We start from the raw sequence: 55,537 nt of genomic DNA, 5'->3' as shown, positions 1-55,537 counted from the left end.
CATCATTCCGTCGGTGCGCGGCGTTGAGCCTGAAGCGGCGCGACCACGCACGTTCAACTATCGCCCTGGCGCCGTTGCGATTGTGGCAGAGGATTCCAAAGTGGCGCGTCAGCTGCTGGAGCAGGGCCTGAAGAGTATGGGCATCCCGGCGCTGATGTATAACACCGGCCTGGAAGCCTGGGAAAAAATTAAGCAGATGAGCCAGGAAGCGCAGGCAGCAGGCGAGTCGATCCATGACAAAATTGCTCTGGTGCTGACCGATCTGGAGATGCCGGAAATGGATGGCTTTACGCTGACCCGCAACATCAAGCGTGACCCGATTCTGAAGTATCTGCCGGTGGTGATTCACTCCTCCCTCTCCGGCAGCGCCAACGAAGATCACGTGCGGAAAGTCGGTGCCGATGGCTACGTGGCGAAGTTTGAGCTGAACGAACTGTCAGACGTGATTTTCAACGTTCTCGACGCGGCCCGCTAAGCGAACGCGGGCACATTCGCCCGCGTTTACGGCTCACCTGACAAGGAACCGACTATGCACATTGAAACCTTACCCGTTACCCCTGCTCGCCAGAAGCTGCTGCGTGGCCGTTTACGCCAGCTGGCATGGATTACCGCCGTTACCCTGAGCCTCGCATTCTGGGCTGGCCTCTACTTTTTGATTTTCTGACGTTTAAGCCATTGCTTAAACCGGGCTGTCAGCGTTTCTGCTGACAGCCCTTTTTTTTGTCTTAATTTCGCCGCTCAATCATTGTTCATTTTTTCTGATGCTTAGACCCGATTATTTATTCACGCAACGTTATTACTTAAAAAATATTAAAGGTACATCTGCGCACTCCGATAACTGTATGCGCGAGACCCCCTTTTTGTCTGCGGTCCTGGCCTCAGGCATCAGCAAGGCACTGCGCACAACGGCAAGGCACCTGATTGTTGATAACTCATTGATTAATATTAATACGGGAAGAGATTATGTTCATTATCAGTAATATGAAGGTGGGAATACGGCTCGCTGCAGCCTTTGGTATTATTGTCACGCTGCTGATTGTCATCGGCGTAACCTCGATAACGAGGATTAACAGTATTAATACGGCGATCGCCTCGATCGTTGACGATCGTTATGTAAAGGTCCGGCTGGCCTTTGATGTGCGCGACGGCGTTAACGATCAGATTAAATATCTGCGCGGCATGGTGATCGACACGCTGCACCCGGAAAAGAATGCGAAACGCTTTGGTCAGCTGGAAGAGGCGACACAACGCACTAACAACGCCATGAAGAAGATCGAGGCCATTCAGGTCACGCCGGTGGGTAAGAAAAAGATCGCCGGTCTTCTCGCTTCATCGCTGGCCTTCGAAAAGGTGAAAGCCGAGCTGATGGCGCTGGTGCAGGCGGGTAATTTTGATGCTGCCAGCACCTATGTGCTGCAATCCATGACCGCCACACAGAATAAATTCCTGCAGGACGCCATCAATTTTGCCAACTCCCAGGACGCGCAGCTGCGCAGTGAGGGTCAGGGCATTATGGATAATGGCCAGTCGGCTATTACGGTCACGCTGATTTTCTCCGCCCTGGCGATTCTGGCTTCGATTGTGCTGGGCTACTTCCTGACCCGCTCTATCGTGCGTCCGCTGGTGGCGGCGGTTGACGTGGCTGAACGTGTTGCCGCAGGCGATCTGAGTTCGCAGATGCAGGTCACCTCGCGTGATGAGACCGGCATTCTGATGCAGGCGCTGCAGCGAATGAACGACAACCTGCTCTCTATTGTGACCGAAGTGCGCACCGGCTCCGACACGATCGCGGTGGCCTCGAATCAGATCTCCAGCGGCAACCTCGATCTCTCTACCCGTACCGAACAGCAGGCCAGCTCGCTGGAGGAGACCGCGTCGGCCATGGAGCAGATGACCTCGACGGTGAAGCACAACGCCGATAATGCGCGTGAAGCCAATCATCTGGTGTCGGCAACCTCCAGCGTGGCGCGTGAAGGCGGCGTGGTGATGGAGCAGGTGATTGAGAAAATGGAAGCGATCGCCCTCTCCTCACGGAAAATTGTCGATATCATCAGCGTTATCGACTCCATCGCTTTCCAGACGAACATTCTCTCTCTGAACGCGGCGGTTGAAGCGGCACGTGCGGGCGAGCAGGGTCGCGGTTTTGCGGTGGTTGCGACGGAAGTGCGCAATCTGGCGCAGCGTTCAGCGTCAGCGGCAAAAGAGATCAAAGTGCTGATTGAGGATTCTGTCGCGAAAGTCGATGAGGGCAGCAAGCTGGTTACGCATGCGGGTTCTACTATCGGGGAGGTGGTGAACAGCGTGCAGAGCGTGGCGAACATCATGAGCGAAATCACTATCGCCAGCAGCGAACAGAGCAGCGGCATCAGTGAAATCAACCAGGCGATTACCCAGATGGAAGCGGTGACCCAGCAGAACGCCGCGCTGGTACAGGAAGCCTCAGCCGCGTCACAGGCGCTACAGGATCAGGCAGAGCGGATGGCACAGGCCATGAGCGTGTTTAACACCGGTAAACTCTCCCTGCAGCCGGTACTGCGTTAACGTCCGAAGCGGCCTGCTGCGGCGGGCCTGTTTCCGGGTCGGGCAACAGCAGAAACAAAAAAGGCTGCCAGAGGCAGCCTTTTATTACTGTAAATGCAACAACGCTATATGGCTCACTAGCCTGTCAGAGTGCGCGAGGCTGGCTCTGAATCGCAATCCTTGCCGTGTTCACCTGAACAACAACAGATTTGCAGAAAATGCATTTCGCTCCATGCGGGTTGGCTCTTGTGACATCAAAATGTGATGTACGAAACTGTGAGCCATGACAGTGTGGACATTTAAAAGTAATTTTCAGTCCTTAGAGACCAACAACGTTCGCAGCAGCTGGGCCTTTGGCGCCATTTTCTACTGTGAATTCAACTTGCTGACCTTCGTCTAATGAACGGAAATCGGTGCCCTGGATTGCAGAGAAGTGTACGAATACATCTTTGCTGCCGTCCTGAGGAGAGATGAAACCGAAGCCTTTCTCTGCGTTAAACCATTTAACGGTACCGCGAATTTTGTTAGACATGCTTAAATCCTTAATATATCGAGCCTTCCGGCATAATGGCCTGAGAACAGATTTTAATCAGAACGTAAGAGAAGACTCAAAAAGAAGGGATGTCTCGCGACAAACTTAGAGATGAGAACTGCTTTGGTTACTTACTTTGATAGTGTCTGTTAATCAAACCGACGATTCATTAAGCCACACTTAACCAGGTGGCGCAAGCCGCAATTGAAATTAATCTCAAATTGTGCGGCCGCCCGTTTCAGCGGGCCGGCATGCGCGGAAACGTCTCAGCGATGCGTCCCGCATGCCACTATTCTGCTCTGTCTGCCAGTGTGACTCAGGGTGCCAGATCGCCATTCAGCTCGCTCAGCAGGCTATTGCGCATCCCACCCTCATCAATGGGATCGAGGTTCAGCCAGGTCAGCGTCTGACGCCGGCTTTTCTCATCATAATCGGAGTAGACGCCATGAATATCGCCCTTCTCCGGCGAGTAGAGGATGGCAATCGTCTGCGCCGGGCAGTTGTGTGGCTTACATCCCGACAGCGCCTGATACTTCACCCCCTTAATGGTGACCTCCGTGGCCGGGGTACTGGTGCCGCCCTGCTTAACCCATGCCGGAAAAGCGTGTCCCGCGATCAGCTTGTGATACGCCTGGCCGGTCTGTTTGTTCTGGATAAAATCAAACAGATAGGTTGGGGCCGCGGCACTCGCGAACAGCGGAACGGCAGCCAGCACCGCCGCGATAACGCCTCTTTTCATCCTCTTTTTCTCCTCATATCTGGGTTTTATCTGCGCTGACCATGACCTTATCGGTTTTACCGCGCGCTGTCAGTATCGCCGGGGTGCCGTTACGGTTTCTGACGGCCGATCAAAAAAGGGCGAGGCCGGAGCCTCGCCCAAAACATGCCGATCATCAATCGTAGTAAGGGACCTTGCGGTCAACGCCGTTGATATTGATCAGCACAAACCCCGTTGGCGCGGTCTTGTTGGCGGGTGTTCCCGCTGCGGTAGCGAGTGTAACCACGCCTTTTTCGTTGGCCCCGATGCCCGCCAGTCCGTTGTGCATGCCGAAGCGTGCCGCGGGTTTCAGGGAGCCGACTTTGGTGACGTCTGTCACCACGGACATGTCGGACTGGAACAGCGAGCAGGAGCCGGTATCGAAACGGGTCGGCCCGGTGGTCTTCAGGTTGAACATCGTCTCGCCGCTGTTGGCTTTCAGCTTGACCCAGATAACGGCATAGGTAGTCCCTACCCGGCCATAGCGGATGTCCAGCACCGACGGCTGCCCCATGTGGTACGCATCGGCCCAGACCGTCTCCAGACGCTGCAGGTTGATCAGCGTCTTACCCGTACCGACGACGTTAACCGGCGAACCGGCGGTGCCGGAGGGCGTGGTGGCGTCCGCTTTCCCGATTAACTCCATCACCCACTGCTGGTTAGGCGCCGGGAAATAGAGCTGACCCAGCCGGTACCAGTTATCGGTGTCGGTGTTGTTCACCACTTTATAGCCGCTGTAATAGCCAGCACGCAGCGAACCGGTCAGGAAGGAGCCGTAGTTTTCATCCCGACGATAGCCATATTCAAAGGTCGACAGCCACTTATTGCCGGCCACGTCATTGGTGATTTTCGCCCCGGCCTGCAGGTTGATATGACGCATCAGGACGCGGGCATTGTTGAGATTGAGCGGCGTGCCGCAATCTTCAATGTTGAGCGTATCGATGGTCCAGCCGCCGTCCGACAGATCCCCCGGGTTGGTGGTGTGCTCAATCCAGACGTTGCGCATGATCCCCTGGGTCACGCGCGGCATATAGAGCGTGGCGTCGCCATAGCCCGACTGGAAGTTGGCGTTGCACAACTCAATCGCAGTTGAGTGGTCCCAGTTCCCCTTCGGTGTGTTTGACCAGCCAACATCAAACACGCGTGAGAAGGTGCTTGAGCTGTAGACCTGATCAAACTTACTGTCGAGCGTATCCTGCAGCTTAAAGACGGTTCCGCCGGTGCTTTGCGCCTTGAAGCAGAAGATATTAACGATCTGGCCGCCCACAATCGTGTTTTCAAAGAACGGCTGAACGTTGCTGCACTGCTCTGGCGTGACGGTGACTTTGGCAGTGGTGTCGACGGTTCCGGCATTAGCCTGTCCATGCCAGCAGATGCCTTTGATGACGATCCGGCGCGCATTAACCTTAAACACCGTGTTGGCGCTTTTGTCGGAAATGATGGTGGTACGCGGTGACGATCCGAGATCGCTGTCATCACCCTGGATACCAAAAAACGCCGTCTCCGTCGCGCTGAGATCGATGGGTGAAATCAGGAAGCGGCCACCCGGAAAACGCACCGGCAGCGATTTCACGTAGGTGTTATAGCTCTGAGTCCATGCCAGCATCCGCATAAAGGCGTCGGTATCATCGGTGACACCATCCCCTTTCGCGCCGAAGTGCAGGATATTCACTTCAGTGGGATCGTTGATGGTGCGCTTCCAGTAGAAACCGTTCCCCACCGCCACCGTGCCCCCATCATCCTTCAGCGGGGTGGTGCTGAGGAAGCCGACAAAATCAGCGCCGCCACGGAAGCTGGAATCTTTGTCGTAATAGCGTTTCAGGCTCGCCACTTCACCTGATTTTGGTGGGACTGTGGTACGCAGTTCAGCAAAAGAGTTAACTTCGATCATAGAATCCTCCTCAGGATTATTGGGATATCGCGCTGACCATCAGCGCACTACTTCGCCGCAGCCGGATGGCCGCAAAGGGTGTCCCACATGTCGTTGTGGGTGTTGATGGCGCGCACCGTACGAACGTCCATTTTTTGCGCGTCATCGCCGTAGGTATAAAGAGGGGAAAAAAGAACGCAGGCAGAGTCGGTGATCGCCACCGGCTCAGGGTTTGTGGTATTTCGACTGCTGCAGCTTGTCGCGAGCAGCAGCGTCATCAAGGCTGTGGTTATCAGTCGCCACACGGTTAGCCTCCTCGCGGTTATGTTGTTGCTGTTGCGCCACCGCAGTCACGCGGGCCGCCTCCTGTTGCGCGTTATCGACGTCGTTCCGCGCTTTTTGCTGCACTTTGCCCACTTTCCTGCCACCAAAATAAGTGGCTCCCAGGGCCGCAATAACGGCGGCCAGCGCGGCAAGCCAGTGCCAGCCGCCTCCCAGTAATGTCGTAATCAGCGTCATGGCTGCGTTCCTCCGGCCTTCTGCTTCTCAATCAGCAGGTTTTTCTGACGAACAAACTGGGCGATGACGCCCATCGCCACCATGAAGGCGCCGACCAGCCCCAGATAGTTGTGCGGCAGAATCGTTTTGACGTCCTCCGGCAGCACGCTCCAGGCATCAACGGCGGCAGAAGGAAAGGATTGCGCCCAGGCGCTGAGCATCGATCCCAGCGACGCCAGCCAGACTGACCAGGTTCTGAAGAGCAGGCGGGCGTGCGAGACAAACTGGAGAGTGGTGAAACGCTGCAACAGCAGCAGGATGATGATCGCCGTCAGCACGGCGACCAGAAACATGAGCCATCTCATAGTAACCCCCTGTAAACCGCATAGGTTCCGCTGCGCATCATCTCGGCGTGACGTCTGGCCCGGCCCGGTGTCTGACGGGCCCACAGGCTGTTCATCATCGCGTCAGCCGCCTCATCAAACTTCTCAGCCACAATGGCGCTGAGCATGTTTTTAAACTGCATGACCCCGTCGACGCCCAGCTGATACGCCATGCTCAGCAACACATCGGTGCGGGCGTCATTGCACTTTGCCAGCGCGTTACGCAGCAGTTCCCGGCTCTGCATCTCCTGAATTTTGTTTTCGAGAATGCACTGCTTCCAGACATCCCCGACGCGCCGTGGCACCCGGAACGCATAGTTGTTCAGCGAGGCGCCCTTGGGTCCGATGCGGATGCCACCGGCCACCGTGGGGAACCCCAGCGTGTCGAGGTAAGGCGCGTCGACATACCCTTCTTCAAAGTTCAGTACTGCGATTATCTGGCTCATAACGACTCCTCAATGACGGGTTAAACCCATTCAGCCCTGTGAACAGAAATACATAACGCCCACTGATCATTACCCTGTCCGGCGCAGCAGAATGCCCTGCTCACCCTGCAGCAAAACTGAACAGTAATTCAGCAGATTACGCCCAGCGAAAGCTGGAGAACGCAAAGCGTTATCCGGAACGAAAAGGTGTGTTTTTTTGCGCTTCAGCTCACGGCGTAGAGATGGACGTGAGGCAGACAGCAGTTGTCGAAAGCGGGAGTCTCTTTGCTGATGATGCGGGGTGCAGTAATCGCGCGATCCACGCGCGGGATAACCTGACGCTGGCAGATTTGTTCTGCGCGCCGCAGGGCAGGTGTTTCAGCTGGAGAGTTCAGGGCCTGGTCGATACTCTGTTTCAGGCTGCTGAGAGGTTGGCGCCGCCGATGGCGACGAGTACGTGCGTTGCCCACAAAAACGCTTTTGCCATAGTGAATTATCGCCATAACTCCTCCTGTGAATGAGTCTTTGGCGATGGGGTGGCAGGCGCGAGCTTTCGGCGAACCGAACGGGCCCGAATGTCGCGATTCACGATCGCACGCTCGCCCCCCGGCTGCGTGAGCAGCCAGGTGGAAAGTAAGCGAAGGGGAAATAAACGGCATCTGACGACGCTGCATTTTGCGCATCCACCCCATCCCAAAGTTCACTGACTTTTGGGTGGTATGATTCGCGCTTGTGCAGCGCCTCAATTGTTTAAGAGCGGCTCATCCCTGAAAGAACGGCGTTGTTCATCCATATCCAAATTATTAACAGGTTCTTATGCATTATCAAACACTGTTGGTTAATTTTTTATTTACCGCTGGTTAAATTTATGAATTTATGCCGATTATTTTTTTGCGGCCCGCCTGAGAAACGCCATAAAGGCGGGCTCAGCCGAGGATTTGATACTGTCGCGCCTGGCTCATGATCACTTTTGCCAGAACCTTCAGGCTGGTGACGTCATCATGATTGAGATACCAGGTCTCATAACGTTTATTGTCTGATATAACAGCAATTTTCTTGTGCTGAAGTTGCAGACGCTTGAGGTAGAGCTGCTCATCAAGGGTAAAGATGTAGATGCCGTCGCCATCAAACATCCGCACGCTGATATCGACAAACAGCTGATCGCGCGGCGCAAAGGTGTCCGCCATCGAGTCGCTGTTAATCGCGATTAACCGGATGTTTTCCGCCGGGCGACCGTTGAACAGTACCCGCGCCTCATCCGGACCATATTCAATCGCCTGGATGGTTTCGACAAACTCGTCCCGCGCGGGCAGGCCCGCCGCACTGCGCTGACCAATGTCCAGACTGTCCACCCGGAACACATTTTTCCGGGCGGCAAACGTGTTCAGCGTCACCGGCTCTGCGGGTTGATCCATCCCATACTGCAGCCACTCCACCCGGACGCCCAGCAGCTCACTGAGCGCCAGTAAGTTGCCATCATCAGGTACTGACTGCGCGTTAAACCACTTCCACACTCCCGGCGTTGAAATTTTACAGCCCTGCTTCTGCAGGGCGCTGGCAACCTGTTTGTTCCGTCCATGTCCGGCAATGCCGGCACTCTCACAGGCCGCTATCAGCCTGGCGGTGAAAGCTTGTTTTGTACTTTCTTTTTTAACCATTAGTTAATAATCAGCCATAGAAGAGATACTGGATGTTATTTTCGTTATTGCTACCAGTTCATTTTATATTACCGCTCGTTTACTACCTAACCGCTTTATCAAGCGTTCCTGATTATCATTATCCGCTTCAGCCTGCGACGGGACAAAAAATATTGCCTCAGGCCGCATAGCGCCTTGTGTTTCAGGAATGTTCCGTAAGAAATTGCGTGAAATTCAGCCAGCAATCTGGCCTGCGATAAGGTGACCGGAACGGAATTGAAACTGAAGCGCAGAAAATCCTATCTTTCACTGGTCCGAAAAAGAGACGCTAAAAAAAACGGGAGCCTGTGAAAGACTCCCGTTTTGTTAAAAATTATCGCAATTATGAGCGGAGCGTATCGTCGCCCCAGGCTATCCATTTATAGGTGGTCAGCGCCTCTAATCCCATCGGACCGCGCGCATGCAGTTTCTGCGTACTCACCGCCACTTCAGCCCCCAGACCGAACTGCCCGCCATCGGTGAAGCGGGTGCTGGCGTTGACATAGACGGCTGACGAGTCAACCTGGCGTACAAAGCGCATCGCCTTGCGGGTGTCGCGGGTCAGAATAGCATCCGAGTGCTGCGTGCCGTGCGTGCGGATGTGATCAATCGCCTCATCCATATTCGCCACTAACCGGACGTTGAGATCCAGCGACAGCCACTCGTCGTCATATTGCTGCGGATTGACCAGCGAGACCGATGCCGGCCCCTGCTGCAGCTGCGTCAGCACATTGCTGTCAGCATGCAGCGCGATCGCCTCCTGCGCCATACGCGCGCTGAAAGCGGGCAGGAAACGATCGGCCATAGCCTGATCCACCAGCAGGGTCTCCAGCGAGTTACAGGCGCTGGGACGCTGTTTCTTGGCGTTGACGATCAGATCAAGCGCCGGTTCGATCGCCATCGTCTCATCAATGTAGATATGGCAGACGCCGATGCCGCCGGTGATCACCGGAATGGTGGAGTTTTCCCGGCACAGCTTGTGCAGGCCGGCTCCGCCGCGCGGGATCAGCATATCGACGTAGCGATCCAGCTTCAGCAGCTGATTCACCAGTTCACGATCGGGGTTCTCAATGGCCTGGACAATTGCCGCCGGTAGCCCGTGCTGTTGCAGCGCCTTCTGGATCACCCGCACGGTGGCCGCATTGGTGCGCCAGGTCTCTTTTCCGCCGCGCAGAATCGCGGCGTTACCGGTTTTCAGGCAGAGGCTGGCAACATCCACGGTGACGTTTGGCCGCGCCTCATAAATCACGGCCACCACACCCAGCGGTACACGACGACGTTCGATGCGCAACCCGCTGTCGAGCTGCCCGCCATCAATGAGCTGGCCAACCGGATCGGCGAGCTGGCAGACTTTGCGCACATCGCTGGCCATGCTGCTTAGCCGCTCCGGATTGAGCGTCAGCCGATCCATCAGCGCGGCGCTCATGCCATTCTGACGCGCATCGGCTAAGTCCAGCGCGTTAGCCGCCAGAATCTCAGCGCTTTCCGCCTCCAGATAGTCGGCAATGGTCATCAGCACCTGATTCTTCTCTGCCGTCGACAGATCGGCCACGGTATACGCTGCGGCACGCGCCGCTTTTCCCATCTCTTCAAGCATTGTCCGCTCCTTAACTGACGATCATGTCGTCGCGGTGAACCGCCACCGGGCCATATTCATAACCCAGAATGTCGCTGATCTGCTGGCTGTGATGCCCGGCGATCATCCGCATTGCGTCGCTGTTGTAGCGTGAAACCCCATGGGCGATGTCCCTGCCCTGCAGGCTGCGGATGCGGATCACTTCACCGCGCGAGAAATTTCCCTGGATGGCGCGGATCCCTTTCGGCAGCAGCGAGCTGCCGCGTTCGATAATGGCCGCCAGCGCACCATCATCGACGGTCAGCTCACCGGCCGGGGGTGCCCCGAAAATCCAGCGCTTGCGGTTTTCCAGCGGCGATTGCTGCGCATGGAAGCGCGTGCCCACCGGTTTCCCCTCAATCACATCGCTGATCACGCCGGTGCGGCTGCCTGACGCGATGATGACGTCGATGCCGGCGCGGCAGGCCACATCCGCGGCCTGAAGCTTGGTTGACATTCCACCGGTGCCCAGCCCGGAGACGCTGCCGCCCGCTAAGGAACGTAACGCGTCATCAATCACATGGACATCACTGATCAGCTCAGCGTCGGGATTATTGCGCGGATCGGCGGTGAACAGTCCCTGCTGATCGGTCAGCAGCAGCAGCTTGTCGGCTCCGCCAAGCATCGCCGCCAGCGCCGAGAGGTTGTCGTTGTCGCCCACTTTAATTTCCGCGGTGGCGACGGCGTCATTCTCGTTGATGACCGGCACAATGTGGTTGTCCAGCAGCGCACGCAGCGTGTCGCGGGCATTGAGGAAGCGTTCGCGATCTTCCATGTCGGCGCGGGTCAGAAGCATCTGGCCGATATGGATACCGTAGATAGAGAAAAGCTGTTCCCACAGCTGAATCAGACGGCTCTGCCCCACCGCAGCCAGCAGCTGCTTTGAGGCGATGGTCGGCGGCAGTTCGGGGTAGCCCAGATGTTCGCGTCCGGCGGCCATTGCGCCGGAGGTGACGATCACAATGCGGTGGCCTGCGGCGTGCTGCTGCGCACATTGCCGAACCAGTTCCACCATGTGCGCCCGATTTAACCGGCGCGATCCGCCGGTAAGAACGCTGGTACCCAACTTGACCACTAAGGTCTGACTGCCACTCATATTTCCTGCCGTAGTGAAAAATTTTTACGAAAGGACGTTTTAACAGGAGTCGATAAGGAAGCCAACAGCCAGCGGGGGAAAAGCACGAAATTACGTGGACAGGGGCGTAGACCAAAAGTTCACCGTTAACAAGAAATCAGGAAAAGCGTCATAAAAAGTTCATCTCTGACGGGTAAAAAGTCGGTGCTTTACAAAAACTTTCATTTTTTTACGGCGTTCACACGGCGCTCACATTGGGATTGATAGCAAATGAAGAAAAGCACACTGGCCATGCTCCTCTCTACGCTGATGCTGGCTTCTGCCGCGCAGGCTGCCGAAATCTATAACAAAGATGGCAACAAGCTGGACTTATACGGCAAAGTGAAAGCGGAACATTACTTCAGCGATAACGCCAGCGCAGATGGTGACAAGTCCTATACCCGTATCGGCTTTAAAGGTCAGACACAGATTAATGACCTGATGACCGGTTATGGTCAGTGGGAATATCAGTACAACGTCAATAACTCCGAAGGCAGCGACGCCAACAATGGCAACAAAACCCGCCTCGGTTTTGCCGGTCTGAAATTTTCGCAGTACGGTTCGGTGGACTATGGCCGCAACTACGGTGTGCTGTATGACGTTGAGGCCTGGACCGACGTGTTCCCGGAATTTGGCGGTGACGGCACGGCCCGTTCAGATAACTTCATGACTCAGCGCGCCACCGGCGTCGCCACTTACCGTAATAACAACTTCTTTGGTCTGGTGGATGGACTGAAATTTGCGCTGCAGTATCAGGGCAAAAACGACGCCACCAGCGCCAACAGCCGCACCGATATTAACCGTCAGAACGGCGACGGTTACGGCGCCTCACTGGGCTATGCGCTGGGTGATAGCGGCGTGAGCCTGATGAGTGCCATCACCTCCTCCGACCGTACTAACCAGCAGCAGGCGCGCGCCTATGGCGGCGGTGACCGTGCCGACTCCTGGGGCGCAGGCGTGAAGTATGATGCCAACAGCGTCTACCTGGCGGCGATCTACACCGACACCCGTAACATGACGCCCATCAGCGGCACCAACCGCAACACGGGTGCATCCGTTGCGGGCGCAGCCAACAAAGCGCAGAACATCGAACTGGTGGCGCAGTATCAGTTCGATTTCGGCCTGCGTCCGTCTATTGGCTATGTGCAGACCAAAGGCAAAGATATCGAAAACGGTATCGGCGATGCGGATCTGGTGAAATATATCGACGTCGGTGCGACCTATTACTTCAACAAAAATATGTCGGCCTTCGTGGATTACAAAATCAACCAGCTGGATGATGACAACGCGCTGTCGCTCAACAACGATGACATCGTCGCGGTGGGGATGACTTACCAGTTCTGATGTGGCGGTTGTGGCGCCGGGAGGCGGCACGCCGATCACAGCATAAAAAAAGGGCGGGTTTTCACTCGCCCTTCTGTTGTTAATCAATCTGACTCAGGCTGCGGTGAGATCGAGCCCGCTCAGGGAACCGGGTCAGAACGGAAAGTCGCTTAAGCCAATCCCTGGCCGCTCGGCCCGCGCCGTCCCTGGCGCGGGACGCTTTCCTTTTCTGACCCGGTTCCCTGCGCATCAGGTTTCGTTATCGCGGCCAGTTTCACTCTGCTTCAGGCTTCTCAGCACGCTGACGACGAGGTCAGGCCGCCCTTTTCCGCTGACTCAGGCGCTCAGCTTCACCGGTTTCTCATCGAAGTCGCTGGCCGGAATAAGGTCCAGATCTAACTCCTTCAGCATCGCCTTCAGACGGGTATGGAAGTTACGTAAGGTCTCCTCCACGCGCGCCGTGTTCTCTTTCCCCTTAATGGTTGCCACCGACCAGTCACCCTCTTTATCGAACAGGCCGATGTGGTAGACATAGGTAAAGTGGTCAGCCTGTGCTTCCAGTTCCATCCACCAGCCCCAGAACTCACGCAGTTCCGGTGCGGGTTTCACATTAACGCAGGCAGCCAGGCAGTCGAAGAAGAAACGGGTTTCGCCACATTTCCCATCGCGAATATAAGGTCCAAGCTCGGTAAAACGCTTAAGCAGGCGACTGCGGGGATGACCACTTGGTAACGTCATGCTGATTCTCCATTGGTTTTGACCGCTATACAGCCCTGATTTCCGGGCAGCCCGGAAAAATTCCGCTACTAGTTGTAGCAAACAGTGAAAATTTTGCCAGTTACCTTTTTAAACGCTTCTCCAGCCAGTCGCAAATCTCATTCAGCGCTTTGTCGAAACTGGCCATCACCGGCTTCACCGGAATCAGCAGGGCTTTCCCGTCCGATGAGGAGCGGGCGATCAGCCTGCTCTCCTCCTCCGGGCTGAAGAGGTCGTTTTGCCAGTAGCCCGAAAGCATCGGCGTGGGAGTGCGACGTCCCAGCAGTCCCTGAGTTTTCAGCGAATAGCGATTGAGTTCGGTGCGCAGCGCGCTGTCAGAGGCGGTGGCCATGCCGAGACGGCTCGCCAGCATGTCCATGTACATATCCGGGATCTTATCCTGCAGCGCCGTCTGCGTCAGCAGCGCGTGTACAATCGGCCCCAGACAGGCAACACCCCGCAGCCGCTGCGATTCAAGATAGGCCAGCCGCACGGCCACGTTGGCACCAAAGCGGTAACCAAACGCCGCCACACGCGTATTATCGACCCAGGGCACATTGGTCAGGTCACGCAGCACCTGCTGATGCAGGAAGCTGGTGTCCTGATTCAGCGTCCATTTCACCGAGTTACCCACGGACGGCACATCAATGGTCAGCATTGCGATGCCGCGAGGCGCCAGATAATCATGGAAAAGACGGTAGTGATCGCTCTGTAACGAGTCGAGCGCGCCGCAGAACAGCACGGTGGGATAAGGGGCTTCGACGCCGGGCGGCATGTGCAGAAAGCCGGTGACCGGGCTGCCGCCCGCGATGGCGAACGTCAGGGTCTTCAGTTCACCGGGCAGGCGCTGCGTCGCCTCTTCATAGGCGCGATTGGCCAGCGTCTGCGCCTGATCGGCCAGCTCATCCCCTTTTATGTAGGGATAGGCGGCGACGCTGTAAAGGTGCGCCGCATGCAGCCAGAAGTCGCCTGCCTCGCTGTCGTCGCCAGATTCCAGCGCCTTCTGCTGCCAGATCCCCGCCTGTCTGCACCACTCGAAATGCCAGTTGCCGCTGCGAAAACCGATCACCGTATCGAGCAGCGTCTCATCGGTATGCTCAACCTTGCTGATGGCGATACGAGCCAGCACTTCGCTGATCTCCTGCGGCGTCAGGCCGCGCCATGTCCACATCAGCTTATTCAGCATCCGATACCAGCCCCGCTGGCTCTCTCCGTCCAGCGTGGAGTGCACATCCGGGGTGGCATGATGCTGACGACGCACCAGGGAAGAGGTTTCAGGATGTTTGAAGCGGGGTTTGAACAGCTCCTCGCTAAGGTTTTTGCTCGTCATTCTCACTTCTCCTGCAACAGAAACGGCGATGGCTAAGTGTACTGTACGGCAATTCGGGGTGCGAGGCTCAGAAAGCACAACGCCCGGAAAACCGGGCGTTGTGACGTGAGGATATCGCAATCAGCTTTTTACAATCGGCGGGATGTAGACCACGCCCATATCCCACGGCTGCTCGATCCAGGTATCCTGCGGGATATCGACGATGTAATCGTCAACCAGCGAGCGACCGGCCGGTTTCGCGAAAATGGTGCAGAAACGCGCTTTCGGGTACATCTCACGAATCGCCTGCGCCGTTCCGCCGGTGTCCACCAGGTCATCGATCACGATGAAGCCTTCACCGTCGCCTTCTGCGCGCTTCAGCACTTTCATTTCACGCTGATGATCGTGGTCATAGCTGGAGATGCAGACGGTATCGACATAGCGGATACCCAGTTCACGTGCCAGCAGCGAAGCCGGTACCAGACCGCCACGGCTCACCGCGATGATGCCTTTCCACTGTTCAACAGGCAGCAGACGCTGGGCGAGTTTACGGGCATGAATCTGAAGCATGTCCCAGGTGACGACGTATTTTTCGCTCATAGAATAGAAATCCCAGCCAACCGAAGTGGCTTAAAAATGTGCAACGGGGAAAAGGTTGCGCGAGATTATAAGGAGTTGACGCGCTAAAAACCAGCACCCGCGCGCTGGTTGCGGCTTTTTAGCGCGTCCGGGAGCGCACCCGGTGAAAAACAGTGATATTCTCGGGCCTGGCTCGTCAGATTCTCTGACGGCGATTTTTCACTGGAAACTCGCGATGTCCGGCCTCGCCGGTACACTGACACAGGAGACCTGTCGTGTCTGAATTGTCTCAACTCTCTCCACAGCCGCTGTGGGATATTTTCGCTAAGATCTGCTCTATTCCTCACCCCTCTTTTCACGAAGAAGCGCTGGCGAGCTACATCACCGGCTGGGCTAAAGAGCAGGGCTTCTGGTGTGAGCGCGATCAGGTCGGCAACATCCTGATTCGCAAGCCCGCCACCGCTGGCATGGAAAACCGGACCCCGGTCGCGCTGCAGGCGCACCTCGATATGGTGCCGCAGAAGAATAACGACACCGTGCATGACTTTACCAAAGACCCGATTCAGCCGTGGATTGATGGCGAGTGGGTCAAAGCGCGCGGCACGACGCTGGGTGCCGATAACGGCATCGGTATGGCCTCGGCGCTGGCGGTGCTGGCTGACAACAGCCTGACGCACGGCCCGCTGGAAGTGCTGCTGACCATGACCGAAGAGACCGGCATGGATGGCGCATTCGGTCTTCAGCCCAACTGGCTGCAGGCCGAAATCCTGATCAACACCGACTCTGAAGAGGAAGGTGAGATCTACATGGGCTGCGCGGGCGGTATCGACTTCGTCTCCTCCCTGCCGCTGACCCGTGAGGCCGTGCCTGCTGAGTTCCAGACCCTGAAGCTGACGCTGAAAGGGCTGCGTGGCGGTCACTCCGGCGCCGATATTCACATGGGCCTCGGCAACGCCAACAAGCTGCTGGCGCGCTTCCTGGCGGCCCACGCGGCTGAACTGGATCTGCGTCTGCTGACCTTCACCGGCGGCACACTGCGCAACGCCATTCCGCGCGAAGCCTTTGCGACCGTTGCGGTTGAAAGCCACAAAGCGGATGCGCTGAAATCAGCAGCAGCGCAGTTCCTGAGCGCCATCCAGAACGAGCACGGTATCAAAGAGCCGAACATTGCCCTGGTCACCGAGCCACTGGCGCATCAGGGTGCCGCCCTGAGCGCTGACAGCCGCGATCGCTTCCTGAACCTGCTGAACAGCACGCCAAACGGCGTGATCCGCAATTCAGACGTGGCGAAAGGCGTGGTTGAAACGTCACTGAATATCGGTGTGGTGACGATGGAAGAGGATCACGCCGAGATCAACTGCCTGATCCGCTCGCTGATCGACACGGGCCGCGATTATGTGGTGCAGATGCTGACCTCGCTGGGCCAGCTGGCCGGTGCGCAGACCAAAGCGAAAGGCGGCTACCCTGGCTGGCAGCCGGATGCGGACTCCGCCATCATGGCGCTGACCCGTCAGACCTACATCGCCCTGTTCGACAAGACGCCGAACATTCAGGTGATCCACGCCGGTCTGGAGTGTGGTCTGTTCAAAAAGCCTTACCCGAACATGGATATGGTGTCGATTGGGCCGACCATCACCGGGCCGCACTCGCCTGATGAGCAGGTGCATATTGAAAGCGTTGGCCTTTACTGGAAACTGCTGACCACCCTGCTGAATGTGGTGCCAGAAAAGTAATCCGGTCGTCAGAAAAATGAACCAGGCTCCGGCCTGGTTTTTTTATGCCTGCCACTTTCCCCCAGCATAATTCGCTGCCTTCTTTTCGTTTTCCCCCGCTATTCCGCCACGTTCCCGCGCTTCGCTGGTTATAGCCGCCATTATGTCCGGATGTCTGGATGGCTAATAAGATTTCGTGCTAGCTTATGCGCTTTCGGCTGTTGCCGCGCCTGAAGGTTCAGGAAAAAATGCGGCCACTCATTCTTCAGGAGAGTCATCACATGCCAGGGTTAAACTGCCTTGAGATGCGTAACATCTCCATCGCTTTTGGCGGGTTTGCCGCGCTATCGTCGGTGGATTTCCGCAGTGAAGGCCATTCGGTTCATGCGCTCACCGGTGCGAACGGAGCGGGCAAATCCACGCTGATGGCGATCCTGTCCGGCGCGCACAGCCACTACAGCGGCGAGATCCTGCTTGATGGCCAGCCGGTCTCCATTCGCACACCGCGCGAGGCTAAGCAGCTGGGCATTCATCTGGTTCAGCAGGAAGTGGATGTGGCGCTGGTGCCGCAGCTCAGCGTGGCGGAAAACATCCTGCTGGACCGACTGGCCGAGCCGGGTCACCGCTATCGCTGGGGAGAGATCCGCCGTCAGGCGCGGGCGCTGCTGGCTCAGCTCGATGTGGCGCTGGATGTTAACCGGCTGGTGGAGCGCTGCACGCTGGCGGAAAAGCAGCAGATTCTGTTAGCGCGGGCGCTGTCGCACCACTGCCGCTTCCTGATACTGGACGAACCCACCGCCCCGCTGGACCAGCATGAAAGTGAGCGACTGTTTGCCGTGGTGCGTCGCCTGCAGGCCAGCGGCATCGGCGTGGTCTTTATCTCTCACCGCATCCATGAACTGAAAGCCATCTGTGACCGTCTGACGGTGCTGCGCGACGGCCGCCTGATTGAAACCGGCCCGATGGCCGCGCTGAGCGCAGAGCAGATTGTTGAGAAGATGCTGGGTCATCAGCTGACCGACATCTTCCCGCCGCGTCGTCCACAGCAGGCGCAGCCGCTGCTGCTGGCGGTGGAGGGACTTCACGATGCGCAGCGGCTGCAGGCTATCTCGCTGCGCCTGCACAAAGGGGAGATTCTGGGTATTGCCGGCCTGGCCGGCGCGGGGAAAACCGAACTCTGCAAAGCCCTGTTCGGCGCCACACAAAGTCGCGTCAGCCGGGGTGAACTGCACGGTCAGCCGTGGCAACCCCGCTCGCCGCACGATTCGGTCAGCCGTCGCATGGCGCTGGTGCCGGAGGAGCGGCGCAAAGAGGGGATCTTTATTGATGAGTCGGTCGCGATGAACCTCAGCGTCAGCGCGGATGACAGCTTCTCGCGCTGGAGCCTGTTCGGGCATCGTCAGGCGTGGCGCTGGGCCGAGCAGATTATCCGGCAGCTGCAGGTGCGCACCACCGGTCCGGCTCAGACGCTGCGCCGCCTGTCGGGGGGCAATCAGCAGAAAGTGGCGATCGGCAAATGGCTGCGCAATAACGCCGACGTGCTGATTTTCGATGAGCCGACCAAGGGCGTCGATATCAAAGCCAAAACCGAACTGTTTACCCTCATCGACAGCCTGGCGCGGGAAGGGAAAGGGATTATCTACGCGTCGGGTGAATTTTCTGAACTGGTCGGCTTATGCGACCGGATTTGCGTGCTCTGGGATGGACGCATTGTGGCTGAACTGGCTGCAGACGACGTCACCGAAGAGACGCTTTTGCTCTATTCCACCGGAGGAACCCCTGCGTGAGCAGCAAAGAGACCCATCTTAAACTGACCGCCACCCCGTGGCATCACCAGCTATTCGACTTTCTCTATAAATGGGGCATGCTGCTCACGGTGGTGATCCTGATCGCCGCTTTTGGGCTGGCTTCCGACAGCTTCCTTGAACCCAATAACATCATCAACATTCTGCGTTCGATTGCGATTGTGACGGTCATTGCCGTTGGCGTCTCTATTTCCCTGACCGTCGGCGGCTTTGATCTGTCGGTCGGCTCGACCGCCTCGCTGGCTAACGCGCTGGTGATTTCGCTGTTTGTCTGGTACGGCTTTGGCACTACCACCGCGATTCTGATCACCCTGGCGCTCTGCACGCTGGTCGGGCTGTTCAACGCCTTCCTGATTGTGATCCTGCGCATCCCCGACATGCTGGCGACGCTGGCGACCCTGTTCGTGATTCAGGGGGTGGCGATGACCTACAGCTTCGGCGGGTCGATCACCGAGAACATGGTGCTGCCGAGCGGTGATATGGCGGAAGGCACCATTCCGGCGGCGTTTGGCCTGCTCGGTCAGGTGCCGACCATTGTCATCATCATGCTGGTGGTGACCGTCGCGGCACAGCTGGCGCTCTCCCTGACCAAACATGGTCGCCGGATGTATGCGCTGGGCGGCAATCCGGAAGCGGCGCGCCTCTCCGGCATCCGCACCACCCGCTACCGGGTACTGGCTTACGTCATCGCCTCCCTGCTGGCGGGCCTGGGCGGCATTCTGCTCGCCTCGCGCATCGGTTCATCCCAGGTCAACGCCGGCAGCGGCTACCTGATGGACGCGGTCGCGGCGGCGTGGATAGGCTTCTCACTGGCGGGCTCCGGCAAGCCGAATGCGCTCGGCACGCTGGTCGGCGCGGTGATCCTGGGCGTGCTGCAGAACGGTCTGGTCATGCTCTCTGTGCCCTACTACGCCATGGACATCATCAAAGGGCTGGTGCTGGCTTTAGCACTGGCGATCACCTATATCCAGCGCCGCTGAGGCGCGTCTACCGGAGTTGATAACAATGCAAAAAATAACACTCTCGCTGCTGGCCCTGAGCCTGCTGAACGCCAGCGCCGCCTTCGCGGAGACCGTCACCCCGGTGCCTGCGGCCATCGCGGGTCATGACGGCCCCATCCGCATTGCGGTGATCCGCAATCTCGGCTCCGATGACAACACCACCCAGTTTGTTGCCGGTGCTATTCAGCAGGGTCGCCAGCTTGGCTTTAAGGTCAGCACCTTCCTCAGCAACGGCGACGACGCGCGCTTCCAGGATTTCGTTAATCAGGCGATCAGCCAGAAGTATGACGGCATCGTGCTGTCGCACGGTAAGGCACCCTACGCCAGCGGGCTGGTGAAGCGGATTGCCGATGCGGGCATCAAACTGTCGGTGTTTGATACCCCGGTGGAGAGCCCGATTCCCGGCGTCACCGTTACCGCTCAGGATGATGCCTCGCTGGCGCAGCTGTCGCTGGGCCAGCTGATCAACGATTTCCACGGCAAGGCGAATATCGTTAAGCTGTGGGTCGCCGGTTTCCCGCCGATGGAGCGCCGTCAGGTGGTGTATGAAAAACTGCTGAAAGAGAATCCGGGCATTCATCAGCTGGAGTCGATTGGGGCCGTTTCAACTGACGTGCAGGGCGACACCGCCAACAAGATTGGTGCGATTCTGGCGAAATACCCGAAAGGCAAAATCGACGCCATCTGGGGAGCCTGGGATGCGTTCAGCCAGGGGGCTTACAAGGCGCTGCAGGAGAATGGCCGGACCGAGATCAAGCTCTATAGCATCGATGTCTCGAACCAGGATTTGCAGCTGATGCGTGAGAAAAACAGCCCGTGGGTGCAGACGGTGGCGGTCGATCCTAAAACCATTGGCGCGGTCAATATGCGGCTGGTGGCGAAGAAGATTGCCGGTGAAGAGACACCTGCAACGTATCAGTTTAAAGCGGCGTCAATCTCTCAGCAGCAGCTGAACAGCCAGCCTGGCGCGGTGAACGTCGCCTCGCTGAACAAAATCATTCCGGGCTGGGGCAGCAATGAGGATTTTGTCGCGCCGTGGTTCGCCACCCTGGCCGCGAAATATAAGAAGTAATCTGGCGTCAGCCCTGCCAGAGGATGAGGCTGACTTATAAACCCAGCAGGAGCTGACGTTCCAGCTGGGGATCCACCATCGTCACGTGTAGTCCCACCAGCCGCACACCGCGCCCGGCGCGGCGCTCATCCCACGTCTTGCGGGCGATGGCGATCATGTCCTCTTTATTCAGCACCGGCCAGATATGCTCCTGGGTGGTCTGCTGAAAATCACTGAACTTCAGTTTGACACCCTGACGCGCCACCTGTCTGTCGGGTCGGATCTGCGTCAGCCGGCGGTCGAGTTCGGCATAGAGAAAATCGATGATCTCCAGGCAGGCCTCCCAGTCGCTGATATCTTCCGCCAGCGTACGCTCGACCCCCAGCGATTTACGCTCGCGCTCAACGATCACGCCGCGCTCATCAATGCCGTGGCTGCGCTCCCACACCACCCGGCCAAACTTGCCAAAGCGCTTCAGCAGCTGGGCTAAATCGGCCTTCTGCACGTCGCCACAGGTCACCAGCCCCATCTCTTCGAGCTTCTTTGCGGAGACTTTGCCTACGCCGGGGATCTTCGCCAGCGGCAGCGTCAGTAAAAAGTCAGGCATCTCTGCCGGGGTGATAACACACTGCCCGTCCGGCTTATTCAGGTCGGAGGCGATCTTGGCCAGAAACTTGATCGGGGCGATGCCGGCCGAGGCGGTCAGCCCGGTTTCACGGTAAATCGTGGCGCGGATCGCCTGCGCCATCAGCGTGGCCGAGCCGTGGCAGTGCGGGCTGTCGGTCACATCCAGATAGGCTTCATCCAGCGAGAGTGGTTCAATCAGCGGGGTATAGCGGGAAAAGATTTCGCGGATCTGCGCGGAGGCTTCCTTATAGGCGTCGAAACGCCCTGGCAGAAGGCGCAGATGCGGGCATAGCTTCAGGGCCATGCCGGTCGGCATTGCGCTGCGCACGCCAAATTTGCGGGCCGGATAGTTGGCGGTGCTGATGACCCCGCGACGTTCGCGGCTGCCACCGATGGCGATCGGGATGTCGCGCAGCTGGGGATTGTCACGCATCTCCACTGCGGCATAGAAACAGTCCATATCGACATGAATGATTTTACGCATACCCCCTCCGGCACTGGATAAGTATACAGCTGACAGGGGTAACTGCAATATTTGTTGCCCGGGCGAATAAAGTTTACAAATTTCTGGCCGAATAACCTTCAGTAAATCGCGAATTTGGCCGACGCCGTCTTGCTAAAAAAACAGACAATGTTTAATGTTGCGCTGCGGTAGCGGATAGTTCCGATAATGCCAACAAAGACGCAAAATTTGTGTCATGTTCTCTTCACCTCAAGGTATACACAGCATGGGCAAAATCGCACTCCTGTTTGCGATGATTTTACTGCCAGCCCTCAGCATGGCAATGACACCCGAACCCGTTCAGTCAGCGGCACCGGTCAGCAAAGAATTAAAGAAGCAGTTACTCGGCACGCCGGTCTACATCCAGATCTTCAAGGAAGAACGCACGCTCGAACTCTACGGCAAAATCGGTAACGAATATCGCCTGCTGGATACCTACCGCATCTGCAACTTTTCTGGCGGCCTCGGCCCGAAACGCCGTGAAGGCGATTTCAAAAGCCCGGAAGGTTTTTACAACGTGAAGCTGAATCAGCTGAAGCCCGACAGCCGCTTTTATCGCGCCATCAACATCGGCTTCCCGAATCAGTACGATCGCAATCAGGGCTACAGCGGTAACTACCTGATGATCCATGGCGACTGTAAGTCGATTGGCTGCTATGCCATGACCAACGCCTATATGGATGAGATTTTTACCTATGTGAATGCCGCGCTGCGAAACGGCCAGCAGGATGTCAGCATCAGCATCTATCCGTTCCGCATGACCGACAGCAATATGCAGCGTCACCGCTACTCCACCTATGCCAGCTTCTGGCAGCAGCTGCAGCCGGGATACGCTTACTTTGCGAAGTATCACCAGCCGCCGATGGTCAATGTCGCCAGCGGGAAATATGTGATGAACAGCAGCCCGGCACCGGTTTTAGCCAGTCCCGAAGCCGCTTCCCGTTCATTCCTGGCGCTCTCCAAGGCAGAATAACGCCCATTCACCTGGCGCAATCCGCTGCCAGGTTTCATTGGCCGTCAGAGGCTGCGTTGCAATCACCGTCACCACGTCATGCGGCGTGGTGTGCTGCTGAAAATCGACTTCCACATCCTGATCGAGCAGCTGCGCCCGGCCAAACGGGGCGCGACGGGTGATCCAGAAAAGGTTTGTCGAGCAGAAGGCCATCAGATAACGTCCGTCTGACAGCAGCATGTTGAATACCCCCTTCTGCCGCAGCGCGGTGGCCAGCTCGCCAATGAAGCGGAACACCGCCGGCCAGTTGCCCGGCGTGCGCGGATAGCGTGTCGCCAGCTGATGCAGGATCCAGCAGAACGCCTTCTCACTGTCCGTTTCTCCCACCGGCCGGAATGTGCCGGTCTCCAGCTGCTTATAGCCCTTCAGCTGCCCGTTGTGCGCATAGGTCCAGTTGCGGCCCCACAGCTCGCGGGTGAACGGATGGGTATTCTCCAGCGACACCTGCCCGCGATTTGCCTGACGGATGTGCGCCACCACCGAATGCGACTTGATCGGGTACTCCTGCACCAGACGCGCAATCGGAGAGTTAAAGCTCGGCAGCGGATCTTTAAACGTACGGCAGCCTTTATCTTCGTAAAAGGTAATGCCCCAGCCATCTTTGTGAGGCCCGGTTCCCCCGCCCCGCTGAACCAGTCCGGTAAAGCTGAAACAGATATCCGTGGGAACATTGGCGCTCATCCCGAGCAATTCGCACATAGCCACCGCCTCTGATTAAGCGGCCCCCCGTCAGACAGGAGGCCAGCGCAGTTACTTCACCATCTCTTTTTCGACCAGCAGCATCAGGATGTGGATCACCTTGATGTGGATCTCCTGAATGCGATCGGCATAACCAAAGTGTGGCACCCGGATCTCAATATCGGCACTGCCTGCCATCTTACCGCCATCTTTACCGGTCAGGGTGATCACTTTCATCCCCTGCGCACGGGCGGCTTCAACCGCTTTAATGATATTGGCAGAGTTGCCCGACGTTGAGAGGCCCAGCAGCACGTCGCCCGGACGCCCCACCGCTTCCACATAGCGTGAGAAGACGTAGTCGTAGCCAAAGTCATTACTGACGCAGGAGAGATGGCTGACGTCAGAGATGGCAATCGCCGGATAGCCAGGACGATTTTCACGATAGCGGCCGGTCAGCTCTTCGGCGAAATGCATCGCATCACAATGGGAGCCGCCGTTACCGCAGGAAAGCACCTTGCCACCCGCCTTGAAGCTGTCAGCCAGCAGCACCGCAGCACGTTGGATCGCATGAATATTGGCGTCATCGCTGAGGAATTTATTCAGCGTATCAGCAGCTTCATTAAGCTCAGAGCGGATGATGTCCTGGTACATAGGGATGTCCTTTATAAGAAGAGGTTAATCGCAGCAAGTTTAACGGAATGGCCGGTCAGCGCAAAGCTTCATGCCACGCCTGACCCGGCGGTAGCGGTGTGGATTCCGACACCGGTTGTCGAATAAAACGGCAAAAATCCGTTTTTGTGAGGCAGGTTGTAATTGCGATGTAAACAAATTGATAAATCCGCCCGGCTGCTCTAAACCTCTCTACATAACAGGTCAGACCTCTTACTACTTGCGGAGTGGTTCACTATGATGGTTGTTTCGATACTTGCCACGGTGGCGCTGATTGGCGCCCTCTTCTATCACCGCCTGTCGCTGCGGACCGCCAGCGCGATCCTGCTGCTGTGGACCGCCGCGATGGCGGTCGCGCATCTCTGGACGCCGTGGCTCCTGCTGCCGCTGGCGATCCTGCTGCTGCCGTTCAACCTGCCGTCGCTGCGTCGCAGACTCTTTTCACAGCCGATGTTACAGCGCTTCCAGCAGGTGATGCCGCCGATGTCCCGCACCGAGAAAGAAGCGATTGATGCGGGCACCACCTGGTGGGAAGGCGATCTGTTTCAGGGCAAGCCAGACTGGCAGAAGCTGCATAACTACCCGCAGCCACGCCTGACGCCGGAAGAGCAGGCTTTTCTTGACGGCCCGGTTGAAGAGGCGTGCCGTCTGGCGAACGATTTCCGGATTACCCATGAGATGGCCGACCTGCCGCCGGAACTCTGGGCCTACCTGAAAGAGCATCGTTTCTTCGCGATGATCATTAAAAAAGAGTATGGCGGACTGGCCTTCTCCGCCTATGCGCAGGCCTGCGTTCTGCAGAAACTGGCGGGCGTCTCCGGGATTCTGGCGATCACGGTGGGTGTACCCAATTCACTGGGTCCGGGCGAACTGCTGCAGCATTACGGTACCGAAGCGCAGAAAAACCACTATCTGCCGCGACTGGCGCGCGGTGAAGAGATCCCCTGCTTTGCGCTGACCAGTCCGGAAGCGGGGTCAGATGCCGGCGCGATCCCGGATACCGGTGTGGTCTGCATGGGTGAGTGGCAGGGTGAGCAGGTGCTGGGCATGCGGCTGACCTGGAACAAGCGTTACATCACCCTGGCCCCGATCGCGACTGTGCTCGGCCTGGCCTTTAAACTGACCGACCCGGATCATCTGCTGGGCGATGACGCCAGCCCGGGCATCACCTGCGCCCTGATCCCGACCAGCACGCCGGGCGTGGAGATTGGTCATCGCCACTTCCCGCTCAACGTGCCGTTCCAGAACGGGCCGACGCGCGGTAAGGATATCTTTGTGCCGATTGACTTTATCATCGGTGGCCCGGAAATGGCCGGACAGGGCTGGCGGATGCTGGTGGAGTGTCTGTCGGTGGGCCGTGGCATTACGCTGCCTTCCAACTCAACCGGCAGCCTGAAGAGTGTGGCGCTGGCAACCGGCGCTTACGCGCACATCCGTCGTCAGTTCCGGCTCTCTATCGGTAAGATGGAAGGAATTGAAGAGCCGCTGGCGCGCATTGCCGGTAACGCCTATGTAATGGACGCTGCGGCCACGCTGATTACCGCCGGGATTATGCAGGGTGAAAAACCGGCGGTGCTGTCGGCGATTGTGAAATATCACTGCACCCACCGCGGCCAGCGCGCCATTATTGACGCCATGGACATTGCCGGCGGCAAAGGCATTATGCTGGGTAACAGTAACTTCCTGGCTCGCGCCTATCAGGGTGCGCCCATCGCCATCACGGTGGAAGGCGCGAATATCCTGACCCGCAGCATGATTATCTTTGGTCAGGGGGCGATCCGCTGCCATCCGTATGTTCTGCAGGAGATGGCCGCCGCCGCCAGCAACGATGTTAATGCCTTCGATGATGCGCTGTTCAGTCACATCGGCCACGTCGGCAGCAGCACCGTGCGCAGCCTGTGGCTGGGATTCACCGCCGGACGCACCAGCGCCAGCCCGACCCGCGATGCTACCCGTCGCTACTATCAGCATCTGAACCGCATCAGTGCCAACCTGGCGTTGCTCTCAGATGTATCAATGGCGGTACTGGGCGGCAGTCTGAAACGCCGCGAGCGCATCTCGGCGCGCCTGGGCGATGTGCTGAGCCAGCTCTATCTTGCCTCAGCCACCCTGAAACGCTATGACGATGAGGGCCGTAATGAAGCCGATCTGCCGCTGGTTCACTGGGGCGTGCAGGATGCCCTGCATCAGGCGGAGGTCGCGATGGACGATCTGCTGCGCAACTTCCCGAACCGGCTGGTCGCGGGTGCCTTACGCATGGCTATCTTTGCGGGCGGACATCACTGCCCTGCCACGTCTGATCGTCTGGATCACCAGCTGGCAAAACTGCTACAACAGCCGTCAGCAACCCGCAGCCGTCTGGGCCGGGGCATCTATCTGACGCCGGGCGAGAATAACCCCGCCGGTCAGATGGAACAGGCGCTGCAGGAGGTGATGGCAGCCGAAGTGATTTATGACCGCCTGTGCAAACAGACAAAGCAGCATCTCTCCTTCACCCGTCTGGATGCGCTGGCGAAGCGTGCGCTGGAGCAGGGCTGGATCGATGCGAAGGAAGCAGAGGTGTTGCAGCGTGCTGAAGCCAGCCGTCTGCGCTCCATCAACGTGGATGAGTTTGAGGCAGATGCACTGGCGGTGCCGGTGGCGGAGAAAGCGCCTCAGCCTGCGTCGCGCACCAGCGAGGCGGCGTAGCGTTCAGGCCGGTGTGATGGCCGCACCGGTTTGCTGAACTTAAAGCGATGGGAGCATACGCCCGGAGTACGGAGGCGTATACTTCCTGAGCCAGCTCTGTTTCAGAGGCCGACATCATGTCGGCCTTTTTTATCCCGCCTGGCGGATGCGGGCAATCAGCGCATCCACATCTTCCACGTGATCGGCAGCCAGAATCAGCGTACGTCCTAAATTAATCGCGTTACCAATGCAGTCTGTGCGCATCGCCGGATCGGCAATCAGCTTCATATCCGCCACGTGGGACATCCCCACCGTGCGCCGAATCAGTTCGGTGCCGCAGTAACCGATGGTGTCAGCCCAGACCTTGCGCAGAAACGCCGCCGCATAGCCGGGCCAGGACAACGCCTCATCGCGGGTTTTCTCTGCCGCCAGCGCCAGAAAATGCGAAGCAAACGTCGACCAGAGACGATGGACATCACTCAGCCGCTGCTCGCGCGCATCGGCTGCCTCACGCGGAGCCAGCAGCCCCGGCAGCGCGCAGTAGTTAATCAGCAGGTTGCCAATCGCCGTTCCGACATCAAACCCAATCGGGCCAAAGTAACCGAACTCCGCATCAATTGCCTTCAGGCTGCCATCAGCCACGAAAATCGAGCCGCTATGAATATCGCCATGCAGCAGCGCTTCGGCATGCGCAAAAAAGCGATGCTTCAGCCCGCCGACGGCAATGCGCAGCGCATCGTCGTTGCGCAGGCTGGCCACCAGCGGCTCAAGCGCTTCAGGGTAGCTGTTACGCTCATGATCGGTGTAGGGATCGTTAAAGAAGAGATCTTCAGTGATTTCACACATTTCCGGATTAATGAAACGCGCCACTTCCGCCTTTTTGTGATGCGGATGCAGAACGAAATCGGAGGTATGAAACAGGGTCTGTGCCAGATAAACGCCTAACTGCGCTGCGGCTTCCGGGTAGTAAGCGCCCTTCACCAGCTCGCCGCGCCAGATACGGTGGCTGGAGAGATCCTCCATCACCATCACCGCCAGCTCCGCATCATAATGCGTCACCTGCACCGTATGCTGCGGACAATATTTATAGTGCTCGACCAGGGTCTGCGCTTCCAGCCTCGCCCGATCCAGCGTCAGCGGCCAGGACTCCCCGACGCAACGCACATAGGGCAATGCCTGCTTGACCACCACCCGGCTCCGGCCCTGATCGTCATAAACTTTGAACACCAGATTAAGGTTGCCATCACCAATCTCTTCAGCGCTGCAGAGCGCGGCAGGATCGTCCACGCCGCCAAATTGCCGGGCATACTCAACAGCATCAGCAGCAGTAAAGGTACGGTATTGCGACATTGCCTGTTCCTCATCAATCGAAGGCGGATAACCCAGGTGTAATAAGCCGTTCAGACGTCTATACATCCGTTCAGCATGTTGGCACAATACGCATCATTAACGCAACATGGATTTCACCCACAATGCAGACACTCAAAACCACCAGCTTAGAGGTTCGTGACAATCAGCTCTGGATTCTGGATCAGCAGGCGCTGCCGCAGCAAAAGAACTGGCTGCCCGCACACAGCGTCACGCAGCTGATTGACCATATTCATGCGCTGCGGGTGCGCGGTGCGCCGCTGATTGGCCTCTCTGCCTCACTGCTGCTGGCGCTGCTGGCTGAACAGGGGCAGACCCGCGCTGAATTGGCACAGGCGCTGGAACATCTGCGTGCCGCCCGGCCAACCGCCGTTAATCTGATGAACAATCTTGACCGGATGAAAGTGGCGCTGGCCCAGCCGGCGTTTGTCACTGCGCTGACGGACGAAGCGTGGCGGCTGGTGCAGGAGGATAAACAGCTCTGTGATGCGATTGCTGAAGCCGGTTGCACGCGGATCAAACCGGGCAGCCAGCTGCTCACCCACTGCAATACCGGCGGGCTGGCCACCGCGGGCGTGGGCACCGCGCTGGGCGTGATTGCCCGCGCGCATCAGCAGGGGTGGATCAAAAATGTCTGGGTGGATGAAACCCGACCGCTGTTGCAGGGCGGCCGGTTAACCGCGTGGGAGCTGGGCGAACTGGCGATCCCCTGTACCCTGATCACCGATTCCATGGCCGCCAGCCTGATGGCACGCGGCGAGGTGGATGCGGTCTGGGTCGGTGCCGACCGCATTGCCGCCAACGGTGACGTGGCCAATAAAATCGGCACCTACAGTCTGGCGGTGCTGGCCCACTATCACCAGATTCCGTTCTACGTCGCGGCTCCCCATACTACGCTGGATCGTCACTGCCCGGATGGCGCCGCCATCCCGATAGAGCAGCGCGCCGCCAGCGAGGTCACGGGCGTGGCGGGCAGTTTTGGCAGCGTGCAGTGGGCACCGGAAACGGCCAGGGTCTTCAATCCGGCGTTCGATGTGACGCCAGCCGCCCTGATCAGCGGCTGGATACTCGACACGGGGGTGGTCACGCCTGACCAGGTGCAGAGCGGCTTCTTCCAGCCGCAGTAAGCGATATCAGGCGTTTGCGGCAGCGCGGAGGCTCACCGCAGACGTCTCTCCCGCCGTGGGCCAATCAGGCCAGACGCGGATAGGCATCGGCGATCTTATCGCCGGTGAAGTGCGCCACCCAGCCTTCCTGGTTGTCAAAAATCCGGATCGCCGTGAAGTGCGGTGACGATCCCATATCAAACCAGTGGGGCGTGCCCGCAGGCACCGAGATCAGATCGTTCTTTTCGCAGAGGATCTGCAGGATCTCACCGTCAAGATGCAGACAGAACAGCCCGGCCCCCTCGACAAAGAAACGCACCTCATCTTCGCCGTGCGTATGCTCGGAAAGAAACTTCTCACGCAGCACCGTTTTCTGCGGATTGTCGGCGCGCATACTGATCACGTCCCAGCTCTGATAGCCCTTCTCAGCCACCAGCCGATCAATCGCATGCTGATAGGCCTTAATGACCGTTTCCGCATCCGGGTTCTCACCCAGATCGCGATCGGCTTCCCAGCGTTCAAAACGCACCCCTTTCGCGTTCAGGCGTTCCCGAATCGCCTCTGCTTCGGTACTGTGCCAGACCGGCTGGCTCGCTTCGCGGTCAGAAAAAATCGTCAGTGCGCTCATGCTAAATCGACTCCGGGTTAATCTGGGAAAAATCCGTCACCTGACGATGACGGCTCTCGCTGTCCGCCTCGCCACGCAGTAACTGTATCGTCTGCCAGCCCGCCTCCGCGGCGGCATCCAGCTCCTGACGAATATCAGAGAGGAACAGCAGCTGCTCCGCTGGCTGGCCGATCTCAGCGGCGATCGCGCGATAGGCTGTCACCTCGCGTTTGGCGCCGACGTGCGTATCAAAGTAGCCGCTGAAGATGTCAGTAATATCACCTTCGTCGCTGTAGCCAAATAACAATTTCTGCGCCGCAACCGAACCGGAGGAATATACATAGAGTTCAATGCCCTGCGCCTGCCAGCGGCGTAATGCAGGCAGCACATCGGGATAGAGATGGCCGGTAAAACTGCCGTTAAGATAGCCATCACGCCAGATCATGCCCTGCAGCGCTTTCAGCCCGGTGGATTTACGATCCTGATCCATAAAATCGGACAGGATCGCGATGACCGCCGCCAGATCGGCCTGCGGCTGCCCCGCTTCTTCCCGCACCGACTGCAGCGCCGCCGCGACCTCTGGCTGATGCTGATGCTCTCGCAGAAAGTCCGCCAGATGCTGACGGGCATAGGGGAACAGGATGTTGTGCACAAAGCGAATATCGCTGGTGGTGCCTTCAATATCAGTAACAATGGCGCGGATCATGCTTTCTCCAGCAGGCGACGTTGACGTTCACATTCAAATAAAAATTCCAGACCTTCCAGATGGCGGCGCGCTTCGCTGACATCCTCGCCCCAGCAGGTCAGGCCGTGGCCGCGCAGCAGGAAGCCGTAACGCAGCGGAAAGCGGGCGGCGTAATCTTCAATCTCTGACGCCAGCGCCACGATATCCTGACTGTTGTCGAACACGGGGATCGCCACTGTGTCCAGATGGGTATGCTGACCACTTAGCGATTTTTGCATCTCATAGCCGTGCAGCAGCAGCGCCGCACCCTGCTCCACCCGCGACAGCACCGTGGCATTGACCGTATGGGTGTGCAGCACCGCGCCCGCTTCAGGAAAGAGGCGATAGATCAGCGTGTGCAGACCGGTTTCGGCCGAGGGCTTACGGCCCGACAGCGACTGGCTGGTGGCGATGTCGACCTCAATAAAGTCATCACGCGTCAGCGTGCCCTTATCTTTGCCCGATTCGCTCAGCAGGCAGACATGCCCGTCGCGGCGAACCGACATATTCCCGCCGGTGGCCGGAGCCCAGCCTTTCATGCCTATCCAGTGACAGGCGGCAACCAGCTGATCTAACGGATGACTCTGCGACATAAAGGTTCCTTGCGGTGAAAGGTGATACCACGTAAGCAAGCGCTGCCAGCGCCGCTGTTGCGCGAAGCGTAAAGCAGTTAAAGGCGAAATGATCCGTGTGTCAGCAAGGCGGCAAGCGCGCTTATCCCGGGGAGCTTACATGAGTAAGTGACCCGGGTAAGCAAGCGCGGCCAACGCCGGTGACGCGCGGAGCATAAAGCATTTAGACGTCTAAGCGTCTTGATTGCCAAATACTACCATCCTGTTTATAGTGGCACAAACCCCGGGTGACCCCGCTTCTCTCTTCGCGCTTAAGGCCTGACATCATGACGCAGTACAACCTGATCCCCGAGAGCAAACTTCCGGCGCTCGGCACCACGATTTTCAGCCAGATGAGTGCGCTGGCGCAGCAGCATAACGCCATCAACCTCTCTCAGGGCTTCCCCGATTTCAGCGGCCCGGACTATCTGCAGCAGCGGCTGGCCTATCACGTCAGCCAGGGCGCGAACCAATACGCGCCGATGACCGGGGCGCTGCCGCTGCGTCAGGCGATCGCGGAGAAAACCGCGCGGCTTTATGACTATCAGCCTGATGTGGAAACGGAGATTACGGTGACGGCGGGCGCAACCGAAGCGCTCTATGCGGCGATTACCGCGCTGGTGCGTCCGGGCGATGAGGTGATCTGCTTTGATCCCAGCTACGACAGCTATGCCCCGGCGGTCACGCTCTCGGGCGGCGTCATGAAACGTATTGCGCTGCAGCCGCCCGCCTTCCGGCCAGACTGGCAGGCGTTTGCCGGGCTGCTGAGTGATAAAACCCGGCTGGTGATCCTGAACACCCCGCACAACCCGTCAGCCACCGTCTGGCAGCAGCAGGATTTTGCCGCGCTGTGGCAGGCGATTGCTGCGCGACCGGTCTACGTGCTGAGCGATGAAGTTTACGAGCATATCTGTTTTGATGAAGCGGGCCACGCCAGCGTGCTGGCCCATCCTGACCTGCGTCAGCGCGCCATCGCGGTGTCGTCGTTTGGCAAAACCTTTCACATGACCGGCTGGAAGGTGGGCTACTGCATCGCCCCGGCGGCGATCAGCGCTGAACTGCGTAAGGTACATCAGTATCTGACCTTCTCGGTCAATACCCCGGCGCAGCTGGCGATTGCCGATATGCTGCGTGAGCATCCGGAGCACTATCAGGCCCTGCCCGCCTTCTATCGCGACCGCCGCGATCGGCTGGCGAATGCACTGCGTCACAGCCGCTTCAGGGTTTTACCGTGCCAGGGCACCTACTTTTTGCTGGTGGATTACAGCGCGATCTCCGATCTGGATGATGTCAGTTTCTGCCAGTGGCTGACCCGCGAAGTGGGCGTCGCCGCGATTCCTCTGTCGGTGTTCTGCGCCGATCCCTTTCCTCATAAACTGATTCGTCTCTGTTTTGCTAAACAGCCGGCGACGTTAGATGCTGCCGCGGAGCGCTTATGTCAGCTTTAAAAATCACGCTTTTGCAGGAGACGCTGAGCTGGATGGATGGCGAAGCCAACCTGCGCCATTTTGACGAACAGCTGGCCGGAGTCACCGGACGCGATCTGATTATCCTGCCCGAGATGTTTACCACCGGCTTTGCGATGGAGGCTGCGAAAAGCTCCCTGCCGCAGGCGCGGGTGGTGGAGTGGCTGCATCAGCATGCCCGCCGCAGCGATGCGCTGGTGGGCGGCAGCGCGGCGATCCAGACCGAAAACGGCGCGGTGAACCGTTTCCTGCTGGTGGAGCCGGATGGCACGCTGCACCAGTATGACAAGCGACATCTGTTCCGCATGGCGGATGAACATCACCACTATCAGCCCGGCGAAGCGCGTCAGGTGGTGGCGTGGCGCGGCTGGCGCATCCTGCCACAGATCTGTTACGACCTGCGCTTCCCGGTTTTCTCCCGCAACCGCAACGACTACGATCTGGCGCTCTATGTCGCCAACTGGCCAGCGCCTCGCGCCTTACACTGGCAGGCGCTGCTGTTAGCGCGGGCGATTGAGAATCAGGCATATGTCGCAGGCTGCAACCGCGTCGGCAGTGATGGCAATCAGCATCACTACAGCGGCGACAGCCAGATTATTTCGCCGCAGGGCGAGATCCTGAGTGCGGCGGAGCCACATCAGCGCGCCCGGCTGGATGCGACGCTGTCGCTGGAGACGCTGCACGCTTACCGCGAACGCTTCCCCGCCTGGCAGGATGCGGATCGCTTTTCGCTGTAAACGGCCGGCTCAGCTGCCGCGGTAGGTTGACCAGGACCAGGGGGAAATCAGAAACGGCAGATGGAAATGGCTGCCCGCCTCAGCAATCATAAAATCGATCTGCGCGCTGACGTAGAGCGCATCCCGACCGGCGGCAGCAAAATAGTCGCCGATTTCAGCGGTCAGGCGGTAGTGCCCCGGCGTCAGCGGCTCCGGGGTCAGATCTTTCAGTCGTCCGTCGCTGTCCGTTTCACCCTGAGAGACGGGAAACCACCCCTCCGGGCTGTTCTGCTCCAGCGAGATGGCTACCCCACTGGCCGGTTTTCCCAGCGCCGTGTCGAGAATATGCGTGGTAACGGTACTCATTGAATCGTCTCCCTGAGGCGTAACAGTGTGATTTCACGCAGCTGATCCAGCGCCTCCTGCTGTTCAGCCTGATCGTCATTCTGCAGCCGGCGCTGCAACGCCGCCAGCATCTCCTCGCCGCTGCGCCCTTTCGCGCGAATCAGAAAGACCCGGCCAAAGCGCGCCTCATAGGCCTGATTACCCTGCTGCATCGCCTGTTGCAGGGCGTGATCGGCCTGCTGCATGGCGGACTGCTCGCCGCGCGACAGCGTCGCCTCTTTGTCTGCGCCCCGGGCGCGTTCGCCGATGCGCGGATGCGCCGACAGCGCCGCCGCCAGATCGGGCTGCTGCCACTGGCGGGCCAGCGTGTCGGCGCAGGCCAGCAGCGCGTCTGTGGTGTCAAACGGGCGAGCGGCCACCAGCGACTGCTGCCAGTGCGGGATCGCCACACAATGCCGGATAGCCGCCAGCGCCTCGTCGGCCGGCAGCTGATTAAACGTCGTTAATTCCATTTTAGCTCCGTGCGGCGATCAGCGTGACCGCCTGCAGATAGGCCTGCAGCGCCGGTGCCACATCCTGCACCGCAACAGACTCGGCCGGATGATGGCTGATGCCGCGATGGTTTCGCACAAACAGCATACCGACCGGCCAGCGTTCAGCAATAGCGATGGCGTCATGTCCGGCTCCGCTTGGCAGCGACAGGCTGCGCCCCTGCACCGTTTCGACCGCATGGCTCAGCGCCTGCTGCAGCGCAGAATCACAGGCGGTGGCTCCGATGCGATAAAATTCGTTCGACGTAAACTGCACTCCACGCCGCAGCGCAATTGCCCCGGCCTGGGTTAACAGCGTGGAGAGCAGGGTCTCCAGCGGATGATCGAGCGGGCCGCGCACATCCAGCGACAGCGACACCTCGCCAGGGATGACATTCACCGCCCCCGGGGCGCAGCTGAGGGTGCCGACGGTGGCGACCAGCTGCGGGTCCTGCTCACGGGTGGTCTGCTCAATAAACACCATCCACTCGGCGGCTGCGGCCAGCGCATCTTTGCGGTGGGTCATCGGCACCGTGCCGGCATGGCCCGCTTCACCGCTAAAACGGCAGTGAAGACGACGCGCCCCATTGATGGCCGTGACCACGCCCAGCGCCAGATCCTCCTGCTCCAGGCAGGGGCCCTGCTCAATGTGCAGTTCAAGATAGCCGACGATGTCCTCTATCCGTCGGGCCGCCGCGCCGATTTGCGCACTGTCGAGCCCGACATCCGCCATCGCCTGCGCCACGGTAATGCCGTTGCCATCGGGATGGGTTACCCAGCTTTGCGGCCAGCTGCCGGTAATACCGCGACTGCCAAGCAGCGTGATGCCAAAGCGGGTCCCCTCTTCATCACCGAAACCGATCACCTCTATCGCCAGCGGCAGACGGCACTGGTGCTCATGAAGCCACTGTACGGTTTCGATGGCGCTGAGCACGCCCAGCATTCCGTCGTAGCGACCGGCGTTACGTACCGTGTCGAGATGCGAACCGAGCAGCAGCGCGGGCGCCCCCGCTTCGGCTGCCTCGTAGCGGCCACAGATATTGCCGACTTCATCCTGCCAGACCGTCATCCCCGCCGCCTGCATCCACTCCCCAACGCAGGCGTTGGCGCGCAGATGTTCCGGCGACAGGTAGACGCGGGTCAGGCCCTCCGTCGTTTCGCTAATCGCTGCCAGCGCATCACAGCGCGCCATGACGCGCTGTGCAGCAGCGAGGGCTTCGCTGGCGCTCATCATCATGCCTGGCTCCCGTAGTGATCCCAGGCGGCCTGAGCTCCCGCGCCCTGCGGCGTGCGATACCCCAGGTGAGTCAGCACCGTTTCCAGCGCGGCCAGCGTCTGCAGCACGCAATCTTTACGCGCGTTGTAGCCCATGGTGCCGATGCGCCAGACCTTGCCATGCAGTGGGCCAAACGAGGTGCCGATCTCAATGCCGAAATCCTCCAGCATCAGCTTGCGCACCTGATCGCCGTTTACGCCTGACGGGATCATCACGCCCAGCACGTTGTTCATTTTGTTTTTCAGATCGCCGAAGGTTTCCAGCCCCATTCCCTGAATCCCCTTCAGCATCGCTTCACCATGCAGTTTGTGACGGGCGATGCCGTTGTCCAGCCCCTCCTGCAGGATGAGGCGGGCACATTCGCGCGCGCCAAACAGCGCGCTGGTCGCTTCGGTATGGTGATTGAGTCGTTCCGGCCCCCAGTAATCCATGATCATGCCGAGATCGAAATAGTTGGAGTAGATCATCTCCTCCTCGCCATCCTGATGCGCCTCGGTGCGGATCCCCTGCTCCACGCATTTACGTTTGCGGATCACCGCGGCCATCTCTGCGCTCAGGGTGATCGGCGAGGTGCCGGAAGGCCCGCCCAGACATTTCTGCATCCCCGCCGAGACGGCATCCAGTCCCCAGGCATCCGTTTCCAGCGCGTTACCCGCCAGCGACGCGGTAGCATCGGTGTAGAACAGCACGCCATACTGCTTACAGATGGCACCCAGCTGCGCCAGCGGCTGCAGCATGGTGGTGGAGGTGTCGCCCTGCACCGTGAGCAGCAGGCGTGGCCGCACTTTTTTAATCGCCTCTTCAATCTGATCGGGAGTAAAAACCTCGCCCCACGGCACTTCGATGGTGTGGACGTCTGCCCGGCAGCGGCGGGCAATCTCGCACAGCAGATGGCCGAAGCGACCAAACACCGGCACCAGCACCTTATCACCAGGCCGGATAGCGGAGAGCAGAATCGCTTCGATACCGGCGCGGGAGGTGCCATCAACCAGCAGCGTCCAGCGGTTTTCGGTGCGAAATACGCCGCGATAGAGCGCCATCACTTCGTTCATATAGTGGGTCATCGCGGGGTCGTACTGCCCCAGCAGCTGACTCGACATGGCGCGCAGCACGCGCGGATCGGCGTTGATCGGGCCGGGTCCCATCAGCAGACGCTGTGGCGGATTGATTTGCGGGTAATGATTGATATCCATGCGGGTTTCCTTTTTTAAGACTCAGAGACGCACTGAAGAGATAAACTGCTTCAGCTCCGGCGACTGCGGCTGCGCAAACAGCGTTTTGCTGTCGCCCTGCTCCCAGACGCGCCCCTGATGCATAAAGACCACTCGATCGCCCACGTCGCGGGCGAAATTCATTTCATGCGTGACGAGGATCAGCGTCATGCCTTCCGCTGCCAGCTGCTCCAGCACTTTCAGGACTTCGCCCACCAGTTCGGGATCCAGCGCAGAGGTGATCTCATCACAGAGTAAAACTTTGGGCGTCATCGCCAGCGCACGGGCGATCGCCACCCGTTGCTGCTGGCCGCCCGAGAGGCTGGCAGGGTAATAGTTAAGGCGCTCGCCCAGCCCCACCTTCTCCAGCATCTGCGTCGCCAGCGCCCGGCATTCAGCGTCGCTTTTCTTCAGCACGCGGCGCGGTGCCAGCATGACATTTTCCAGCGCCGTCATGTGCGGGAAGAGGTTGAAGTTCTGAAACACCATGCCAATCGAGCGGCTGATTTCACGCGCCTGCGAGTCACGACTGGTGATGGTCATACCGCCGAGCTTGATGCTGCCCTCCTGATAGCCCTCCAGCCCGTTCATACAGCGCAGCAGCGTGCTTTTGCCCGATCCGCTGCGACCGATGATCGAGATCACCTCTCCCATGTCGATATCCAGATCCACGCCTTTCAACACATGGTTGTCGCCGTAATATTTTTGCACCTGATTAATGGTGATGAGCGGCATTGAATTTTTTCTCCAGATACTGGCTGTAGCGAGACAGCGGATAACACATCAGGAAGTAGCCCAGCGCCACCAGCCCGAAAACTTTAAACGGCTGGTAGGTCACGTTGTTCAGAATCGTGCCCGCCTTGGTCAGCTCGATAAACCCGATAATCGACGCCAGCGCGGTGCCCTTGATAACCTGCACGGCAAAACCTACCGTCGGGGCGATGCCGATACGGATCGCCTGCGGTGCAACCACCCGCCACAGCGTCTGACCAAAGGTCAGGCCGAGACAGCGTGACGCTTCCCACTGCCCTTTCGGCAGGGCGCGGATGCTGCCGTACCAGATATCCACCAGAAAGGCGCTGGTGTAGAAGGTCAGCGCCAGCGAGGCGGCCGTCCAGGGCGCCACATCAATGCCAAATAAGCCGACGCCAAAAAAGGCCAGAAACAGCTGCATCAGCAGCGGGGTTCCCTGAAACAGCGCGGTGTAACCCCGTATCGCACGCGTCAGCCATTTGCGCTGCAGCAGACGCAGCAGCAGCAGAGGCAGCGTCACCAGGGTTCCGCCGACAAAGGCCACCAGCGACAGTAACAGGGTCCAGCGCGCCGCCAGCAGCAGGTTGCGCACGATGTCCCAGTCGGTAAAGGTCGTCATCATGAGGGCTGCACTCCAAACCATTTACGGCCTATCGCCAGCAGCAGATGGCGCATCGCAATCGACAACGCCAGATAGATCAGCGTGGTCACCAGATAAACTTCAAAGCTCAGAAACGTGCGCGACTGAATAAGGTTGGCGGCGAAGGTCAGCTCCTCGTAGGAGACCTGCGACACCACCGACGACCCCAGCATCACGATAATGCACTGGCTCACCAGCGCCGGATAAATCCGCTGCAGCGCAGGGGGTAACACCACCCGCAGAAAGGTCTGGCTGCGGGTCAATCCCAGCACTCGCCCCGCTTCCCACTGCCCTTTCGGGGTCACCTGGATGCCGGCACGGATGATCTCGGTACTGTAAGCGCCCAGGTTGATCAGCATCGCCAGCAGCGCCGCCTCACCGGCGGTGAGTTTCAGACCCAGATTCGGCAGACCGAAAACGATAAAGAACAGCTGCACCACAAATGGCGTATTACGGATTAGCTCGACATAGAGGCCCCAGAGGCGGCTCAGCCAGCCCGGTTTACCGCTGCGCAGCGCCGCGCCTGCGATGCCAATCGCCACCCCACCGGTGGTCGCCAGCAGCGTCAGCTGAATGGTGACCCAGAGGCCGGAAAGCAGCTCCGGCCAGTAGGGCCACAACGCGGGAAAGTTAAGTTGCCCGGTCATGAATCTGTCCTCATGCGCCCAGGCTGGCGGGCAGTGGCGCTTTCAGCCCACTCTTCGGACAGCTTGTTCAGGGTGCCATCTTTAATCCCCTGCTCAATCAGCGCATTCACCTTCGCCTTCAGCGCAGGCTCATCTTTCTTCAGACCGATAAAACAGGGCGAATCTTTCAGCATAAACTGAGCGACCGGCGCTTTTTCCGGATTCTGGCGGGCAATGGCGGCGACCACCAGGTTGCCGGTGGCGACATACTGCACCTGGCCGGAGAGATACGCCGATAAGGTGGTGTTGTTATCTTCGTAACGTTTCACCTGCGCATCTTTCGGTGCCACTTCGCTCAGTACCATATCCTCCACCGCGCCGCGGGTAACGCCAATCGACTTGCCGCTCAGCGCGCTGGCCGCTTTGATCTCATCACCTTTCGGTCCGAAGACGCCCAGGAAGAACGGCGCATAGGCGCGGGTAAAGTCGATCACTTTTTCACGCTCCGCATTTTTACCCATGCTGGAGATCACCAGGTCGACCTTGTCGGTTTGCAGATAAGGCACCCGGTTGGCGCTGCTGACCGGCACCAGCTGCAACTTAAGTTTCATCTGCTTCGCCAGGTATTTCGCCATGTCGATGTCATACCCCTGCGGCTGCAGATCGGTACCGACCGAGCCAAACGGCGGGAAATCCTGCGGAACGGCCACGCGGATCACACCGCGTTTCTGAATGTCCTGCAGTTGATCGGCCAGTGCGCTTCCCGCCTGTGCCATCAGTAATGCCGCTGTTGCAACCGCCATTAAAACTTTTTTCATTATGCACCCCGGTGAAATGTGATGAAACAAAAGATTCTTTAACAGGCAATCTGCAACTAATGTGCCAACAAGGGCCGCGGCGGAAAAAGGGTTAAGCGGCAAAGAGTTCACTGAAAAAGGGGCGTAACCGGGGAGGATTACGCCGCGGGCGGGTGTGTACTGAAATGGGGCAAGGCACCAAAATGGTGCCTGTTAACGGTGCTCCAGCTCATCGAACTGCTGGTAGAGATCGGCGATCTGATGAATACGCTGCCGCCCCTGCGCCAGCATTTCATGCAGCAGCGCATTGGCAATCAGGTTAATCAGACTCATGGCCGAGCCGTAGCTGTCGAAGGCGGAAACGCTGTCGAGCGGCGTGCAGAGCTGCCAGCGTGCCAGCGCAGTGACCGTCTGCGCCTGCGGCTCACACAGCGCCAGCAGCGGTATTCCGGCCGCCTGAAGCTGCTGCATCAGCGGACGGATGATGCGGGTGCGGCGGCGAAACGCCATCACCACCACCATATCCTCCGGGGTGATATCCACCAGCTCCTCTGCCAGCGTCTGGCCTGGCTGCGGCAGGATAAAGACCTGCGAGCGCGCCTGCACCAGCTGCTGTCGCAGATGCAGCGCCACCGGGTAGGCGTTGCGCATGCCGATGATAAAGACGCGCTTCGCCTGCGCCAGCTGCTGGATCACATCGTTAAACTGGCGGGCATCCAGGCTGTTGACCCACTGCGTCAGGTTCGCCATCTCCTGCTTGTAGTGGCGCGCCAGCAGCGTGTTGCCCTGCACCGCATCCCGGTTATCGGTCAGCGGCATGCCGCTCTGACGCAGGATGCGCAGCTCATCGCGCATATCCTTGTACTTCTCATATCCCAGACGCTTAAACAGCCTGCTGACCGTGGCTTTCGACACGCCGCTGAGCCGCGCCAGCTCGGCGCTGTTGTAGCTGATCAGATCATCGAAGTGGTCAAACACGAAGTCGGCAATGCGCTGCTCCTGCGGCGAGAGCTGGGGATAGTGACTCCGGAGTCGTTCATCAAGCTGTTTCATATCGCACCCTGTAACTTTTGTTTCAGCAGAACCTAGCACAATTTACGCCAGGTTAACCGGCGCAATGTCAGCTCAGGCTAAAAACTGGAACAGCTCTTGCTTTGCTATCGGTTCTGTTACCCGAAGAACGAGAAAAAGATGATTCAGAGTAATATGGCGCCGATGGGCATGGCGGTGACGCCGCACCATCTGGCGAGTGAGAGCGCGCTGGCGGTGCTGCGTGACGGCGGCAACGCCATCGAAGCGATGGTGGCGGCAGCCGCGACTATCGCCGTGGTCTACCCGCACATGAATGGGCTGGGCGGGGATGGGTTCTGGCTGATCCTGCCACCCGGCGGCGATCCCGTCGCTATCGACGCCAGCGGTGCCGCCGGTTCGCTGGCGCATCCGGATTTCTATGCCGGTCACCCCAGAATCCCTCATCGCGGGCCGAAAGCCGCGCTGACCGTCGCCGGTACGGTCAGCGGCTGGCAGGAGGCGCTGACCCTCGCCGCTGAATCCGGCAGCCCGCAGCTGCCGCTGGCGCGTCTGCTGCGCGATGCGATTCGCTACGCCGCGGACGGTATTCCGGTCACCGCCTCTCAGACCGCCGCCACGACGAACTTCCGCAGTGAGTTACAGCATCAGCCCGGCTTCAGCGCCACCTTTATGCCTGATGGCGAGGTGCCGCAGCCTGGCAGCCGTTTTACCCAGCCTGCGCTGGCACAGACCCTGAGCCAGCTTACCGAACAGGGGCTGGACAGCTTCTATCGCGGCCCGCTGGCGCACCATATGGCTGATGAAATGGCCACGCTTGGCATGCCGGTCACCCTGGCCGATCTGCAGCAGCATCGCGCCCGTCGCACCACGCCCCTGCACCTCGCACACAGCGAAGGCGACATCTGGAATATCGCCCCGCCGACCCAGGGCCTCGTCTCGCTGGCGATCCTTGGCATTACCGATCGCCTGGAGATGGCCGGGGCTGACGAGGCGCAGACGGTGCACCGCATCGTGGAAGCCACCAAAAAAGCCTTTGCGCTGCGCGACCGGCACATTACCGATCCGCGTCACGTCACCGAAGATGTGCAGGCGCTGCTGGCTGAGGACGCCCTCGCCACCCTCGCCAGCCAGATCAAAGATGGCGAGGCGGCAAACTGGGGCAGCGGCCGCGGGCCGGGCGATACGGTCTGGATGGGTGTGATGGACAGCAGCGGGCTTGCCGTCTCCTTTATTCAGAGCATCTATCACGAATTTGGCAGCGGGGTCGTCCTGCCTGGCACGGGCATCACCTGGCAGAACCGGGGAGCCGCGTTCAGCCTCGATCCTGAACATCTGCTGGCGCTGGCACCCGGCAAACAGCCCTTCCATACCCTGAACCCCGCCGCCGCACGGCTGAAAGATGGCCGGACGCTGGTTTATGGCGCAATGGGCGGAGATGGTCAGCCGCAGACCCAGGCAGCGATCTTTACCCGCCATGTGATTCAGGGGTTGCCGCTGCAGCAGGCGGTCAGTGCACCGCGTTGGCTGCTGGGGCGTACCTGGGGCCAGTCATCAGACTCGCTGAAGCTGGAAGGCCGCATTGCCGACGAAACCGTCGCACAGCTGCGCCAGTGGGGGCACGAGGTAGAACGCCTGCCGGACTTCAGCGAATCCGTGGGTCATGCGGGTGCCATTGTGCGTCACTGCAACGGCATGTTTGAAGGCGCGAGCGATCCGCGCAGTAACGGCAGCGCCGCCGGTTTTTAAACAGGAGTGAATCATGAATGAACATGAGTGGGCCAGCTACATCGGCCATATGGAGCAGATCCTGCAACTGACGCTGGACGATCCCCGCCGCGCCGAGCTGCTGATCCAGCTGTCGCGTATCGCGGAGATGGCCGCACCACTGATGGCGTTTCCGCTTGATGATCGGCTGGAAGTGGCGGGAGTGTATCAGGCATGAAAACAGGTGACGTTTCGATTCAGACGCTGCAGCAGGCGATCCGCCAGGGTGAGATCAGCGCGCGCGAGGTGGCCGAACAGACGCTGCAGGCGATTGAGCAGCACAACCCGGCGCTGAATGCCTGGACGGAAATCACCGGGCCTCGCATGTTGAAAGAAGCCAGCGCGGTTGATGCGCAGCGGCAGCGCGGTGAGTCCCTGCCCCCGCTGGCGGGCATTCCCTATGCGGTGAAGAACCTGTTTGATGTGGCGGGTCACAGCACGCTGGCAGGGGCCAGGCTGTTCAGCGACCGCCCTGCGGCGCAGGCGGATGCCTTCGCCATCGGCAAACTGCGCCACGCAGGCGCGCTGCTGTCGGGCATGCTGAACATGGATGCCTACGCCTATGGTTTCACCACCGAGAACAGCCATTACGGCCCGACCCGTAACCCACGCGATTTAAGCCGCGTCGCGGGCGGCTCGTCCGGGGGTTCGGCCGCCGCCGTGGCCGCCGGACTGGTTCACTTTTCGCTGGGTACCGATACCAACGGCTCAATCCGGGTGCCCGCGTCGCTGTGCGGCATTTTTGGCCTGAAACCCACTTTTGGCCGACTGTCACGCAGCGGCAGCCACCCCTTTGTTGCCAGCCTCGATCATATCGGCCCGCTGGCCCGGCGGGTGGAAGACCTGGCGCTGGTTTATGACCTGCTGCAGGGCGCAGACCCCGCAGATGCGTTTCAGGCCGTCCGGCCGCCAGAGGCCACGCTGCCCGGCCTGTCGCAGGGCAGTGAAGGGCTGCGCTGTGGCGTGCTGGGCGGTTTTTTTGCCCGCTGGTGCGATGAGGACGCCCGCGCGGCGGTGGCCACCGTCGCAGCCGCGCTGGAGGCGCAGGAGGAGGTGGTGATGCCGGAGGCGGAGCTGGCGCGTTCGGCAGCCTTTATCATGACCGCCGCCGAGGGGGGGAATCACTATCTGCCTGCCCTGCGTCAGAAGCCTGAGGTGTTTGAACCTAACTCACGCGAGCGTCTGCTGGCCGGCGCGATGATGCCCGGCGCCTGGTATGTGCAGGCCCAGCGCTTCCGTCGTCATTTCCAGCAGCAGGTGCTGCCGCTGTTTGATCGCTTCGATGTGCTGATCGCCCCGGCAACCCCCTGCAGCGCGATCACCATCGGTCAGCAGACGCTGTCAATTCAGGGGGAATCGCTACCCGCCAAAGCGAGCATGGGCATGCTGACGCAGCCCATCTCCTTCCTGGGACTGCCGGTCTGTACCGTTCCGCTGGCGACCCGAAGCGGCCTGCCGATTGGGTTACAGCTTATCGCCCGCCCGTTTAATGAAGCGGCGGCATTACGTGCCGCCTGGACACTGGAACAACGCGGCATCACCCTGCCGCAAATCACGATGGCAGGAGCCTGATGAACAGAGAGATTAATTTACCGCAGGTGGTCAGCGAGGTGACGGCGCAGTTCTGGCGTTACGAAAAGGCGCTGGTGAGCAATGACGTGGCTGAACTGGATGCGCTTTTCTGGCACGACCCGCGCACCGTACGCCTCGGGGCCGGTGAAAATTTGTATGGCATCGATGAGATTCGCGCCTTCCGGGCTGCGCGCCCCGCTGCGGGCCTCGACCGGACGCTGCGGAATACGGTGATCACCACCTTTGGCGAGGATTATGCGGTCTGCAGCACCGAATTTACCCGTGCCGGCAGTGATAAAATCGGCCGTCAGCAGCAGACCTGGGTTCGCATGCCGCACGGCTGGTGCATTGTGGCAGCCCAGGTCAGTCTGATGAGCTGATTATCGCCGATGCGTCGCCTGGCCCGAGGGAGGCGACGCATCGGAACCGGCTTACGGTGCCGGGTGTGTCGCGATCCAGTGATCGGCGATCTGCTGGCGGGTACAGATCCAGACGTCGTCATGCTGCTGAATGTGGTCGAGGAAATTCTGCAGCGCACGGAATTTGCCCGGACGCCCCAGCAGGCGACAGTGCATCCCGATCGACATCATCTTCGGCGCGGTCTCCCCCTCTTCATACAGCACATCGAAGCTGTCACGCAGGTAGGTGAAGAACTGCTCGGCGGTGTTAAATCCCTGCGGCGAGGCAAAGCGCATGTCATTGCACTCCAGGGTGTAGGGAATAATCAGGTGCGGCTTAACCGTGCCATCCTGACAGGTCACCTGCGTCCAGAAAGGCAGGTCGTCGCCGTAGTAGTCGCTGTCGTAGCTGAAGCCGCCCTGCTCCACCACCAGCCGGCGCGTGTTCGGGCTGTCACGGCCGGTATACCAGCCGGTTGGGGCTTTCCCAAACAGATCGGTCAGCACATCCACCGCCTGCTGCATATGCTGACGTTCGGTTTTCGCATCCACGCCCTGATAGTGGAGCCAGCGCCAGCCGTGACTGACCACATCGTAGTCCGCCTGTTTAATCGCTTCGACAACCTCCGGGTGACGCGCCAGCGCCATCGCCACGCCAAACACGGTCAGCGGCAGACCGCGCTTCTGAAATTCATTGTGGATGCGCCAGAAACCGGCACGCGAGCCGTACTCATAGAGTGACTCCATCGACATATGACGGTCGGCATAGCTGGCGGCACCGATGATGTCGGAGAGAAACTGTTCGGAGCCGGCGTCACCGTGCAGCACGCTGTTCTCCGCCCCCTCTTCGTAATTCAGGACAAACTGCACCGCCACCCGGGCGTTGTTGGGCCAGGCGGCGTGCGGCGGATGAGCACCATAACCGATCAAATCGCGCGGATAGTTTTTGTTAAAGCTGTACTCTTTCTTCTCTGCAGCGTCAGTCATTACTCGCTTCCTGTCTTCTGTCTGGAAAGTTCCGTTAGTTTAGATGCTGAAACGCACCTGAGAGAGGTTTCTGCAAAGGCCAGGCCAGATCGCCATGTTTGCTGGTGCCAAAGCCAAGCGCCACCAGCGACTCCACCATTTTTACGGCCGCGCCGACGCCATCAATCACCGGCAGACCCAGCTCCTGCGTCAGTGAGGCGGCCAGCGTCGCCATGCCGCCACAGCCGAGCACAATCGCGCCGCTGCCATCTTCCCGTTTGGCCTGGAGGCAACGCTCACGCACTTTTTCCTGCGCCAGTCCGCTGCCATCCTCCAGCGCCAGCACCGGCAGATCGATGGCATGCAGCGCGGCACAGTGATGGGTAAAGCCATACTGCTGCAGAAGATGACGGGCAATCACCAGCGTACGCGGCAGCGTGGTGACAATCGAAAAGCGCGTCGCCAGCAGCGTGGCGGTGTGCATCGCCGCTTCTGCGATACCGATGACCGGCCCGCTGGCCAGCTCGCGGGCCGCCAGTAACCCCGGATCGCCAAAACAGGCAATCACATGTCCGCTCACGCCCTGCTCCCGCCCCAGTCTGACCTGCTCCAGCACCCCGATGGCCGCGATCGCCTCATCAAAATGCCCTTCAATGGAAGGCACGCCCTGCGAGGGTGAAACGGCCAGAATGTCGGTGCCGGGTGCGGCAACCGCACGGGCAGCCTGAGCGATGGTTTCGGTCATCGCCAGGCTGGTGTTGGGGTTAATGACCTGAATCAGGCTCATGAGGCAGCTCCTTTGCCCGTGGCAAACAGTCGTGAAAAGTCGGGCAGCGTTTCACCGCTGCGCTCAAAGTGCAGGCTGGAAACAATATGCTCAAAATGGTGCTGCAGCGCCTCAGTCAGCGGCTGCAGCGCACGTGCCCGTAACAGGGTCAGCAGATGCGTGTGATCGTCACAGCGGCAGCCGCGCTGCCACGGCGCGCCATAGGCGGCAATCACCAGCGACGAGCGCTGCGTCAGGCTGGTCACCATGCCGGTGAGCACCTGATTGCCGGAAATCGCCTGCAGCTGAATATGAAAGGCTGCCGAAAGCCGGATGGCTGCCGGGCCATCATGCGCGGCGTGGGCCTGATTCTCCTGTGCGATAAGCTGTTCCAGCGCCACCAGATGCGGGGGCTGCAGATGGGCCAGCACGGCGTGCAGATTGGCGCACTCCATTAAACTGCGGGTGGCGAAGATCTCCCGCGCCTCTTCAACGCCAGGGGTGGCGACCTGCGCACCACGTTTGGGCGTCAGGGTGACCATTTGCACCGCCGCAAGGCGCTGCAGTACTTTGCGAATGCCGGTGCGGCTTACTCCAAACACGCCGGAGAGCGCCTCTTCCGGCAGTTTACTGCCCGGCGGCAGCTGATGCTCCACAATGGCGGTCATCAGCGCCTGGTAGATCCCTTCATCTTTATCCTGCGTTCTGGCGGCGTCTCGCTGGCCTGTTTTACTTGTCATTACCTGCTCCGGAAGCTCTCTGTACGCCACATATCGTATACGTGAACAGCAAATATTGTATACAGGAAAAGAAATCTGGCCTGAATCCTGCAATACCCCTTTACCAGATTATTCATTTCACTCTCGGGTAGAGGAGCAGGTTTCATGCCAAATCATTCCACGGTGGCCAGCACGGCCTCTGACGCTAACGCCAGTTACAGCCCACGTCTCTGTAACGACGATCTGGCGCCCACCCGCGACCAGAACTGGTCGTGGTACAACATTTTTTCGTTCTGGATGTCAGATGTCCACAGCATGGGCGGCTATGTGGTGGCGGCCAGCTTCTTCACGCTGGGATTAGCCAGCTGGCAGGTGCTGCTCTGCCTGCTGGCCGGGATCTGCATCGTGCAGATCTGTGCCAATCTGGTGGCAAAACCGAGCCAGATGGCAGGCGTTCCCTATGCGGTGATCTGCCGTCAGGCGTTTGGCGTGTTTGGCGCGAATATTCCGGCGGTCATCCGCGGGCTGATCGCTTTTGCCTGGTATGGCATCCAGACCTACCTGGCGGCGAACGCGCTGATGCTGGTTCTGCTGAAGTTCGCCCCGTCACTGAACTCAATGACCGAGCCACACTGGCTTGGCCTGTCGCTGCTGGGCTGGTGCTGCTTTGGCGTGATGTGGCTGCTGCAGGCGATGGTCTTCTGGCATGGCATGAGCGCCATCAAACGGTTTATCGATGTGGCAGGTCCGGCTGTCTATGTGGTGATGGTGGCGCTGGCGGGCTGGATTGTATACAAGACCGGCTTTGATGGGATCTCTTTTACCCTCGCCAGTAAATCACTAACCCCGGGCGAGCAGACGTGGCAGATGATTACCGCAACCGCGCTGGTCGTCTCCTACTTCTCCGGGCCGCTGCTGAATTTCGGTGACTTCTCCCGCTACGGCAAAAGCATGTCAGAGATCCGTCGTGGCAACCGCTGGGGCCTGCCGTTTAACTTCCTGCTCTTCTCCGTGGTGACGGTGGTCATCGTATCGGGCACCCAGTCGCTGTTTGGTAAAATGATCACCGATCCGATCGAGACCGTGAGCATGGTCGGCAACGACCTGGCGGTAGCGATTGGGCTGCTGACGATGATTACCGCCACTATCGGCATCAACATTGTGGCGAACTTCGTCTCACCCGCCTTCGACTTCTCTAACTGTTCACCGCAGAAAATCAGCTTCCGCACCGGCGGGATGATCGCCGCGGTGGGCTCGGTGCTGTTAACGCCGTGGAACCTGTTCCAGTCGCCTGAACTGATTCACTACACCCTGGATGTCCTGGGCTCCTTTATCGGGCCGCTGTTCGGGATTCTGCTGACTGATTTCTACCTGATCAAACGCGGACGCATCTCGGTCGACGACCTGTTTAACGCCACGCCAGCGGGCCGGTACTGGTATCGCGGCGGGTTTAACCCTAAAGCGATTGCCGCGCTGCTGCCGTCTGTAGCCATCTGCCTGGTGATCAGCTTCATCCCTTCCCTGCATCAGGTGGCGAACTTCAGCTGGTTTATCGGAGCCGGTCTGGCGGCAGGCTGCTACCGCTTTATCGCCCGTGAAGAGCGGGAGGCGGCAGACAGTATGCGCTGGCAGGGTGAGGTCGTGGCGCAGAAAGAGTAACCCGCCACGGAATCGCAGACAGCAAAAAGCCGATTCATTTCTGAATCGGCTTTTTTAAAGAGATTGGCGGAACGGACGGGGCTCGAACCCGCGACCCCCTGCGTGACAGGCAGGTATTCTAACCAACTGAACTACCGCTCCGCGCTTTGTTCCCCGTCGAGAACGAGGCGCATAGTAATGGCAGGCCGTTGCGGCGTCAACGCTTTTTCCTGACGGCGCGATCGTTTGCCGTTTTTTTCAGCTCGCCGTTGATTTTATCCACAAATTTCCGTGATTCAGCCGCGCCACAGGCAGCTGCCGCCCTTTTTCATGACCAGATCCAGCCGTGACTCATGGGCAACGATCTCCTCATCACTGGCCGTCACCACGCGCAGTGCCGAGGCGGGACGTACGATGCGCTGAATGCTCTCGCCCTGCGCCTGACGGGCGCTTTCACTTTCGGATAAAAACGACAGTGAGGTCTGCCCGCCGGTCATGGTCAGGAACACGTCCGCCAGGATCTCGGCATCGAGCAGTGCGCCGTGCAGCGTTCGCTTGCTGTTGTCTATCTCATAGCGCGAGCAGAGCGCATCCAGGCTGTTACGCTTGCCGGGAAACATGCGCCGCGCCAGCGCCAGGCTGTCGGTCACTTTGCAGAAGGTTTCGGTTTTCTCAATGCCGCGATTCAGCTTTGAGAACTCGTAATCCATAAAGCCGATATCGAACGGCGCGTTATGGATCACCAGTTCGGCGCCGCGGATATAGTCGAGAAACTCATCCGCAATCTCGCTGAACATCGGTTTGTCGGCAAGGAACTCATCTGCAATCCCGTGAACGCCGAAGGCTTCCGGATCGACCAGCCGATCGGGCTTCAGGTACATATGGAAATTGTTGCCGGTCAGGCGACGGTTTATCACCTCGACCGCACCAATCTCAATGATGCGGTGCCCCTCATAATGGACCCCGATCATGTTCATGCCGGTGGTTTCAGTATCGAGTACGATCTGGCGGTTATTTGCAGTGCTCATAAGACTCGTTTTATGTCAGACTTGACGTTTTTGAGAGGAAGTCTACCAGAGATGCGCAAACAGGTAGAAATATTCACCGATGGATCCTGTCTTGGAAATCCCGGTCCCGGCGGTTACGGGGCGATTTTACGTTATGGCCAGCATGAGAAAACCTTCAGCGCGGGCTATCGCCTCACCACCAATAACCGGATGGAACTGATGGCTGCCATTATTTCGCTTGAAGCGCTGACGCAGCCCTGCGATGTGGTGCTCAGTACCGACAGCCAGTATGTGCGTCAGGGAATTACCAGCTGGATCCATAACTGGAAAAAACGCGGCTGGAAAACCGCGGATAAAAAACCGGTGAAGAATGTCGACCTCTGGCAGCGTCTCGACCATGCCCTCAGCACCCACAAGATTCAGTGGGAGTGGGTCAAAGGCCACGCGGGACATCCCGAGAATGAGCGCTGCGACGTGCTGGCCCGCAGCGCGGCGGAAAATCCCGCCTTTGAAGATATCGGTTACAAGAGCGAGTCCTGATCGTCTGCCTGCCGGAACTGGCGGGTAGCATTGACGGTCTGACGGATCTGGCTGGGACTCATGCTCTTCTTCGCCCGTGTCGGCAGCAGCGGGAAGGTGCGTTTACGTGCCACGACAATATTCAGGCATCCCAGCGCCGGTAAGTGGGCGCTGATCAGTTTTCCCCCCTGCCGATGCCACGGCACCACCTGAAACCGGGTGCGGTAAACCACCTCATAGTTCAGCAGGCTCAGCCAGTCGAGCAGACGCATCTGGCTGAACATCCGTCCGCTCCAGGGCGCCTTACGGCCTAACCCCGGAATCATTTTCGTGACCCCGAGCAGGCTGAAGGGATTGAAGCCGCTGATGATCATCCAGCCGTCGTCAATGAGTACCCTGTCCACTTCTCGCAACACCCGATGCGGGTCCTGACTCCAGGCCAGCGTATGCGCCAGCAGACAGGCATCAATCGACTTCGACTCAAAGGGAAGCTGCAGGGGGTCAGCCAGCACCTGTAACAGCTCGCCCTCGCTGCCAACATTGACCTGATGTGAAATAGCACAGTGTTCGGTGTTGATTTCTGCGCTGAGGTTGCCAAGCTTAAGCATATGAAAGCCATAAAGCTTTCCGAGGTAAGGCTGAAGCTGCTGGGTCAGCGCGTCGCGGAAATAGTCTCCCCACGGCATATCGCGCCACGATAGCGGAGCGTTCAGAATCTGGCGTGTTTTCGCGGGCTTCATGCTTTACGCTCTTCCTTATTCCTACGACCTGCTAGAGGTGATGATGAATCTTACCAGTATTCCTGCGTTGCAGGACAACTACATCTGGACGCTGAATAATGATGAAGGTCAGTGTCTGATTGTCGATCCCGGTGAAGCTCAGCCGGTATTAGAAAAAATGGCCTCTAACGGCTGGCAGCCGGTGGCGATTCTGTTAACTCACCACCACAACGACCATACGGGTGGGGTGAAAACACTGTGTGAGCATTTCCCGGCGCTCGAAGTTTACGGCCCGCAGGAAACGGTCGCCAAAGGAGCCAGAACGGTGGTCAGCGAGGGCGATCAGTTGACGGTGCTCGGCCTGACGTTCGAGGTGATTCATACCCCTGGTCACACTTTAGGACATATCTCATATTACAGCTCACCTTATCTTTTCTGTGGCGACACACTCTTTTCGGGTGGCTGCGGACGTCTTTTCGAAGGCACAGCAGAGCAGATGTATGAATCCTTTCAAAAGCTTAATCAGCTTCCGGAGGAAACGCTGGTCTGCTGCGCGCATGAATATACTTTATCTAACCTGAAGTTTGCTGCGGCTATTCTGCCCCATGACCCGCAAATAATGGCCGAATATCAGAAAATTAAGGACTTACGCGCCGAAAATGGCATTAGTCTGCCCACAAAACTGGGGCACGAACGGTCAATAAATTTATTTCTCCGCACGCAAAATATTGATTTGCAAAGGGCGTTAAACGTTAACGTGAATGATGAACCGGTATGGCACACATTTGCCGTTCTACGCGAGAAGAAAGACGCTTTTTGATTTTTCGGGTTGTGTTGTGAAAAGTCGTCACGTATAGTTGCTCGTCTTTTAAGCGAACTATTGACACACACATGAAGGCTAAAGCGATCTTACTCGCCTCAGTCTTGCTGGTAGGATGTCAGGCGTCGAGGAACGATGCCAATATCCCCGAACAGCATGCACAGAGCCTGTCTTCAGCTGGTCAAGGTGAAAATGGAAAGTACGGAGACGAGTTTTTGTCGCCGCGATGGCAGGAAGATGGAACTGGCCTCGCAGCAGACGCAGATCTCTGGAGTTTCATTAGTGACGAGTTGAAGATGGGGATTCCGGAAAACCCGGCAATCCGCGAACAAAAAAGTAAATTTTTAAAAAATAAGAGCTATCTCCACGATGTAACATTACGGGCAGAGCCGTACATGTACTGGATAGTCGAGCAGATACAGAAACGTAAAATGCCGATGGAACTGGTACTGCTACCCATAGTGGAGAGCGCTTTTGACCCTCGCGCAACCTCATCCGCCAATGCCGCTGGTATCTGGCAGATAGTTGCCTCAACGGGTCGAAATTATGGTCTGAAACAGAACCAGTATTACGATGGGCGACGGGATGTTGTCGCATCCACACGGGTTGCGCTGGATATGATGCAGCGTCTTAACACCATGTTTGACGGTGACTGGTTATTAACCATTGCCGCATACAACAGTGGCGAGGGACGTGTACTCAAAGCGATAAAACAGAATAAGGCGCGCGGTAAGCCGACTGACTTCTGGCACTTATCGCTGCCACGCGAAACCACGGTGTATGTGCCGAAAATGTTAGCCCTGAGTGAACTGCTCAAACATAACAAGCGTTACGGTATCAAACTGCCGACACCTAACGAAAGCCGTGCACTGGCACGGGTGGAAGTGGGTCAGCAGATACAGCTGACGCAGGCTGCCGAAATGGCAGGTATGTCGCTCACGAAACTGAAGAGCTTCAATACCGGCTACAAAGGCGGTGCAACCGCGCCAAACGGCCCGCACTATATTATGGTGCCGAAGTCGAACGTCGCCAGACTGCGTAACTCACTGGCGTCCGGTGATATTGCAGCCGTACAGCCAACTCAGCTTGCGAAAGCGAGCGCGAGCGGCGGGTACAAGGTGCGACGGGGTGATACGCTCTCGGGTATCGCCGCGAAGCTTGGCGTTAGCGTCTCCACACTGAAGCAGGATAATAACCTGCGCGGTGCCGATATCCGACCGGGTCAGACGCTGACTATCGGTTCGAATGGCACCCGACTGGCTGATAACGGCAACAGCATCACCTATCGTGTTCGTAAGGGTGATTCTCTTGACAGTATTGCACGGCATCACGGCGTCAATATTAAAGACGTGATGCGCTGGAACAGTGTGCTGGACAGCGCGAAAGATATTCAACCCGGCGATAATTTAACGCTGTTTGTGAATAATAACGCGACACCTGATACCTGATACGTTGAAAAGGCTGACAATTGTCAGCCTTTTTCTTTTATTCATCCGCAGCCCTCTGCGCTTTACCCTCGCTTTACTCTTTCCTGTCTGCCCCGGACTCCCGTCCTGAACTGAACTCCACCAGTAAAGGATTATGGTCGGAAGCCCGCGTCACCAGCACTGAGGCCTCACTCACCCTGAGATCGCGATAAAAGACGAAATCCAGCGGGCGACCAAACGCTTTACGGCGGTGGTCGGCAGTGAACATCACCTCTTCCAGCTTCATGCGCTGAGCAAAGCGGTAGAGCGCGTTTATGCGCTGACGGCTCCAGGCATTAAAGTCCCCGGCCATGATCACCGGACCGCGGTGATGCATAATCTGCTCCCCTATCGGGCCCAGCTGTTTGCTGTAGACGTCGACGCCCAGGCTGAAGTTAACGGCGTGGATATTCACGACCATCAGCATTTCACCGGTGGGCAGAGGATAGGCCGTGACCAGCGCCGATTTAGCCAGCCTCAGCAGCGGCTCACGCTCACGCAGCGGGCAACAGTAGACCGGATGGGCAGAAGCGAGCGTCATCACGCCAGAGGGGTGCTGAGGCAGCACAAAGGCGGGAACCTGATCGGCAGCCAGATAATTACTCGTCGCAAACCGTACCAGCTCCGGCGTTGTCTGCGCCTCCTGAAGTAAAACCAGGTGCGCGTCCTTACCAAACCCCTCCAGCACCGACATCCAGTCTGCACGCTGCTGCTTGAAGATGTTCCACACCAGAACCTTAAGATTCGGGTGCGCGGGCAAGGGAGCGCCGGGTGGCAGTGCCTGACCGAGATGGAGCATCGCACCCGGTGGAAAGATCTGTTCCACAGGTTGTCCCGCCACATATCGCATTGCATAAGTTTTTTTGCGCACTTTCCCGCCTGGCTGATGATTCAAAAACAGATAACACCTGTCTGTTATAGGGATTTTAGACCGGGGTTTCAATGGATGCAGGTCAATGTCAGAATTCAGCACCCTTTTCCAGAATAAAACAGCGCCTTTGCAGACGTTGAACAAAACGCGGGGAGGCATGATTCGTGCGGTCATTGCTGACCAGACTTCTATACTGGAACCACAGCACTATCGGCCACCGCGTCGCGCCATCGCCACGTCCGTGCAGGGAGGTTAAATGAAGGCATCTTCTGACGAACTGAAAGTGTTTGTCAGCGTAGTAGAAAGCGGAAGTTTCAGTCGCGCTGCTGAACAGCTGCAGATGGCGAACTCAGCCGTCAGCAGAACGATTAAAAAGCTGGAGAACAAGCTGGGCATCGCCCTGCTCACCCGCACCACCCGGCAGCTGGCACTGACGCAGGAGGGAGAGCGTTATTTCCGTCATGTTCAGCGCTTTTTGCAGGAGATGACGACGGCGGAGAGCGACCTGATTGAGAGCCTGCAGGAGCCTAAAGGCCTTTTGCGCGTTGATGCCGCGACGCCGGTAATTCTGCATTTGCTGATGCCGATGATAAAGCCTTTCCGTGCCCGCTATCCAGGGGTGAGGCTTTCGTTAATCTCCTCGGAAAGTTTTATCAATCTCATCGAGCGAAAAGTGGATATCGCTATCCGCGCCGGTAATCTGACTGACTCTACCCTGCGCGCCCGTCTGCTGTTTAACAGCTTTCGTAAGCTGGTTGCGTCGCCCGCCTATCTTCGGGAGCATGGCGTGCCGCACACCGTGGCAGAGCTTGATCGTCATCACTGCCTGGGCTTTGAGGACTCGCCCCGGCTTAATCGCTGGCCCGTCGCCCGAGACAGCGGTGAACTCTATGATATCGACTGGGCTTTATCCTCTAACAGCGGGGAGACGATTAAACAGCTCTGTCTCACAGGTAATGGTATCGCCTGTCTGTCGGAATATATGATCGATCGTGAAATTGCCGAGGGAACGCTGGTTGAAGTGCTGGCAGATCAACGCCTGCCGGTCGAGATGCCGTTCAATGCGGTTTATTACAGTGATACTGGCGTCAGCCAGCGTGTGCGCGCCTTTATTGACTTCCTCAGCGAGTGGAGTGCTGAACAACCGTGGCGCATCTGAGATGCGCCCAGGTCCGGTGAGGATGCCTGCGTTCAGGGAGGGCTTTCCGGGCAGTATTTGCTGCAATGGAAAAAGCCCTGACCGTTAAGTCAGGGCTTTCCAATTAAGTGGCGGAACGGACGGGGCTCGAACCCGCGACCCCCTGCGTGACAGGCAGGTATTCTAACCAACTGAACTACCGCTCCACCGGTTCTTTCACAGCTGTCAGCAGATGGCTGATAGCTGTTTGTTCCTGTTGTTTTCCTTGTCAGGGGAAAAGGAACT

General features: G+C 58.5%; 57 protein-coding genes, 2 tRNA genes and 1 pseudogene (1 of these 60 cut by a window edge). 22 read left to right on the top strand and 38 right to left on the bottom strand.

Translation table 11 applies throughout. The features are described from left to right. The 3 genes from OXR04_RS15075 to OXR04_RS15065 all read left to right on the top strand — a co-directional run. Positions 1 to 475, top strand: the end of a protein-coding gene (locus tag OXR04_RS15075) for a chemotaxis protein (RefSeq protein ID WP_111208035.1). Its footprint begins 488 nt before the window's first position; 475 of the gene's 963 nt are visible here — the last part of the coding sequence; the start codon falls outside the window, past its left edge; the stop codon is at positions 473 to 475. A 54-nt stretch (positions 476 to 529) separates the two neighbouring features. Beyond that, positions 530 to 664 (top strand): hypothetical protein, encoded by a 135-nt coding sequence (locus OXR04_RS15070; protein WP_255348909.1) that lies wholly within the window; start codon positions 530 to 532, stop codon positions 662 to 664. 299 nt (positions 665 to 963) lie between these two features. Continuing rightward, entirely contained in the window at positions 964 to 2,541 is a 1,578-nt protein-coding gene (locus tag OXR04_RS15065; RefSeq protein ID WP_046101315.1) for a methyl-accepting chemotaxis protein, read from the top strand. A gap of 124 nt (positions 2,542 to 2,665) precedes the next feature. Here OXR04_RS15065 and OXR04_RS15060 read toward each other — a convergent pair whose 3' ends face one another. The 11 genes from OXR04_RS15060 to proB form a co-directional block, all read right to left on the bottom strand. After that, positions 2,666 to 2,836, bottom strand: coding sequence for a cold-shock protein (locus tag OXR04_RS15060; RefSeq protein ID WP_140028666.1), 171 nt, complete (start codon positions 2,834 to 2,836; stop codon positions 2,666 to 2,668). A gap of 3 nt (positions 2,837 to 2,839) precedes the next feature. After that, on the bottom strand, positions 2,840 to 3,052 hold the full coding sequence (gene cspA / locus OXR04_RS15055; protein ID WP_009091867.1) for an RNA chaperone/antiterminator CspA: 213 nt from the start codon (positions 3,050 to 3,052) through the stop codon (positions 2,840 to 2,842). 316 nt (positions 3,053 to 3,368) lie between these two features. After that, entirely contained in the window at positions 3,369 to 3,791 is a 423-nt protein-coding gene (locus OXR04_RS15050) for an Ivy family c-type lysozyme inhibitor (protein ID WP_052722459.1), read from the bottom strand. A gap of 154 nt (positions 3,792 to 3,945) precedes the next feature. Beyond that, positions 3,946 to 5,700, bottom strand: a complete 1,755-nt coding sequence (locus tag OXR04_RS15045) for a glycosyl hydrolase family 28-related protein (RefSeq protein WP_150029329.1) — start codon at positions 5,698 to 5,700, stop codon at positions 3,946 to 3,948. Positions 5,701 to 5,904: 204 nt separating this feature from the next. Then, a complete protein-coding gene (locus OXR04_RS15040) occupies positions 5,905 to 6,198 on the bottom strand; it encodes a hypothetical protein (protein ID WP_009091873.1) in 294 nt (97 codons plus the stop codon). Beyond that, on the bottom strand, positions 6,195 to 6,542 hold the full coding sequence (locus tag OXR04_RS15035; RefSeq protein ID WP_009091875.1) for a hypothetical protein: 348 nt from the start codon (positions 6,540 to 6,542) through the stop codon (positions 6,195 to 6,197). The genes OXR04_RS15040 and OXR04_RS15035 overlap by 4 nt, the downstream gene beginning before the upstream one ends. Further along, positions 6,539 to 7,006: a glycoside hydrolase family protein gene (locus OXR04_RS15030; protein WP_009091877.1), complete on the bottom strand. Its 468-nt coding sequence runs from the start codon at positions 7,004 to 7,006 to the stop codon at positions 6,539 to 6,541. Before OXR04_RS15030 ends, OXR04_RS15035 begins: the two co-directional genes overlap by 4 nt. Before the next feature lie 203 nt (positions 7,007 to 7,209). Then, a complete protein-coding gene (locus tag OXR04_RS15025; protein WP_058956390.1) occupies positions 7,210 to 7,488 on the bottom strand; it encodes a hypothetical protein in 279 nt (92 codons plus the stop codon). Positions 7,489 to 7,911: 423 nt separating this feature from the next. Then, the gene (locus tag OXR04_RS15020; protein WP_009091882.1) at positions 7,912 to 8,643 is read right to left on the bottom strand and encodes a S24 family peptidase; all 732 of its coding nucleotides are present in this window, start codon (positions 8,641 to 8,643) and stop codon (positions 7,912 to 7,914) included. Positions 8,644 to 9,004: 361 nt separating this feature from the next. After that, positions 9,005 to 10,258, bottom strand: coding sequence for a glutamate-5-semialdehyde dehydrogenase (proA, locus tag OXR04_RS15015; protein ID WP_058956391.1), 1,254 nt, complete (start codon positions 10,256 to 10,258; stop codon positions 9,005 to 9,007). A 10-nt stretch (positions 10,259 to 10,268) separates the two neighbouring features. Next, entirely contained in the window at positions 10,269 to 11,372 is a 1,104-nt protein-coding gene (proB, locus tag OXR04_RS15010) for a glutamate 5-kinase (protein WP_009091886.1), read from the bottom strand. A gap of 249 nt (positions 11,373 to 11,621) precedes the next feature. Between proB and ompC the strand changes: the two genes are divergently transcribed. Further along, complete coding sequence (gene ompC, locus OXR04_RS15005; RefSeq protein WP_267372781.1) at positions 11,622 to 12,734, top strand: porin OmpC; 1,113 nt, start codon at positions 11,622 to 11,624, stop codon at positions 12,732 to 12,734. 315 nt (positions 12,735 to 13,049) lie between these two features. Here ompC and crl read toward each other — a convergent pair whose 3' ends face one another. The 3 genes from crl to gpt form a co-directional block, all read right to left on the bottom strand. Then, the gene (crl, locus tag OXR04_RS15000; RefSeq protein WP_009091890.1) at positions 13,050 to 13,451 is read right to left on the bottom strand and encodes a sigma factor-binding protein Crl; all 402 of its coding nucleotides are present in this window, start codon (positions 13,449 to 13,451) and stop codon (positions 13,050 to 13,052) included. A gap of 100 nt (positions 13,452 to 13,551) precedes the next feature. Then, positions 13,552 to 14,799: an esterase FrsA gene (gene frsA, locus OXR04_RS14995; protein ID WP_267372782.1), complete on the bottom strand. Its 1,248-nt coding sequence runs from the start codon at positions 14,797 to 14,799 to the stop codon at positions 13,552 to 13,554. A gap of 120 nt (positions 14,800 to 14,919) precedes the next feature. Further along, positions 14,920 to 15,378 (bottom strand): xanthine phosphoribosyltransferase, encoded by a 459-nt coding sequence (gpt, locus tag OXR04_RS14990; RefSeq protein ID WP_009091894.1) that lies wholly within the window; start codon positions 15,376 to 15,378, stop codon positions 14,920 to 14,922. A 254-nt stretch (positions 15,379 to 15,632) separates the two neighbouring features. Between gpt and pepD the strand changes: the two genes are divergently transcribed. From pepD to OXR04_RS14970, 4 genes are all read left to right on the top strand, one after another. After that, positions 15,633 to 17,090 (top strand): beta-Ala-His dipeptidase, encoded by a 1,458-nt coding sequence (gene pepD / locus OXR04_RS14985; RefSeq protein ID WP_009091896.1) that lies wholly within the window; start codon positions 15,633 to 15,635, stop codon positions 17,088 to 17,090. A 260-nt stretch (positions 17,091 to 17,350) separates the two neighbouring features. Further along, the gene (locus OXR04_RS14980; protein ID WP_111208044.1) at positions 17,351 to 18,856 is read left to right on the top strand and encodes a sugar ABC transporter ATP-binding protein; all 1,506 of its coding nucleotides are present in this window, start codon (positions 17,351 to 17,353) and stop codon (positions 18,854 to 18,856) included. Then, positions 18,853 to 19,854, top strand: coding sequence for an ABC transporter permease (locus OXR04_RS14975; protein ID WP_009091899.1), 1,002 nt, complete (start codon positions 18,853 to 18,855; stop codon positions 19,852 to 19,854). The genes OXR04_RS14980 and OXR04_RS14975 overlap by 4 nt, the downstream gene beginning before the upstream one ends. 25 nt (positions 19,855 to 19,879) lie before the next feature. Further along, positions 19,880 to 20,947 (top strand): sugar ABC transporter substrate-binding protein, encoded by a 1,068-nt coding sequence (locus tag OXR04_RS14970; protein ID WP_046101305.1) that lies wholly within the window; start codon positions 19,880 to 19,882, stop codon positions 20,945 to 20,947. A gap of 34 nt (positions 20,948 to 20,981) precedes the next feature. On the opposite strand, the gene dinB is transcribed toward OXR04_RS14970, so the two are convergent. Next, on the bottom strand, positions 20,982 to 22,037 hold the full coding sequence (dinB, locus tag OXR04_RS14965; RefSeq protein ID WP_058956394.1) for a DNA polymerase IV: 1,056 nt from the start codon (positions 22,035 to 22,037) through the stop codon (positions 20,982 to 20,984). A 244-nt stretch (positions 22,038 to 22,281) separates the two neighbouring features. On the opposite strand from dinB, the gene dpaA reads away from it, so the two are divergent. Then, positions 22,282 to 23,028, top strand: a complete 747-nt coding sequence (dpaA, locus tag OXR04_RS14960) for a peptidoglycan meso-diaminopimelic acid protein amidase (RefSeq protein ID WP_046101303.1) — start codon at positions 22,282 to 22,284, stop codon at positions 23,026 to 23,028. Here the strand turns inward: dpaA and OXR04_RS14955 are convergent. Both OXR04_RS14955 and lpcA read right to left on the bottom strand, forming a co-directional pair. Beyond that, complete coding sequence (locus OXR04_RS14955; protein WP_009091903.1) at positions 22,999 to 23,766, bottom strand: class II glutamine amidotransferase; 768 nt, start codon at positions 23,764 to 23,766, stop codon at positions 22,999 to 23,001. The two genes, dpaA and OXR04_RS14955, sit on opposite strands and share 30 nt — an antisense overlap. A 51-nt stretch (positions 23,767 to 23,817) precedes the next feature. After that, positions 23,818 to 24,396 carry a D-sedoheptulose 7-phosphate isomerase gene (lpcA, locus tag OXR04_RS14950; protein WP_009091904.1) on the bottom strand — a complete coding sequence of 193 codons (579 nt, stop codon included), beginning with the start codon at positions 24,394 to 24,396 and terminating at the stop codon, positions 23,818 to 23,820. Positions 24,397 to 24,651: 255 nt separating this feature from the next. Between lpcA and fadE the strand changes: the two genes are divergently transcribed. Beyond that, positions 24,652 to 27,102 carry an acyl-CoA dehydrogenase FadE gene (gene fadE, locus OXR04_RS14945; protein WP_267372783.1) on the top strand — a complete coding sequence of 817 codons (2,451 nt, stop codon included), beginning with the start codon at positions 24,652 to 24,654 and terminating at the stop codon, positions 27,100 to 27,102. Positions 27,103 to 27,231: 129 nt separating this feature from the next. On the opposite strand, the gene mtnK is transcribed toward fadE, so the two are convergent. Further along, positions 27,232 to 28,431, bottom strand: coding sequence for an S-methyl-5-thioribose kinase (gene mtnK, locus OXR04_RS14940; protein ID WP_267372784.1), 1,200 nt, complete (start codon positions 28,429 to 28,431; stop codon positions 27,232 to 27,234). 122 nt (positions 28,432 to 28,553) lie between these two features. Between mtnK and mtnA the strand changes: the two genes are divergently transcribed. Continuing rightward, complete coding sequence (gene mtnA / locus OXR04_RS14935; protein WP_140923342.1) at positions 28,554 to 29,576, top strand: S-methyl-5-thioribose-1-phosphate isomerase; 1,023 nt, start codon at positions 28,554 to 28,556, stop codon at positions 29,574 to 29,576. Between the two features lie 64 nt (positions 29,577 to 29,640). Here mtnA and OXR04_RS14930 read toward each other — a convergent pair whose 3' ends face one another. The 3 genes from OXR04_RS14930 to OXR04_RS14920 are packed head-to-tail and all read right to left on the bottom strand — an operon-like array spanning position 29,641 to position 31,479. Beyond that, entirely contained in the window at positions 29,641 to 30,183 is a 543-nt protein-coding gene (locus OXR04_RS14930) for an acireductone dioxygenase (protein ID WP_140923343.1), read from the bottom strand. A gap of 1 nt (position 30,184) precedes the next feature. Further along, positions 30,185 to 30,868, bottom strand: a complete 684-nt coding sequence (gene mtnC, locus OXR04_RS14925; RefSeq protein ID WP_140923344.1) for an acireductone synthase — start codon at positions 30,866 to 30,868, stop codon at positions 30,185 to 30,187. Further along, a complete protein-coding gene (locus OXR04_RS14920) occupies positions 30,865 to 31,479 on the bottom strand; it encodes a methylthioribulose 1-phosphate dehydratase (RefSeq protein ID WP_009091910.1) in 615 nt (204 codons plus the stop codon). The genes mtnC and OXR04_RS14920 overlap by 4 nt, the downstream gene beginning before the upstream one ends. Before the next feature lie 320 nt (positions 31,480 to 31,799). On the opposite strand from OXR04_RS14920, the gene OXR04_RS14915 reads away from it, so the two are divergent. Continuing rightward, complete coding sequence (locus OXR04_RS14915) at positions 31,800 to 32,945, top strand: pyridoxal phosphate-dependent aminotransferase (RefSeq protein WP_181405357.1); 1,146 nt, start codon at positions 31,800 to 31,802, stop codon at positions 32,943 to 32,945. Further along, positions 32,933 to 33,700 carry an amidohydrolase gene (locus OXR04_RS14910; protein WP_140028138.1) on the top strand — a complete coding sequence of 256 codons (768 nt, stop codon included), beginning with the start codon at positions 32,933 to 32,935 and terminating at the stop codon, positions 33,698 to 33,700. Before OXR04_RS14915 ends, OXR04_RS14910 begins: the two co-directional genes overlap by 13 nt. Before the next feature lie 9 nt (positions 33,701 to 33,709). Here OXR04_RS14910 and uraH read toward each other — a convergent pair whose 3' ends face one another. The 9 genes and pseudogenes from uraH to hpxU all read right to left on the bottom strand — a co-directional run bounded on the left by uraH (position 33,710) and on the right by hpxU (position 40,910). Next, entirely contained in the window at positions 33,710 to 34,045 is a 336-nt protein-coding gene (uraH, locus tag OXR04_RS14905; protein WP_009091913.1) for a hydroxyisourate hydrolase, read from the bottom strand. Further along, on the bottom strand, positions 34,042 to 34,536 hold the full coding sequence (gene uraD, locus OXR04_RS14900) for a 2-oxo-4-hydroxy-4-carboxy-5-ureidoimidazoline decarboxylase (RefSeq protein WP_267372785.1): 495 nt from the start codon (positions 34,534 to 34,536) through the stop codon (positions 34,042 to 34,044). Before uraD ends, uraH begins: the two co-directional genes overlap by 4 nt. A 1-nt stretch (position 34,537) precedes the next feature. Further along, a complete protein-coding gene (gene hpxK / locus OXR04_RS14895) occupies positions 34,538 to 35,791 on the bottom strand; it encodes an allantoate amidohydrolase (RefSeq protein ID WP_267372787.1) in 1,254 nt (417 codons plus the stop codon). After that, positions 35,788 to 37,023, bottom strand: coding sequence for an alanine--glyoxylate aminotransferase family protein (locus tag OXR04_RS14890; protein WP_009091916.1), 1,236 nt, complete (start codon positions 37,021 to 37,023; stop codon positions 35,788 to 35,790). Before OXR04_RS14890 ends, hpxK begins: the two co-directional genes overlap by 4 nt. Positions 37,024 to 37,044: 21 nt before the next feature. After that, positions 37,045 to 37,776, bottom strand: a complete 732-nt coding sequence (locus tag OXR04_RS14885) for an amino acid ABC transporter ATP-binding protein (protein ID WP_009091918.1) — start codon at positions 37,774 to 37,776, stop codon at positions 37,045 to 37,047. Then, positions 37,757 to 38,413, bottom strand: a complete 657-nt coding sequence (locus OXR04_RS14880; RefSeq protein ID WP_009091919.1) for an amino acid ABC transporter permease — start codon at positions 38,411 to 38,413, stop codon at positions 37,757 to 37,759. The genes OXR04_RS14885 and OXR04_RS14880 overlap by 20 nt, the downstream gene beginning before the upstream one ends. Next, the gene (locus tag OXR04_RS14875; protein WP_009091920.1) at positions 38,413 to 39,081 is read right to left on the bottom strand and encodes an amino acid ABC transporter permease; all 669 of its coding nucleotides are present in this window, start codon (positions 39,079 to 39,081) and stop codon (positions 38,413 to 38,415) included. Before OXR04_RS14875 ends, OXR04_RS14880 begins: the two co-directional genes overlap by 1 nt. Positions 39,082 to 39,091: 10 nt before the next feature. Then, positions 39,092 to 39,878: pseudogene (locus OXR04_RS14870) on the bottom strand (transporter substrate-binding domain-containing protein). Between the two features lie 192 nt (positions 39,879 to 40,070). Next, positions 40,071 to 40,910: a MurR/RpiR family transcriptional regulator HpxU gene (gene hpxU, locus OXR04_RS14865; protein ID WP_009091922.1), complete on the bottom strand. Its 840-nt coding sequence runs from the start codon at positions 40,908 to 40,910 to the stop codon at positions 40,071 to 40,073. Positions 40,911 to 41,048: 138 nt separating this feature from the next. On the opposite strand from hpxU, the gene OXR04_RS14860 reads away from it, so the two are divergent. Genes OXR04_RS14860 through hpxZ form a run of 4 tightly spaced genes read left to right on the top strand, consistent with a single transcriptional unit; the run spans position 41,049 to position 44,605 of the window. Further along, positions 41,049 to 42,635 carry a gamma-glutamyltransferase family protein gene (locus tag OXR04_RS14860; protein WP_267372790.1) on the top strand — a complete coding sequence of 529 codons (1,587 nt, stop codon included), beginning with the start codon at positions 41,049 to 41,051 and terminating at the stop codon, positions 42,633 to 42,635. A 13-nt stretch (positions 42,636 to 42,648) separates the two neighbouring features. Beyond that, positions 42,649 to 42,831, top strand: coding sequence for an oxalurate catabolism protein HpxX (hpxX, locus tag OXR04_RS14855; RefSeq protein ID WP_009091925.1), 183 nt, complete (start codon positions 42,649 to 42,651; stop codon positions 42,829 to 42,831). Continuing rightward, complete coding sequence (locus OXR04_RS14850; RefSeq protein ID WP_046101293.1) at positions 42,828 to 44,225, top strand: AtzE family amidohydrolase; 1,398 nt, start codon at positions 42,828 to 42,830, stop codon at positions 44,223 to 44,225. The genes hpxX and OXR04_RS14850 overlap by 4 nt, the downstream gene beginning before the upstream one ends. Next, positions 44,225 to 44,605, top strand: coding sequence for an oxalurate catabolism protein HpxZ (gene hpxZ / locus OXR04_RS14845; protein ID WP_046101292.1), 381 nt, complete (start codon positions 44,225 to 44,227; stop codon positions 44,603 to 44,605). The genes OXR04_RS14850 and hpxZ overlap by 1 nt, the downstream gene beginning before the upstream one ends. A gap of 51 nt (positions 44,606 to 44,656) precedes the next feature. Here hpxZ and puuE read toward each other — a convergent pair whose 3' ends face one another. Genes puuE through OXR04_RS14830 form a run of 3 tightly spaced genes read right to left on the bottom strand, consistent with a single transcriptional unit; the run spans position 44,657 to position 47,095 of the window. Next, positions 44,657 to 45,610, bottom strand: a complete 954-nt coding sequence (puuE, locus tag OXR04_RS14840) for an allantoinase PuuE (RefSeq protein WP_009091930.1) — start codon at positions 45,608 to 45,610, stop codon at positions 44,657 to 44,659. 34 nt (positions 45,611 to 45,644) lie between these two features. Beyond that, positions 45,645 to 46,376: an allantoin racemase gene (hpxA, locus tag OXR04_RS14835; RefSeq protein ID WP_009091932.1), complete on the bottom strand. Its 732-nt coding sequence runs from the start codon at positions 46,374 to 46,376 to the stop codon at positions 45,645 to 45,647. After that, positions 46,373 to 47,095, bottom strand: coding sequence for a GntR family transcriptional regulator (locus OXR04_RS14830; protein WP_009091934.1), 723 nt, complete (start codon positions 47,093 to 47,095; stop codon positions 46,373 to 46,375). Before OXR04_RS14830 ends, hpxA begins: the two co-directional genes overlap by 4 nt. 144 nt (positions 47,096 to 47,239) lie before the next feature. On the opposite strand from OXR04_RS14830, the gene OXR04_RS14825 reads away from it, so the two are divergent. Then, entirely contained in the window at positions 47,240 to 48,733 is a 1,494-nt protein-coding gene (locus tag OXR04_RS14825; protein ID WP_167431214.1) for an NCS1 family nucleobase:cation symporter-1, read from the top strand. Positions 48,734 to 48,797: 64 nt separating this feature from the next. On the opposite strand, the gene OXR04_RS14820 is transcribed toward OXR04_RS14825, so the two are convergent. Further along, positions 48,798 to 48,874, bottom strand: a tRNA-Asp gene (locus tag OXR04_RS14820). Positions 48,875 to 49,008: 134 nt separating this feature from the next. Next, complete coding sequence (dnaQ, locus tag OXR04_RS14815; RefSeq protein WP_009091938.1) at positions 49,009 to 49,740, bottom strand: DNA polymerase III subunit epsilon; 732 nt, start codon at positions 49,738 to 49,740, stop codon at positions 49,009 to 49,011. 51 nt (positions 49,741 to 49,791) lie between these two features. Between dnaQ and rnhA the strand changes: the two genes are divergently transcribed. Then, positions 49,792 to 50,259 carry a ribonuclease HI gene (gene rnhA, locus OXR04_RS14810; protein ID WP_267372795.1) on the top strand — a complete coding sequence of 156 codons (468 nt, stop codon included), beginning with the start codon at positions 49,792 to 49,794 and terminating at the stop codon, positions 50,257 to 50,259. On the opposite strand, the gene OXR04_RS14805 is transcribed toward rnhA, so the two are convergent. Then, the gene (locus tag OXR04_RS14805) at positions 50,241 to 50,978 is read right to left on the bottom strand and encodes a class I SAM-dependent methyltransferase (protein ID WP_046101290.1); all 738 of its coding nucleotides are present in this window, start codon (positions 50,976 to 50,978) and stop codon (positions 50,241 to 50,243) included. The two genes, rnhA and OXR04_RS14805, sit on opposite strands and share 19 nt — an antisense overlap. Positions 50,979 to 51,021: 43 nt before the next feature. Between OXR04_RS14805 and gloB the strand changes: the two genes are divergently transcribed. Beyond that, entirely contained in the window at positions 51,022 to 51,777 is a 756-nt protein-coding gene (gene gloB, locus OXR04_RS14800; protein WP_267372801.1) for a hydroxyacylglutathione hydrolase, read from the top strand. Between the two features lie 71 nt (positions 51,778 to 51,848). Beyond that, the gene (gene mltD / locus OXR04_RS14795) at positions 51,849 to 53,225 is read left to right on the top strand and encodes a murein transglycosylase D (RefSeq protein WP_033736400.1); all 1,377 of its coding nucleotides are present in this window, start codon (positions 51,849 to 51,851) and stop codon (positions 53,223 to 53,225) included. A gap of 73 nt (positions 53,226 to 53,298) precedes the next feature. On the opposite strand, the gene OXR04_RS14790 is transcribed toward mltD, so the two are convergent. Next, the gene (locus OXR04_RS14790; RefSeq protein WP_033736606.1) at positions 53,299 to 54,114 is read right to left on the bottom strand and encodes an endonuclease/exonuclease/phosphatase family protein; all 816 of its coding nucleotides are present in this window, start codon (positions 54,112 to 54,114) and stop codon (positions 53,299 to 53,301) included. A gap of 256 nt (positions 54,115 to 54,370) precedes the next feature. On the opposite strand from OXR04_RS14790, the gene yafC reads away from it, so the two are divergent. Continuing rightward, positions 54,371 to 55,273: a DNA-binding transcriptional regulator YafC gene (yafC, locus tag OXR04_RS14785; protein WP_009091951.1), complete on the top strand. Its 903-nt coding sequence runs from the start codon at positions 54,371 to 54,373 to the stop codon at positions 55,271 to 55,273. 108 nt (positions 55,274 to 55,381) lie between these two features. Here the strand turns inward: yafC and OXR04_RS14780 are convergent. Next, positions 55,382 to 55,458 (bottom strand) — tRNA-Asp (locus OXR04_RS14780). Between the last annotated feature and the right edge of the window lie 79 nt (positions 55,459 to 55,537).

Origin of the sequence: Pantoea sp. GM_Pan_3, assembly GCF_026541045.1 — a bacterium.
In the GTDB taxonomy this organism is placed as follows: Bacteria; Pseudomonadota; Gammaproteobacteria; order Enterobacterales; family Enterobacteriaceae; genus Pantoea; species Pantoea anthophila.
This window is presented reverse-complemented; position numbering and strand designations above follow the sequence as displayed.

Coding starts and splice junctions, on each gene's coding strand:
- crl (WP_009091890.1), bottom strand. CDS start 13,451: ATGACGTTACCAAGTGGTCATCCCCGCAGTCGCCTGCTTAAGCGTTTT.
- OXR04_RS14825 (WP_167431214.1), top strand. CDS start 47,240: ATGCCAAATCATTCCACGGTGGCCAGCACGGCCTCTGACGCTAACGCC.
- uraH (WP_009091913.1), bottom strand. CDS start 34,045: ATGAGTACCGTTACCACGCATATTCTCGACACGGCGCTGGGAAAACCG.
- OXR04_RS14875 (WP_009091920.1), bottom strand. CDS start 39,081: ATGACCGGGCAACTTAACTTTCCCGCGTTGTGGCCCTACTGGCCGGAG.
- rnhA (WP_267372795.1), top strand. CDS start 49,792: ATGCGCAAACAGGTAGAAATATTCACCGATGGATCCTGTCTTGGAAAT.
- OXR04_RS14930 (WP_140923343.1), bottom strand. CDS start 30,183: ATGAGCGCACTGACGATTTTTTCTGACCGCGAAGCGAGCCAGCCGGTC.
- frsA (WP_267372782.1), bottom strand. CDS start 14,799: ATGACGAGCAAAAACCTTAGCGAGGAGCTGTTCAAACCCCGCTTCAAA.
- gpt (WP_009091894.1), bottom strand. CDS start 15,378: ATGAGCGAAAAATACGTCGTCACCTGGGACATGCTTCAGATTCATGCC.
- OXR04_RS15050 (WP_052722459.1), bottom strand. CDS start 3,791: ATGAAAAGAGGCGTTATCGCGGCGGTGCTGGCTGCCGTTCCGCTGTTC.
- OXR04_RS15025 (WP_058956390.1), bottom strand. CDS start 7,488: ATGGCGATAATTCACTATGGCAAAAGCGTTTTTGTGGGCAACGCACGT.
- puuE (WP_009091930.1), bottom strand. CDS start 45,610: ATGACTGACGCTGCAGAGAAGAAAGAGTACAGCTTTAACAAAAACTAT.
- OXR04_RS14980 (WP_111208044.1), top strand. CDS start 17,351: ATGCCAGGGTTAAACTGCCTTGAGATGCGTAACATCTCCATCGCTTTT.
- dinB (WP_058956394.1), bottom strand. CDS start 22,037: ATGCGTAAAATCATTCATGTCGATATGGACTGTTTCTATGCCGCAGTG.
- cspA (WP_009091867.1), bottom strand. CDS start 3,052: ATGTCTAACAAAATTCGCGGTACCGTTAAATGGTTTAACGCAGAGAAA.
- hpxZ (WP_046101292.1), top strand. CDS start 44,225: ATGAACAGAGAGATTAATTTACCGCAGGTGGTCAGCGAGGTGACGGCG.
- ompC (WP_267372781.1), top strand. CDS start 11,622: ATGAAGAAAAGCACACTGGCCATGCTCCTCTCTACGCTGATGCTGGCT.
- OXR04_RS15040 (WP_009091873.1), bottom strand. CDS start 6,198: ATGACGCTGATTACGACATTACTGGGAGGCGGCTGGCACTGGCTTGCC.
- OXR04_RS15070 (WP_255348909.1), top strand. CDS start 530: ATGCACATTGAAACCTTACCCGTTACCCCTGCTCGCCAGAAGCTGCTG.
- lpcA (WP_009091904.1), bottom strand. CDS start 24,396: ATGTACCAGGACATCATCCGCTCTGAGCTTAATGAAGCTGCTGATACG.
- OXR04_RS15045 (WP_150029329.1), bottom strand. CDS start 5,700: ATGATCGAAGTTAACTCTTTTGCTGAACTGCGTACCACAGTCCCACCA.
- proB (WP_009091886.1), bottom strand. CDS start 11,372: ATGAGTGGCAGTCAGACCTTAGTGGTCAAGTTGGGTACCAGCGTTCTT.
- dpaA (WP_046101303.1), top strand. CDS start 22,282: ATGGGCAAAATCGCACTCCTGTTTGCGATGATTTTACTGCCAGCCCTC.
- OXR04_RS14885 (WP_009091918.1), bottom strand. CDS start 37,776: ATGCCGCTCATCACCATTAATCAGGTGCAAAAATATTACGGCGACAAC.
- OXR04_RS14910 (WP_140028138.1), top strand. CDS start 32,933: ATGTCAGCTTTAAAAATCACGCTTTTGCAGGAGACGCTGAGCTGGATG.
- mtnA (WP_140923342.1), top strand. CDS start 28,554: ATGCAGACACTCAAAACCACCAGCTTAGAGGTTCGTGACAATCAGCTC.
- OXR04_RS14830 (WP_009091934.1), bottom strand. CDS start 47,095: ATGACAAGTAAAACAGGCCAGCGAGACGCCGCCAGAACGCAGGATAAA.
- OXR04_RS14850 (WP_046101293.1), top strand. CDS start 42,828: ATGAAAACAGGTGACGTTTCGATTCAGACGCTGCAGCAGGCGATCCGC.
- uraD (WP_267372785.1), bottom strand. CDS start 34,536: ATGGAATTAACGACGTTTAATCAGCTGCCGGCCGACGAGGCGCTGGCG.
- dnaQ (WP_009091938.1), bottom strand. CDS start 49,740: ATGAGCACTGCAAATAACCGCCAGATCGTACTCGATACTGAAACCACC.
- OXR04_RS14860 (WP_267372790.1), top strand. CDS start 41,049: ATGATTCAGAGTAATATGGCGCCGATGGGCATGGCGGTGACGCCGCAC.
- mtnK (WP_267372784.1), bottom strand. CDS start 28,431: ATGTCGCAATACCGTACCTTTACTGCTGCTGATGCTGTTGAGTATGCC.
- mltD (WP_033736400.1), top strand. CDS start 51,849: ATGAAGGCTAAAGCGATCTTACTCGCCTCAGTCTTGCTGGTAGGATGT.
- OXR04_RS15065 (WP_046101315.1), top strand. CDS start 964: ATGTTCATTATCAGTAATATGAAGGTGGGAATACGGCTCGCTGCAGCC.
- OXR04_RS15035 (WP_009091875.1), bottom strand. CDS start 6,542: ATGAGATGGCTCATGTTTCTGGTCGCCGTGCTGACGGCGATCATCATC.
- gloB (WP_267372801.1), top strand. CDS start 51,022: ATGAATCTTACCAGTATTCCTGCGTTGCAGGACAACTACATCTGGACG.
- OXR04_RS14805 (WP_046101290.1), bottom strand. CDS start 50,978: ATGAAGCCCGCGAAAACACGCCAGATTCTGAACGCTCCGCTATCGTGG.
- fadE (WP_267372783.1), top strand. CDS start 24,652: ATGATGGTTGTTTCGATACTTGCCACGGTGGCGCTGATTGGCGCCCTC.
- OXR04_RS15020 (WP_009091882.1), bottom strand. CDS start 8,643: ATGGTTAAAAAAGAAAGTACAAAACAAGCTTTCACCGCCAGGCTGATA.
- hpxK (WP_267372787.1), bottom strand. CDS start 35,791: ATGATGATGAGCGCCAGCGAAGCCCTCGCTGCTGCACAGCGCGTCATG.
- hpxU (WP_009091922.1), bottom strand. CDS start 40,910: ATGAAACAGCTTGATGAACGACTCCGGAGTCACTATCCCCAGCTCTCG.
- OXR04_RS14890 (WP_009091916.1), bottom strand. CDS start 37,023: ATGGATATCAATCATTACCCGCAAATCAATCCGCCACAGCGTCTGCTG.
- OXR04_RS14880 (WP_009091919.1), bottom strand. CDS start 38,413: ATGACGACCTTTACCGACTGGGACATCGTGCGCAACCTGCTGCTGGCG.
- OXR04_RS14920 (WP_009091910.1), bottom strand. CDS start 31,479: ATGTCGCAGAGTCATCCGTTAGATCAGCTGGTTGCCGCCTGTCACTGG.
- OXR04_RS14970 (WP_046101305.1), top strand. CDS start 19,880: ATGCAAAAAATAACACTCTCGCTGCTGGCCCTGAGCCTGCTGAACGCC.
- mtnC (WP_140923344.1), bottom strand. CDS start 30,868: ATGATCCGCGCCATTGTTACTGATATTGAAGGCACCACCAGCGATATT.
- proA (WP_058956391.1), bottom strand. CDS start 10,258: ATGCTTGAAGAGATGGGAAAAGCGGCGCGTGCCGCAGCGTATACCGTG.
- hpxX (WP_009091925.1), top strand. CDS start 42,649: ATGAATGAACATGAGTGGGCCAGCTACATCGGCCATATGGAGCAGATC.
- OXR04_RS15030 (WP_009091877.1), bottom strand. CDS start 7,006: ATGAGCCAGATAATCGCAGTACTGAACTTTGAAGAAGGGTATGTCGAC.
- yafC (WP_009091951.1), top strand. CDS start 54,371: ATGAAGGCATCTTCTGACGAACTGAAAGTGTTTGTCAGCGTAGTAGAA.
- hpxA (WP_009091932.1), bottom strand. CDS start 46,376: ATGAGCCTGATTCAGGTCATTAACCCCAACACCAGCCTGGCGATGACC.
- OXR04_RS14955 (WP_009091903.1), bottom strand. CDS start 23,766: ATGTGCGAATTGCTCGGGATGAGCGCCAATGTTCCCACGGATATCTGT.